Source organism: Chlamydophila parapsittaci (genome assembly GCF_006385615.1).
Lineage (GTDB): Bacteria > Chlamydiota > Chlamydiia > Chlamydiales > Chlamydiaceae > Chlamydia > Chlamydia psittaci.
Genome location: NZ_CP041038.1, coordinates 1095758 through 1152559, shown reverse-complemented (window position 1 = coordinate 1152559; position 56802 = coordinate 1095758). Strand labels below are relative to the sequence as shown.

Sequence of the window (56802 nt, the reverse complement as noted above, 5' to 3'; positions counted from 1 at the left end):
AAAACTATCTCATCTAAATAGTTTTCTTATATCTTTTTTAATATAAAAAAGCTTTTTTTTCAGTTGTTACCTTTGCTTTTTCTTATTAACAGTGATTTCATTTTTAAGATGCTGTCTGTCTAAAATCTTATTAGTAACCCACTGCTGGATCAATCCAAGAAGCATAGAAGAAAACCAATAAATATTTAAACCTGAAGGGAAATTGTAAAACATGAAGGTAAACAAAAGAGCCATCATCGTCCCCATGGCTTCCTGTTGCCTTTGTTGATCTGTAACAGGTCCTTTTTTCTTCAAAGCTGAAAGCTTTTGCTGGACGAACATGACAATCCCTAACAGGATAGGAAGAAGATGAAATTCGTTACCAATAAACCAAACTGGTGTAGTCCAAGAGAATAAAACATCTGGAGCTGTTAAATTATCAATCCATCCTGGAATGAAAGAGGCACCACGAAGAAGGAACGAGGATTTCAATAAATCAAACATAGCTATAAGAAAAGGCAATTGAATCAATAAAGGCAGACAGCCTGTTATAGGATTCACCTTATTTGTCTTATATAAAGCCATGACTTCCATTTGGGCTCGCTTAGGCTCTTTCTTATACTTTTGCTGAATTTCCTGAATATAAGGAGACAGCTTTTGCATACGTCTCATCGAACGTATAGACCAAGCATTTAAAGGGTATAACAATAGTTTTAAAAATACTGTAAGCAGAATAATAGAAATCCCCCAAGAGCCCGTTATCATTTTGAAAAATTTCATAATGATAAAGAGTAAAGCTGCAAAAGGCTCGGTAATAAAAGCGAATAATCCTCGGAAAGTTATACAATCAAGATACTGAGGGTTTTCACCGTTAGGATTTGTATATGCCTGATCTAAAGCTTTTAACGTAGGTTCTGCTAAAGGTCCGGCGTAAACAAGAAAGCGATAAGTTCCTTCTTCTTTGGGTAAAGGAAGCAAGGTTTCATATCCTGGGTATTTAGAAGCAGGATATGCTTGATTTTTAGGATATAGTAAGGATAAGCGTGTAGGAACAGAATTTCCAGAAACATAAGCAGCAGCGTATCCAGCAGGTATATCTGTAAGTGGGGATAAAATAATACCGAAATATCCATTAGAATTGAGTATCCATTGAGGATATATTCCACTACGCAAAGATAAAGGATCTTTAGACTTAGGTAGTTTCACCTTATCCAACTGTCCTTTATTCTTTTTAATCACACGGTATTTAATAGCCGGACTAAATGTATTGGACATGATTTCAACTTCAGGAACGCCCGAAGTTATCCATATATCGTCACTAGAACGATTTAAACCAACAGCAACTTCAAAAGCATATGGTTGTTGCTCAGGAAGTGTATAAGTTTTCTTAATAGAGCCATCGTAGCTCTCTAATTCCAATACATTACCATTGAAGACAGAAACTCGATATCCAGAAGCTACTGGGTTGACAAGGTCTCTACCCGAAACAATATTTAAGGCATGATAACTAGCAGGCGTGCGTTTCTTCGAATCAGAAAGAATCCCTCTACGCAATAAGGGATAATATCCTCCTACAGTATCAGAGACGACTTGGTTATTTGGTCCTACAGAAGGTAGCCCAGGGAAAGAAGCCTCACTAGGAACTTGAGATTTCAAATCTCTATCAAAACCAATTTCATTAACTATACTCTTACTATCCTCTGATGAGAAAGGAAGGTTAATGCCTTCTACAGCACCACTCTCTTGAGAAATGACTAGTTGCATGTATTCATTGGACAAAACAAAATATTGCCCAGAATGCGTGTCTGTATTTGTTTCAAGAGAACTGCTAAAAATAGCAGCTTTAGTAATTGGAAGGTCTAAAGATTCTAATCTTTCTTCCTTAGAATTATAAATACCTAAAGGTAGGTATTCATTACCTGACCTCCAGAACACTAAAGAAGTTCCGTAAACTTGACTGTCTTTATTGTAAACCTTACCTTCATCCTGCTTGTATTGACCTAAGAAAACTATAGGTTCTTGATTATTACGAAATTCAACGACCAAAACAGGAAGGGCTTCGCTGGTTACAGGGAGAAATACCTTTCCTGTAGTTGAAGGTACTGTCGATTCACCTGTTTCACCATACAAAGCAACGTGAATATTATCACAAGCTGTTGTCTCTTCTATCAAATCCCAACGAGATCCAGAAGAATAAACTGAACTTGCTGAGTTCCCTTGATTCAATAGGAGGAGTCTATCTCCAACACACACTGCATAATGATTCTTATTTACTTCTTCATCTGGGTGTGTTGTCCAGGGAGAAACACCTAACCCCATAGACTTCGTTGCTGCAAGCACTTGTTCTGAAATTGTTTTTTGTTTCTCTGTAAGAGCTTTGCAAGAGCGAAAATCATTATAACCAAAAAAGATTTGGCATCCGACAAAAGCCATGCCAACTAAAGAAACAAACAACAATGAACGTTTATTCATCTGTTAAACTCTGAAAAATTAAACTAAAAAGCTAAAATACCATAATATCTATTTATCTCCCATAAGAGATTCCTAAAATACGTATGAAATTCTTTCTATTTTGCTGATGAAATAGAACTCTTATCTTTCTTATTTTTAAGGAAGCATACTACTCCCAAAGATAGACCGAGTACAAATAAAGGCAAGGACAATATTTGGCCCATCGTTAACCAACTATCAGGCCCTATAACTTTACCCTGATGGCTTTTAAAAAACTCAGCAACAAAACGAATTAACGATATACCCACTAATCCTAAGGATGTGGCCCATCCTGAGCCTAAACGAAAATAACGTTTATAACTTAAGAAGAACAGGATTATAGAAAGCAATAAATAACTCACTCCTTCATACAACTGTACTGGATGCGTAGGAACACCTAACACGCCTTGAGTAGGAGATGAAAAAATAATCCCCCAAGGAAGATTGGTTGGTTTTCCTACAATTTCCTGGTTCATAAAATTTCCAATACGAATCATAAAAGCCGCACATCCGAATACAGACGCACAAAGATCACAAAGAAATAAAAAGGTCAATATCGGAAGTTTTTTTCTATATATCCAAGAGAATATGATTGCCCATAGAATTAACCCTACCATACCTCCGTGGCTTGCTAATCCCCCATTCCACACTTTGAAAATCTCTTGAGGATTTTTGAGATAAAAATCGCCTCCATAAAATAAAATATAAGCTATACGTGATCCAGGAATGATAAATAACAGAGAATATAAAGCGAAGTTCTCCAAAGCTAAACGAAGTTGTTCCTTAGAGAATCGTGTTTTATCTTCTTCAGTATAAGAAGATAGCGCAAGACAAATCCCTAAGATAGAGGTAAGCAAAATCCCCACAGAAAAACATAGACCATACCAAGACACTCGGAGAGGCCAGTTTTCTGAATTCCATAGAAATTTTGAATGATTCCAGTATATCGCTGATAAGAAGATTCGCATTATTCAATCCAAAAATAGAAAAAAATATAAAATCCGTATAGAATGGTTAAATTGCAACAAGCAAAAGCTCATGACTAGTAATAAAAATTACCCACTTATTTATCTCCCAGGGATACTCTGGTTATTAGGAGGAATTAAATTGCTTTTAAAAGCCTCCATGATTGTTTATCAACCAGATTTTTCTTTCAAAATCCTTGTCCTCCTAGCTATGGGAGCATGGTTTGTTGCATCTTTAAAATACCGATTTTTATTGTTAAAATCTGTATCCGCTCAAAATGACCTGTCTAACCAATTACTCTTGGGAAAGATTTCAAAAAAAGTTTACATAATAAAGTCGTTTTTTTCTAAACGCTTTTTAATCTTGGCTGCAATGATTGTGATATCTCTGCTACTACGTAGATGTATTGATAATCCGGCCATTCTGTTCTTCATCCGTTCGACTATAGGATACGCTCTTATAAAAACAGCTCTAACCTACTTCGCTAAATCCCAAAAAAACCAATTAGAAAGCCTTTAACTATAGATTTCCATTATGCAAATTGCACATATAGGAACTGATATTATTGAAATTTCCCGAATCCGGAAAGCGATAAAAACACATAATCAAAGGATGCTCGATAAAATCTTCACAAAAAAGGAGCAGGTATATTGTTTAAGACTCATAGATCCTTGTCCTTCTTTGGCAGCTAGGTTTGCAGGAAAAGAAGCTGTAGCTAAAGCCTTAGGAACTGGAATAGGAAAGATTGTTGGTTGGAAAGATATAGAGATCCTTAAAATATCAAAACAACCCGAGGTCTTTTTACCAGAAAGAGTGTATCAAAAATTAGGAATCTCCAAAGTCTTATTATCAATCAGCCATAGTCGTGAGTACGCCACAGCTATGGCAATAGCTTTAATTTAAGAAGCGTTCGGCTTCTAAAGCAGCCATACACCCACTTCCCGCAGCCGTGATTGCTTGTCTATAATGTTTATCCTGAACATCCCCTGCAGCAAATACTCCTGGAATAGAGGTTCTGCAAGTACCCGGTTCAGTAATAATGTATCCATGTTCATCTAAAGCCAGCTGGCCACCTAAGAAGTCCGTATTCGGCTTATGTCCTATGGCAAAAAATACGCCTCCCGCCTCATGAGAAGAAATTTCTTTAGAAACATTGTTTAAAATATCCACAGAACGAACAAAGGTATCTCCAGAAATTTTTACTATTGAACTATTCCAGATGAAAGAGATCTTTTCGTTAGACTCTGCCTTTTTTATCATCGCTTTAGAAGCTCTTAACGTATCCCTTCTATGTACCACAAAAACACGTTTTCCATACCGAGTCAGAAAAATTGCTTCTTCTAAAGCAGAATCTCCCCCACCAATGACATACAAGTCTTTATTTTTAAAAATAGGAGAGGCTCCGTCACACACAGCACACGCTGTAACACCTTTTTGCCAGAATTCGTTGTCAGATGCTCCGGGAATTTCTAAACGCTTTGCAGAAGCTCCCGTTGCTATAATACACGCGTCACAGGTATATTTTTCTTCATTGGACATTACTACAAAAGGACGTATAGTGAAATCCACTGAAGTAACATCTTTTGGAAGAATTTGAGTTCCAAAACGACTAGACTGGGATTTCATATTATCCATTAATTTTGGACCTAGTATGCCTTCAGGGAATCCAGGGAAATTTTCTACTTCAGTAGTGGTCATTAATTGACCACCGGAAACACCGGAAAAAAAACCCTCGAATAAAATAGGACTTAAAAGTGCTCTTGAAGCATAAATCGCTGCAGTATAACCTGCAGGGCCGGAGCCGATAATAATTACTTTAGCGTAAGTCATTTATTTTTACCCTACCGAATAATTTTAGAAATAAATCTAAAACAAATAAAAAATTTTAAAGCAACAAATTAGAATAAAAAAACTGCTGCAAGGGAGATCTTGCCTTTTTTAAGGTTTATATTTACACTATCTTTTTTGACTTTGTAGTTTTTAGGAGAATAACATTAAATGCCAAAACAATCCGAATACACTTGGGGATCCAAAAAAATTCTTGATACTATAGATTGCCTCTCGGAAGACGTTGTTGAATTCAAAGATCTTCTCTGCTCAACACACGGAATTACTTCAAGCGATGAGGAACCTACCAGTGAGATACAACCTGGCGCCATCCTAAAAGGTACTGTAGTTGATATCAATAAGGACTTCGTAGTCGTTGACGTTGGGCTGAAATCCGAAGGGGTCATTCCAATGTCAGAATTCATAGAATCCTCTGAAGGCTTGGTTCTTGGTGCTGAAGTAGAGGTATACTTAGACCAAACTGAAGATGAAGAAGGAAAGGTTGTTTTATCCAGAGAAAAAGCTACTCGCCAAAGACAATGGGAACACATTTTAGCTCACTGTGAAGAAGGTTCCATTGTCAAGGGACAAATTATACGCAAAGTCAAAGGTGGTCTCATTGTTGATATTGGGATGGAAGCTTTCTTACCCGGTTCTCAAATTGACAATAAGAAAATTAAGAACTTAGATGATTATGTAGGTAAAGTCTGCGAATTCAAAATCTTGAAAATCAACATTGATAGAAGAAATGTTGTTGTTTCAAGAAGAGAACTCCTAGAAGCTGAACGAATTTCTAAAAAAGCAGAACTTATTGAACAAATCACTATTGGCGAACGCCGTAAAGGTATCGTTAAAAACATTACAGATTTTGGTGTATTCTTAGATCTAGATGGTATCGATGGTCTCCTCCATATTACAGACATGACATGGAAACGCATTCGGCATCCATCTGAAATGGTAGAACTCAATCAAGAACTCGAAGTTGTAATTCTTAGCGTTGATAAAGAAAAAGGTCGGGTTGCTCTTGGTCTGAAACAAAAAGAACACAATCCATGGGAAGATATTGAGAAGAAATATCCTCCAGGAAAACGTATTACTGGTAAAATTGTTAAACTTCTCCCCTACGGAGCCTTCATCGAAATTGAAGAAGGTATCGAAGGTTTAATTCACGTCTCTGAAATGTCTTGGGTTAAAAATGTTGTCGATCCTAGTGAAGTCGTCAACAAAGGTGATGAAGTTGAAGCTATCGTTTTATCTATCCAAAAAGACGAAGGTAAAATTTCTTTAGGTCTGAAACAAACAGAACACAACCCATGGGATAACATCGAAGAGAAATATCCTATTGGCTTACACGTACGTGCAGAAATTAAAAATCTTACAAATTACGGCGCCTTTGTTGAGCTTGAGCCAGGTATTGAAGGTTTAATTCATATCTCTGACATGAGTTGGATTAAAAAAGTATCTCACCCTTCAGAACTCTTCAAAAAAGGCAGTATCGTTGAAGCTGTTATCCTCTCAGTAGATAAAGAAAGTAAAAAAATCACTCTAGGAGTCAAACAGTTAAGTTCAAATCCTTGGAATGAAATTGAAGAAATGTTCCCCACAGGAAGCGTTATTTCTGGAGTTGTAACTAAAATTACAGCATTCGGAGCATTTGTAGAACTGCAAAACGGTATAGAAGGTCTGATTCACGTTTCAGAGCTCTCTGAAAAGCCTTTCTCAAAAATTGAAGATATTATCTCAATAGGTGATTCAGTATCTGCAAAGGTTATCAAACTGGATCCTGATCATAAAAAGGTATCTCTTTCTGTGAAAGAATACTTAGCTGATAAACAGCATGATCAAACAGATACAGATATAGATGATTTGGACTTAGAAGATTTAGTTGGTTCAGATAAAAAGAAAAAAGGGAAATAATATTACTTAAAAGGTTGAGCTTATGTTGTATAACATAAGCTTGCCTTGGTTTAGCACTCTGTCTGTTTCCTTACTTATAAGAGGAGTATAATGAATAAAGATCTTGTAGCTATTTTTGACTACATGGAGAAGGAAAAAGGAATTCAACGCCCTGTCATCATAGGAGCTATTGAATCGGCCTTAAAAATTGCAGCAAAAAAAACACTAAGAGATGATGCTAACGTTTCTGTAAATATTAATCCTAAAACTGGCGACATAGAAGTTTTCTGTGAGAAAGAAATCGTAGAAGTATGTGAAAACCCCAGTAAAGAGATTCCTTTAGACAAAGCTAGAGAATACGATCCTGAATGCGAAATTGGGCAGTACATGGACGTTCCCTTTGTTTCTGAGCATTTTGGCAGGATTGCTGCTCACGCTGCCCGACAAATTATCGGTCAGAAGTTACGCCATGCAGAAAGAGATGTTATCTACGAAGAGTACCGCCATAGGGTCAATGAAATTCTTTCTGGAGTCGTTAAGCGATTTGCAAAAGGATCAAACTTAATCATAGATTTAGGGAAGGTTGAAGGTCTCCTACCAGCTCGTTGTTATCCTAAAACAGAAAAGCATAAAGTTGGCGATAAGATTTATGCTCTGTTATACGAGGTGCAAGAATCAGAAAATGGAGGTGCTGAAGTTATCCTCAGCCGTAGCCATCCTGAATTCGTTAAGCAACTTTTCTTGCAAGAAGTTCCAGAACTAGAAGAAGGCTCTGTAGAAATTGTTAAAATTGCTCGTGAAGCAGGCTACAGAACTAAAATAGCTGTAAGTTCATCCGATCCAAAAACAGATCCTGTGGGCGCTTTTGTTGGAATGAGAGGTTCTCGAGTAAAAAATATCATTCGAGAATTGAACGACGAAAAAATAGATATTGTAAACTATTCTCCTGTAACCACAGAATTGTTGCAAAATTTGCTTTGCCCCATAGAAATTCAAAAGATTGCAATTCTAGAAGATGACAAAGTTATTGCTATAGTCGTTCAGGATGCTGATTACGCAACCGTAATTGGTAAGCGAGGAATTAATGCTCGTTTGATTAGTCAAATCTTAGACTATGAACTCGAAGTTCAACGTATGAGCGAGTACAATAAACTATTAGAAATTCAACGCCTACAGTTAGCGGAATTTGATAGTCCTCTATTAGATGAGCCGCTAGAGATGGAAGGCATTAGTAAGTTGGTTGTCCAGAATCTTGTACACGCAGGATACGACACGATCAGAAAGGTATTATTAGCCAGTGCTAATGATCTTGCTTCTGTTCCTGGAATCAGTTTAGAACTTGCTTATAAGATCCTTGAGCAAGTCAGCAAATATGGAGAAGGCAAAGTTGACGAAAAACCTAAAATTGAAGATTAAAAACGCTCAATTAACGAAAGCTGCTGGATTAGATAAGTTAAAGCAAAAATTAGCTCAGGCAGGATCTTCAGACACAAAAAGCTCTTCAGAAAAGCCTACGACTAAGGTTACTGAAAAAGTTGCTAAAGAAAAAGTCGTGAAGAAAAAGAGTGTTGTAGACTCTAGTGTACCTACGATGGCTGAGCATGTGTCTACTGAAACTTCTCCACGCAGAATTCGAGCTAAAAATCGTTCATCTTTTGCGTCTGAAGATTCAACCATTCCTTCTCCTGTTTCAGTAGACGCCGACTCTACTGCGTTCTCTCCTCCTGTTATAGAAGAAGTGGCTCCTCCTCTTGAGTCTGAGCCGGAGGTTGTAGAGCCAACTCCCCCTTCTGTAGTAGAAGAACCTGAAACAGTTATTAAGGAACCTCCTCCTCCACCGAAAGAGCCTGAAGTAGTAGTTAAAAAAGAACCTCCTAAAAGCGTTGTTTCTATCAAGTCGAATTTCGGGCCTACCGGGAAACACATTAATCATTTGTTAGCGAAGACTTTTAAAGCTCCTAAAAAAGAAGATAAGCCTGCGCCTAAAGAACGCACAGGAACAGTTCAGGCAAAGCCTCAGCAATCTTCTGAAGCTTCTAATGATAAACAACATTCTCCAAACAATCGCCAATCTCAGCCTTTTTATCGTAGGGATACGTCAAAGAGACCTGGATCTGATTTTAGAGACCGTGCGAAAAAAGAAGAGACTCCTAAGGCATTTACAGGTAGAGATCGTTATGGATTAAACGACAGTAGCGATGACGATAAGTGGAGAAAAAAACGTGTTCAAAAAACTAAAAAACACTATGACGAACACACGGTACAGCGCCCTACCCATATTAAAGTGCCTCTGCCTATCACGATCAAAGATCTTGCCGCAGAAATGAAGCTTAAGGCTTCTGAGCTGATCCAGAAAATGTTTATTCATGGTATGACTTACGTTGTAAATGACGTATTAGACAATGAAACAACAGTACAATTTATTGGATTAGAATTTGGCTGTACTATTGATATCGATTCATCAGAACAAGATAAGCTCTGTATCGAGAGTAATACTGTTAAAGAAGAAATACAAGAAACAGATCCAAGTCAATTAATCATTCGTCCTCCTATCGTCGCTTTTATGGGCCACGTGGATCACGGAAAAACTACTTTAATTGACTCGCTAAGAAAAAGTAATGTGGCAGCAGTAGAAGCTGGGGCTATTACACAACATATGGGAGCCTTCTGTTGTTCTACACCTGTTGGAAATATTACTATCTTGGATACTCCTGGCCACGAAGCCTTTTCTGCTATGAGAGCTCGAGGTGCGGAAGTCTGCGATATCGTTGTGCTTGTAGTTGCCGGAGATGAAGGAATCAAAGAACAAACTTTGGAAGCCGTCAAACACGCTCGTGCGGCAAACATCACTATTGTTGTAGCAATCAATAAGTGTGATAAACCGAATTTCAATGCAGATACCGTTTACAGACAACTTTCTGAAATCAACCTATTGCCAGAGGCATGGGGAGGTACAACTGTAACAATTAATACCTCTGCAAAAACAGGTGAAGGTTTATCTGAGCTTTTAGAAATGCTTGCTCTACAAGCGGAAGTTTTAGAACTCAAAGCAAATCCATCTGCTCGTGCTCGTGGAATTGTTATCGAATCCGAGCTACACAAAGGTTTAGGTGAAGTAGCAACTATTTTAGTGCAAAACGGTACCCTACATCTTGGTGAGGCATTAGTTTTCAATGATTGTTATGGCAAAGTTAAAACCATGCATAACGAACATAACCAGCTAATGAAATCGGCCAGCCCCTCTGTCCCAGCTTTAATCACAGGGCTATCTAGCATGCCCAAGGCAGGCGATCCTTTTGTTGTCGTTAAAAACGAAAAAACAGCTAAGGAAATTGTTAGTGCTAGAATTGCTGGACAACAGAAATTTGCTCTGCAGAAGAAACGTCCTAATTTTGACGCTATGCTGCAAAATAAAAAGATCCTTAAGCTTATTATCAAAGCTGATGTTCAAGGATCTATTGAAGCTTTGGCCAGTTCTGTCTTGAAAATTGTTTCTGATAAAGTAAGTGCCGAAATTCTTTCTAGTAGCGTTGGAGAAATTTCTGAATCAGATATTCGTTTGGCTGCAGCATCTAAAGCTGTTATTATTGGCTTCCATACGGGTATAGAAAGCCACGCCGAATCTCTGATCAAAAACTTAGGCGTTAAGGTGCATTTATTTAACATTATCTACCATGCTGTAGATGCTGTTAAAGAAATGATGACAGCATTACTCGATCCTATTGCTGAAGAGAGAAATCTTGGTGCTGCTGAAATCAAAGAAACCTTTAAGTCATCACAATTAGGTACAATTTACGGTTGCTTGGTTTCTGAAGGTGTAATGACTAGAAATCAAAAAGTACGTGTTGTACGTAATAACGAAGTTCTTTGGAAAGGTAACTTATCTTCTCTAAAACGTATTAAAGAAGACGTTAAAGAAGTTAAAAAAGGGCTTGAATGTGGTATTTTATTAGAAGGATATCAGAATGCTCAGGTAGGTGATATTCTACAATGTTACGAAGTGATATATCATCCACAAAAACTTTAGAATATTATGACTGAAAATAGACGCATACAAAAGGTTAATTCATTACTGCGCGAAGCAATTGCGAATGTAATTTTAAAAGATGTGAAACATCCTAAAATTTCCAATCGTTGGATTACGGTTACTAGGGTATGTTTATCTAAAGATTTACATTCTGCTCGTGTCTATGTTTCAATTATGCCACATGAAAATACATCAACAGAAACTTTAGAAGCGTTAAAAGCATCAGCAAGGTACATTGCTTATAAGGCTTCTAAAGGCGTCGTACTTAAGTATTTTCCCGAGATAAATTTTTATCTCGAAGATATTTTTTCTCCCCAGGATCATATAGAAAACTTGCTCTGGAAAATACGAGAACAAGATAAAAGTTAGTACCATCCGCTAGAAAGATCTAAACATTGACGACATCATTATGGAACTTGCTACAGAACTTAAAGAAGGTATTCTTCTAATAGATAAGCCTCAAGGAAGGACCTCGTTTAGTCTTATTCGTACTCTAACAAAATTGATCGGTGTAAAAAAAATCGGTCATGCAGGGACTTTGGATCCCTTTGCTACAGGTGTGATGGTCATGTTGATCGGCCGTAGATTCACTCGCCTTTCAGATGTTTTATTATTTGAAGATAAAGAATACGCTGCAGTTGCTCACCTAGGGACAACTACAGATTCTTATGATTGCGATGGAAAAATTGTTGGTAGGTCAAAAAAGGTCCCTACCTATGAAGAAATTCTAGAAGCTTCGCAGTATTTCCAAGGGGAAATTCAACAAATCCCCCCCATGTTTTCTGCAAAAAAAGTTAACGGGAAAAAGCTCTATGAATATGCCCGAAAGGGATTATCAATAGAACGTCGCCAATCTACGGTTCAAGTGAGCCTACAAATTACAAAATATGAATATCCCCTGCTACATTTTTCTGTACAATGTAGCAAAGGAACTTACATTCGTAGTATTGCTCACGAACTAGGAAACATGTTAGGCTGTGGAGCTTATTTGGAAGAACTCAGGCGTTTACGTAGTGGTAGTTTTTCTATAGATCAATGTATTGATGGCTGTCTTTTAGACTGTCCTGACTTTGATATATCTCCTTACCTAAGAGATTTTAATGGAAATATTCTATAGTTTGACATCGATTCCCCGCTCTGTGGATTCTATAACTATAGGTTTTTTTGATGGTTGTCATCTAGGTCACAAGAAATTACTGACTGTTTTATCTTCCTATCCAGGATTGTCAGGAGTGATTACTTTTGACTTACATCCTCATGCGGTTTTACAGTCACCCACTCCCAAGTTAATTACAAGTACAAAAGAACGCCTTCTCCTTTTGCAAGATTTTCCTATAGACTACTTGTGTATTCTTTCCTTTACACAAGAGTTTGCTAATCAATCTGCTGAAAGCTTCATACGTTCCCTGCATCAAACATTAAGATGTAGACGTTTAATCTTGGGATATGACTCTAGATTGGGTAAGGGAAGGGAAGGAAACGCTAAAACACTACAACCTCTGGCCAATTCTCTAGGAATAGAAATTATAGAAGTCGCTCCTCACAAGATAGATCAAGAGATTGTCTCTAGCAAAAGGATTCGTCAGTTTTTGATGGAAGGTGATTTAGATAACGCTAATCGCCATTTAGGGCACTCATATAAATATGTTGGGAAAATCGAGGCGGGTTATGGTTTAGGAACCCAGTTAGGGGTTGCTACAATTAATCTTCCTCAGGATCAATGTCTGCTTCCTCTCGGAGTATATGCATGCGAAATAGAATATCACACTACGATATATCAAGGGATTATGAATCTTGGGAAGGCTCCTACAGTGGGAAGAAATTCGTTATGTTTAGAAGCGCATCTTTTTGGTTTCTCTGGGAACTTGTATGGCGAGACTGTTTCTGTAATCCCTAAGAAATTTATCCGCAAAGAAAGAAAATTCTCTTCTCGAGAAATGTTATCTCAAGCCATTCAAAAGGATATAGAGAGTGCAAAAGCATTCTTCTCTACTAATTATGCAAGAAAAGCATAATATCGCCGTCCTGCACAATGTAGTCTCTACCCTCTGCTCGTAATTTGCCAGCTTCGCGGACTCCTGTACGGCTTCCATAGGTGATCATATCTTCAAGAGTCACAACTTCGGCTCGGATAAACCCTTTTTGAATATCGGTGTGAATCTGGCCTGCAGCTTCCGCAGCTGTAGATCCTATAGGAATAGTCCAAGCCCTGGTTTCTTGTGGTCCAGTTGTAAAATAAGAAATCAATCCCAGTGTATGATAAGCAGCACGAACTAAGCGATTTAATCCCGATTCTTTTAGCCCTAAACTATTTAAAAAGTCTTTCCGTTCCTCTACAGGAAGCGAAATGATTTCTTCTTCTAATTGTACACAAATAGGAACAACAGGAGCATTTTCCTTTCTGGCAATTTCTTCAACAACAGCAACATAATCATTGTGCATCGTTGCTATTGAATCCTCACCTATGTTCGCTATATACAACATAGGCTTTGCTGTTAAAAAGGGATAAGGTTTGAGTTGTATCTGCTCTTCTGAAGATAAATTTAACGTGCGAACAGGTTGACCACTTTCTAAATGTTTAATCACTCTATCAAGTAAAGGTAAAACAATCCCTAGGTCGTTCTTCCCCTTAGCTTGCTTCTCTAATTTGCTATAAATACTTGTTGCAGAAGAAAAATCAGAAAAGATCAATTCTAAATTTATCACGGAAATGTCATCACTGGGATCTATCTTTCCCGATACATGAGTAATATCGTCATTGTCAAAACAACGAACAACATGAGCCACAGCATGCGTCTCGCGAATATGAGAAAGAAACCTATTTCCTAATCCTGCTCCATCTGCAGCTCCCTTCACCAAACCAGCAATATCCACAAACTTCATATCGGCATAGATAACCTTTTGACTCTGACTCATCTTAGCTAAAATATCTAAGCGGTCATCAATAACCGGAACAATACCAATATTCGGATCAATTGTGCAAAAGGGATAGTTACAAGAAGCTACTTGCGCTCCAGTAAGAGCATTAAATAACCCAGACTTACCTACATTGGGAAGTCCTACGATGCCACATTCTGTATGCCCCATATGTTATCTTTTGTAGCTATTTTATTACCTTTACTAGGGAAGAATTCCCACAAACATGAGAATCGTTGATTCGATGCTTGTGGGAGCTTGCACTCGGTTCGTTAGCATTTTGAACCTAGCACCTTTAGTGTGATCACTAAAGACAATATAGGAATCAAAGTTTCCTGACTAATATTTTCTTAGCAACTTACTCTGAGATCTTTCTAGATCTTACCTAAAAACCTCTTGTTTCTCGACTGTAGCAAAATAGAGTAATTAAGATTCATCTCCTAGGCTTCTCTCTTGTGAAAAACACGCTTATAGGGTAATTTGCAGATTATTCCTATTTAATGCTATTTATCTAACTGTGGCCAAGCGATGGGTGAAAAAACAGAAAAGGCAACCCCGAAGCGTCTTAGAGATGCACGGAAAAAAGGCCAGGTAGCAAAATCCCAAGATTTTCCTTCCGCGGTTACCTTTATCGTTTCAATGTTCACGACCTTCTATCTATCGTCGTTTTTTGCCAAACATCTCGGTAGTTTTCTTGTTTCTATTTTCAAAGAAGCACCTATAAATCACGATCCCAGAGTTACGTTATACTATTTAAATAACTGTTTAACTTTGATCTTAACCACTTCTTTACCTTTACTTGGAGCCGTAGGGTTTGTTGGCATTCTTGTAGGATTTCTTGTTGTAGGACCGACCTTTTCTACAGAGGTTTTTAAACCAGACTTAAAAAAGTTCAATCCTATTGAAAACCTGAAACAAAAATTCAAAGTAAAGACGTTAATTGAGTTATTAAAGTCTATTTTGAAAATTTTCGGCGCTGCTTTGATTTTGTATGTCACATTGAAAAACCGCGTCCCACTAATCGTTGAGACTGCCGGAGTCTCGCCAATTGTCATTGCCGTTATCTTTAAAGAGATACTTTATAAAGCAGTCACATCCATTGGTATTTTTTTCTTAGTCGTTGCTGTTCTGGACTTAGTGTATCAAAGGAAGAACTTTGCTAAAGAACTAAAAATGGAAAAGTTTGAGGTTAAACAGGAATTTAAGGATACAGAAGGTAATCCAGAAATTAAGGGACGCCGCCGTCAAATCGCGCAAGAAATAGCCTATGAAGATACCTCCTCTCAAATTAAACATGCAAGTGCGGTCGTTTCAAACCCTAAGGATATCGCTGTAGCTATCGGCTATATGCCGGAAAAATATAAAGCTCCATGGATTATTGCTATGGGAATTAATTTGCGTGCAAAAAGAATCATCACAGAAGCTGAAAAATACGGCATTCCTATTATGAGGAATGTGCCTTTAGCGCATCAGCTTTGGGATGAAGGAAAAGAGTTGAAGTTTATTCCAGAATCAACGTATGAAGCTATTGGAGAAATCCTTCTCTATATCACTTCCCTTAATGCACAAAACCCTAATAATAAAAACATTAACCAACCCGATAATCTATAATGAATAAGCTACTCAATTTTGTCAGTAGAACCTTTGGGGGGGATGCAGCCCTAAATATGATCAACAAATCGAGTGACCTCATCCTTGCCTTATGGATGATCGGTGTCGTTTTGATGATCATCTTGCCCCTACCTCCGACTATTGTCGACTTGATGATCACTATCAATTTAGCTGTTTCTGTCTTCCTATTGATGGTGGCTTTGTACATTCCTAGCGCTTTACAATTATCGGTGTTCCCCTCGCTACTCCTAATCACAACAATGTTTCGATTAGGTATTAACATTTCTTCTTCTAGACAGATTCTTCTTAAAGCTTATGCCGGTCACGTCATTCAAGCTTTCGGAGACTTCGTAGTTGGAGGGAACTATGTTGTTGGATTTATTATCTTCTTAATTATTACGATTATTCAATTTATCGTTGTTACCAAGGGTGCTGAGCGTGTTGCTGAAGTAGCTGCAAGATTCCGATTAGATGCTATGCCTGGTAAGCAAATGGCTATTGATGCTGACTTGCGTGCCGGAATGATTGATGCACAACAAGCCCGCGATAAACGAGGCATGATTCAAAAGGAAAGTGAACTCTATGGAGCCATGGACGGTGCCATGAAGTTCATTAAAGGGGACGTTATCGCAGGTATTGTGATCTCGTTAATTAACATTGTCGGTGGTTTGACTATTGGTGTGGCTATGCACGGCATGGACCTAGCTCAAGCTGCTCACGTATACACTCTGTTATCTATCGGTGATGGTTTAGTTTCTCAGATTCCTTCACTACTGATTTCCTTAACTGCTGGTATCGTTACTACTCGAGTTTCTAGTGATAAAAACACGAACTTAGGTAAAGAGATTTCCTCTCAGTTAGTTAAAGAACCTAGAGCTTTACTCTTAGCCTCTGCAGCAACTTTAGGCGTGGGCTTTTTTAAAGGGTTCCCACTTTGGTCATTCTCCATACTCTCTCTTATCTTTGGTATTCTTGGTGTTATCCTTCTTGCGAAGAAAAACAGTGCTTCTAAACAGGGTGCCTCTGGAGCATCAACAACAGTAGGAGCTGCTTCAGACGGAGCTGCAGCAGCTGGAGATAACCCGGATGATTACTCCTTAACGTTGCCAGTAATTTTAGAATTAGGAAAAGACTTATCTAAGTTGATTCAACAAAAAACGAAGTCTGGTCAAAGTTTCGTTGACGATATGATCCCGAAAATGCGTCAAGCTTTGTATCAAGATATTGGTATTCGTTACCCAGGAATTCATGTGCGCACTGACTCTCCTTCTCTAGAGGGTTATGATTACATGATTCTTCTTAATGAAGTTCCCTACGTTCGAGGAAAAATTCCTGCAAACCATGTGTTAACTAACGAAGTTGAAGAAAATCTTAAGAGATACAATCTTCCTTTCCTTACTTATAAAAATGCTGCGGGTCTCCCTTCTGCTTGGGTTAGTGAAGATGCTAAAGCTATTCTAGAAAAAGCAGCTATTAAGTATTGGACACCTTTAGAGGTGATTATTCTTCATCTGTCTTACTTCTTCCATAGAAGCTCCCAAGAATTCTTAGGAATTCAAGAGGTACGCTCTATGATTGAATTTATGGAACGCTCGTTCCCAGATCTTGTTAAAGAAGTTACGCGACTTATCCCTCTGCAAAAGCTTACTGAAATTTTCAAACGTTTAGTCCAAGAGCAGATCTCTATCAAAGACCTACGTACAATTTTAGAATCCTTAAGTGAATGGGCTCAAACTGAAAAAGATACTGTATTGCTAACTGAATACGTACGTTCTTCTCTGAAACTTTACATTAGTTTCAAATTTTCCCAAGGACAATCTGCAATCTCAGTTTATTTACTCGATCCAGAAATTGAAGAGATGATCCGTGGAGCCATTAAACAAACCTCTGCAGGATCTTATCTTGCTTTGGATCCTGATTCTGTAAACCTAATCTTAAAATCTATGAGAAATACAATTACGCCAACTCCTCCAGGAGGTCAGCCTCCTGTGCTGTTGACAGCAATTGACGTAAGACGATATGTAAGGAAATTAATAGAAACAGAATTCCCTGATATCGCTGTGATTTCTTACCAAGAGATTCTCCCAGAGATTCGCATCCAGCCATTAGGAAGAATTCAGATTTTCTAATCTGTCAATTCTTAAAGAGGACATATGGCAGCATCTGGAGGAGCCGGAGGCTTAGGTGGTGCACAAGCTGTTGATGTTGCACAAGTACAAGCTGCAGCAGCAAAAGCTGATGCCCAAGAAGTTGTAGCGAGTCAAGAGCAATCTGACATCAGCATGATTCGGGATTCTCAGGATTTAACGAATCCTCAGGCAGCAACGCGCACTAGGAAGAAAGAAGAGAAATTTCAAACCTTAGAATCCAGAAGAAAAGGTGCTGCGCAAACAGAAAAAAAATCTGAAAGTACTGGCGATAAATCTGATGCAGATCTTGCTGATAAATATACCGAAAACAATGCAGAAATTTCAGGCCAAGATTTACGCAGTATCCGAGATTCTTTACATGATGATTCTTCTGAAGAAGACATCTTAGATCTTGTAAAATCTAAGTTTTCTGATCCTGCCCTTCAAGGTATTGCCTTAGATTACCTAGTTCAAACAACACCAGCGTCTAAAGGGGCTTTAAAAAACTCTTTAATCAAAGCACAACAAACTCACATGCAACAGAATCGCCAAGCTGTTGTTGGTGGTAAAAATATTCTATTTGCCTCGCAAGAGTATGCAAATATTTTACAAACATCTGCTCCAGGATTGCGTTCTCTCTATCTTCAAGTGACCTCAGATTTTCATACATGTGAGCAATTACTTCAGATGTTGCAGACACGCTACAACTATGAGGAAATGGGGACTGTATCTTCCTTTATTCTTAAGGGGATGTCTGCAGATTTAAAATCAGAAGGATCTTCTGTTTCCCCCATAAAGTTACAGGTGATGATGTCAGAAACTCGCAATCTTCAAGCTGTAATTACGGGTTATAGTTTTTTCCAGGATAAATTCCCTAATGTTATGGCATCATTAAAAGCTGATGGAGTGTCTATCCCCGAAGATCTCAAATTTGATAAAGTTGCTGATACCTTCTTTAAGTTAATCAACGATAAATTCGCTACAGCTTCAAAAATGGAACGAGGAGTTCGGGATCTTGTCGGTAATGATACTGAAGCTATTACTGGGATACTTAATCTTTTCTTTACTGCCTTAAGAGGAACTTCAGCGCGATTATTTTCTTCAGCAGAAAAACGTCAAGAATTAGGTACTATGATGGCGAATGCCTTAGATTCTGTGAATACCCATAACGAAGATTACCCAAAATCTACAGACTTCCCCAAACCTTATCCTTGGTCTTAATTTTTACGGATTACCATGCAAAATCAGTTTGAACAACTTTTGGAATCTCTAGGTACAAAATTAAACACATCCTTAGTTCCTGATAAAAACCATGCGTGTTTAATTCGCTTTAGTGCTACTCAAGTTCCTGTACAACTCGAAGAAGATAGTACTTCGGGAAACATTGCTGTAGGCACAATCCTTGGGACTCTACCAGAAAATGTATTCCGCGAGCGTATTTTCAAAGCTGCTCTTTCTGTAAATGCTTCCCCACAATCGAATATTAAAGGCATACTTGGTTATGGAGAGATTTCACAACAGCTTTATTTATCCGACGTTTTAAATATGAATTATCTAAATGGAGAGAAGCTCTTCCACTACTTAAACCTTTTTTCAATGCATGCAAAAATTTGGATAGCAGCTTTAGAAACAGGCAATCTTCCTGATCTACATGTCCTAGGCATGTATCATTTATAACGGTACATGGGTCTACACATGTACGCTCGTATGATTTATGACGCCATTTTCTAAAGCTTTACGCTATATTCAAGACTCTCCAGCTAAGCACAACTGGAAACCTTTAGGCACCATGCCCAAGCATGGAATTTGTGTTCCGTTATTTTCTCTACATACCAAAAATAGCTGTGGCATTGGCGAATTCTTAGATTTCCTTCCTCTGATTTCTTGGTGCCAAAAACATAAGTTACAGATCATACAGATTCTTCCTATTAACGATAGCGGTGAAGATAGTAGCCCTTACAACAGCATATCTTCAGTCGCTCTCAATCCTCTTTATCTTTCCTTAGCAAGCCTTCCCCACGTTCAGTCTATTCCCCATGCTCAGTCTAAGTTAAAGACAATGCAAGCACTATCTCAACTTCCTTATGTGCACTACCCACAAGTCAAAGTTGCAAAATGGGAATTTCTTCAAGACTACTATCAATACGTAGTAAAAATCGGTGCTTTAAAAGATGAAGAATTTCTGATCTTTTGTGAAAAAGAAAAATATTGGCTACGTCCCTATACAGTATTCCGTTCTATAAAATCCTATCTCAAAGGAGCTCCAATAAATAACTGGGCAAAAGCCTATACGGATAGGACAAACTTCTCAAAATTTGAGAAACAATTCCAAAAAGAATGCGAGTTTTTCTCCTATCTCCAATTCCTGTGCTTTCAGCAAATGTCTCAAGTAAAATCCTATGCTGATGATCATCAGATTCTACTTAAAGGCGATCTTCCTATTCTCATTAGTAAGGATAGTTGTGACGTTTGGTACTATAGACAATTCTTTTCCTCATCAGGATCGGCAGGCGCTCCTCCCGATATTTACAATATTGAAGGGCAGAATTGGCACCTTCCCGTTTATCATATGCACAATTTAGCCCAAGATAATTACACCTGGTGGAAAGCACGTCTCCGCTACGCTGAGAATTTCTACTCTCTATACAGGCTTGATCATATCGTAGGATTCTTTCGTCTATGGGTGTGGGACTCTTCAGGAAATGGAAAGTTTCAACCAGAAGATGCGAGTGAATATCTTCGCCAAGGCACAGACATACTGAAGCACATACTACGCGCATCCCGCATGCTCCCTATAGGAGAAGATTTAGGAAGCGTGCCTTCTGATATAAAACACACCTTGTTAAAACTAGGCATATGCGGCACACGCATTCCTCGGTGGGAACGCAATTGGGAAGGTGATGGGAGTTTCATTCCCTTAGATCAATACTCCCCTCTATCAGTGACTTCATTATCCACACATGATTCGGATACACTTGCTCTTTGGTGGCGACATGCCCCGAAAGAAGCTCGAAAATTTGCAAAATTTTTAGGAATACCTTTTACTCCTGTCCTCTCTGAGGAAGATCAAAAACATATCCTAAAAGTTTCTCACAAAACATCATCTATTTTTCATATTAACTTAATTAACGACTACCTCGCACTTTGCCCTGATTTAGTATCTGACAATCTAAAATACGAACGCATAAATATACCGGGAACAGTATCAAAAAATAATTGGGTATATAGAATCAAGCCTTCCATGGAAGAAATAGTCACTCATGATGCGTTCAATGCGCATCTCTCCGAAATATTTGCTGATCTTTAAACAACGAATTTTACTATTCTAAGTGAAATCAAGATTTTCTTATTAAATCGCTATAATTAAAATTTTTTGAAGAAAAAATCTTTCGGATATATCAGAAAATGTCTAACATAGATTCTTTTCAATTATATATGTCTTATTCTTGCGATAACGACGAAGTTAATGTAGGGAAATCATGTCAAGAAAGTGTCCACTTACTGGGAAAAGACCTCGCCGTGGCAATAGCTACACCATCCGAGGTATTGCAAAAAAGAAAAAAGGAATCGGTCTAAAAGTTACGGGGAAAACTCCACGTCGTTTCTTCCCTAATATGGTTACCAAGAGACTTTGGTCTACCGAAGAAAATAAATTTCTTAAACTTAAGATTTCAGCTTCTGCCTTGCGCCTTATCGACAAGCTTGGCTTAGAAAAAGTAATAGCAAGAGCTAAAAGCAAAGGTCTGTGATCTTTACAAATAAAGGGGAATAGCCATGTCTTCGTTAAGACACTTTGTTTCCCTTTTACGTTCACATCATGATCTTATAGACATCTTTGCTCCAGTAGATCCTTATTTAGAGCTCCCTGAAATTCATCGTAGGGTTATTCAAAACCAAGGTCCAGCTCTTTTATTCCATAATGTCCAAGGGTCCTCTTTTCCCGTTCTTACAAATCTATTTGGGACCCAGAAACGTGTCGACCTGATCTTTTCCAGAGTTCCTAACGATATAATATCTCAAGTTATTCATTTGCTCTCTTCCCCGCCTAAGTTATCTCAATTATGGGAAAAACGTCGGCTGTTGTTGCGTGGTTTATCTGTAGGCTTGCGTAAGCCATGTTTCTCTAAGCTACCTCATCATAAGATGTCTTCTGTTGATTTACATCAATTGCCTATGCTTACAAGCTGGCCTGAAGATGGCGGGGCTTTTCTCACTCTTCCTCTAGTCTATACCGAGTCTCCTAGTTCTAAAGTACCGAATTTAGGAATGTATCGAATGCAAAGATTCGATAAAAATACTTTGGGTTTGCATTTCCAAATCCAAAAAGGCGGAGGGATGCATTTTCATGAAGCAGAGATGAAAAAGGAAAATCTTCCAGTTACCGTATTTCTATCAGGCAACCCCTTTTTAATACTTTCTGCCATAGCACCCTTGCCAGAGAATGTCTCCGAATTACTCTTTTGTACATTTTTACAAGAATCAAAATTACTCTATAAAAAAGATCCTGAAACTCGCCACCCCCTACTTTACGACTCTGAGTTCATCTTAACCGGTGAGGGTATTTGTGGTGAACGCAGGCCCGAGGGTCCCTTCGGAGATCATTTCGGCTATTATAGCCTCCAACACGATTTCCCAATTTTTAAATGTAAAAACATCTACCACAGAAAAAATGCTATTTATCCCGCGACAATTGTTGGTAAACCCTATCAAGAAGATTTCTATCTAGGAAATAAGCTTCAGGAATACCTATCCCCACTATTTCCAATAGTCATGCCAGGAGTTCGCCAGTTAAAAAGCTATGGTGAAGCTGGATTTCACGCAATAACAGCTGCTGTCGTTAAGGAGCGGTATTGGAAAGAATCTCTGACCACTGCTTTAAGGATCCTTGGAGAAGGACAGTTGTCCTTAACGAAATTCCTTATGGTTACAGATCACCATGTAGACCTTGAGAACTTCCCGAAATTCCTTGAAGTCCTGTTATCTCGCATGGTTCCTGCACGGGATTTGATTATCTTTTCAGAAACAGCGAACGATACTCTAGACTATACAGGACCTGCACTGAACAAAGGTTCTAAAGCAATTTTCATGGGAATAGGAGAAGAAATTCGTGATCTCCCGCATAGGTATCGTGGAACCTCTATTCCTCATATTACAGATATAGGAACTTTCTGTGCTGGATGTCTCGTTCTAGAAACTTCCCCAGAACCATTCTCTATAGATGAACTGCTGCATAACCAAAACTTACAATCCTGGCCCTTTGTTGTGCTTACAGAGAATCTACAAGAAACACTAGCCAGCCCTAAAAGCTTTTTATGGAAGATATTTACACGCGCAGCTCCTGCTACAGACCTGCATGTACGTTTCAATAAGATCACTAATCACAGACCAAACTACACTTTCCCTATCCTTCTGAACTCAATGATGAAGTCCCACTATCCTAAAGAAGTTGAAGCTGATGAGAAAACGATGAAAAAAGTTTCCTATCGTTGGAGGGAATATTTTCCCGAAATGCCTATCTAATTTACTTTTTCTAATTTTTATTAAGTTTTCTTTAAAAAGAGTGATTTTTTTTGATACAACTTTTATTAAAAAATTAAAAAAACAAACTAAATCTAATTACATCTATGCAAAAGAAAACAAAATCGAAATTAAAAATCGCTTTAACTTTAGGCACTATTTTATTGTTTGGAGTCCTTGCAAAGTCTCAACCTCCTGATACTTTCCAAACATTCCTTGCTTTGCGTGAACCTGTAATTTATTCAAAACAGTGTGGGGATAACTCTCTTCAAGTGCTATGCGATGCTATCGATTCCACAAAAGAAAGTTTATTTCTTCGTATTTATCGTCTTACTTCTCCTGAAATTATGAAAAGTCTTGCGAATCAAGCTAAATCTCAACGCAAGGTTGTGATTCACTATGAAAAAATGAAAAATGTTGAAGAATTCCCCCAAAACGCACATGTCTCCTTAGTTAATCACCCGAGCGTAGAAAGAAAACTGATGCATAAAAAATCTCTGGCTATAGATGACAAATATGCCTGGTTAGGTTCAGCAAACTATACCCGTGTATCATTTCTTGAAGATAGTAACCTTATCATTGGATTAAAGAGTAAAGAACTTTGTCAGCATATCAAAAACGAATCTTCAGGAGAGTGTGTTATTCAAGGACAGAAAATACAATACTTTTCCTTACCTGGAGATCACGGGAAAGCTTTATCAGCGGTATTACAAACGCTAAGAACTGCGAAAAAAACAATACGTGTAGCCATGTTTGCCTTAACCTATCCCCCGATTTTTGAAGAGCTCAATGAAGCACAAAAACGTGGTGTTGATGTGAAAATCTTAGTTGATAAAGATTTTGCGAAACTATCGATAACGCAACTACAGGCATTAATAGACTCTAAATTAAAACTATATACAAAAACAACACGTCATCGCCTACACCATAAGTTTGCTATTATAGATCAAAACATTCTAATCACAGGGTCTGTAAACTGGTCGATGTCTGGGTTTTGCAGCAATACAGAAGATATGCTGATTCTTGATAATCTTACAAAGAAACAATTGAATAAACTTAATAGAATCTGGGAAGACTTAGAAAAACAAAGCGCCTTATCCTATCCACCGATTCGTGATAAAGAAGTAGAGATAATTAAACTACCTAAAGAACAGCGTGCAGCTTAACTACTTTCATCTTTACTCCAGAACAATAGAGAAGCCATATCCAACACACCTCTATTGCGAGCAATAACCCAGGCTTCTGCGGCATTAGCAATCGCTTGAGCTGCTGATGCCCCTATTTTTATCGGTTTTTTACTACCAGATATGTCAAAAGACTTTGCACTAACTTCTTCGTCCTTTTCTTCGGAACCTGCATTTTTCAAGCTCTTAAAGTCTAAATCTACATTGCATAATTGAGATAACAGAACTTTTGCTTGTTTACGATTGAGTATTTTAAAACGATGTTTTCTCTTTTTTTCCTCTTTTTCTTTATCAGCAATAGCTAACAAAGCCAAACGCATAGCTTCATTCTTAGCGATTTCATCAGAAATCTTCTGATTCAATGGTATATTGCTGTGCGGATCTTTCTGTGCTCCCTGAGGAGGAAATGCACCATAAGGATCAAAGGGTATTATGCGCATTTTAATCTCCCGAATCTATATCCGTAGGTTTACGTTTTTCATCTTTATTGGAAAAACGCCGATTATCTTGATTTTGCCCTGAAAAGCCTCCCCCCGATCCTCCTCCATCATCATGAACAGAAGCAGCTTCGGGTTTTCCTTGCACCCCAAGACGGGATGAAGAAGCAAAAGGTTGCGGAGCACGAAAAATTAGCGGCGGATCTATAGCTACGTTACGGTATTGATAAATTAAAGGATCTGGAGGTGCTCCAGGACCTTTGCGCTTTTCTATTTGGTGTTTATATTCAGATAAAGAACGTGGCAAAGGTGCTAATAAAGACATTCCCTGATGCGCAGGGAATAAATACGCGGAACTTATCGTGTCATATCCCGTTAATTCTGCCGACGCTTCATATCTTGGAAAGGAATTTTCCTCTGGAATAGGTAAAAATACTGCCTCAGTATTGGATAAAGCAGAAAAATTCGCAGTTCCATCCTTACTCAAGTTGGGAATATAATCCTCGGGAAAAGGATTCCTAGGGAAACGGTAATGACTTTCACTATGATCTATTGATAATGAAGAAGTTTCTACAATATTTCTAGATCGCTCTATGGAAGAAAAATCCATATGCCCTTGATTTTTAGAGATGCCCATAGGAACATGCTCGGATTTATTGTTATAACTCTGTGCAACTGTTCCAGAAAATTTTGGAGGGGGAAAACTTGTGCTTCCATCAGACCAAGAGGTAACAAAAGGCACATAAACAGAAGAGGGAACACCTGAAGAAAGTAGGCTTTCCATCATTTTTGCTAAAGCAAGCTGATCCTTCAAAAGATCCTCACGACTTTCTTTCTTCTCAGCTTCTTTAGCTGAAGTCTCTAAAATCCCCGATCCCTCTAAATCGAGATCTTCAACTCTTCCTGCATCACGACCTGAATCAATAATTTTGGTATTTTTTGAACCTTCGGCCCTCGTATCTGTACTCAAACTACGATTCTCTAAATCTGATAAATCAATAATCCCTTCATTACCAACCGAAGATGCTCTACGTAACAAAGACGAAGTCTCTATATTTGGATCTAATAAGGTGCTGATCATCTCTCCGCCCAAACGATTTATTGTCCAAGCGTTCACCGTAGATTCCGTTACTGATGTTCTCGCTGTATGAAATGCCCCGAAAGAAACTACAGCAGAGGTTTCTGAAGCACTAATATCATCTCTTGGAGCCGACAGTGAAGATAATGATGTAGAGCGTAACGATTCTAGTGAAAGCATAGAAATGTCTGATGAAGAGTCACTTATTCCCGATGCATCAAGGTAAAACCCTTGCATCTCCGGTGAAATGCGGTTCCCTTTCTTACTGACCATCTCCATATCACTGGGAAGCATAGACCTCCCCTCTCCATCTGCTTCTGCTCTACGCGCAGAAATTCTAGAAGCTCTCGTACCAAAACCAGAAAGAAAACCTTGAACACTCGCACGAACTTTAGAAAAAGCCCCTCTTAATTTTGACTTAGGGGAAGATGAAGCCTGTTCTAGAGCTTTTCGATACTTTCCCTCATTGATCTGCAATTCTGTCTCATAATTTGCACTAGCCCCAGATTGGATCATAGCCTCCTGCTTCTTAACAGAGGCTTCCTTGGTTTCGGAAAAGATAGATTCCTTGGGTCCTGATAACGACTCAGGCTGCTTCCCCATAATGGCAGGATCCCATTTATCAGGGCCTGGAGGAGAAATACTGCTGTTTCCAGAAATTGCCATAATTTGTTCTCAGAATTAAAAAAAACACCCATTAGTTATGCTTTAATTTTAAAATAAAAAATAATTAATTCAAAAAAAAGAACTTAGGGAGAAATTAAAAGAAAAAAAACGCAAGGTGTTACCCACCTTGCGAAAAAACCTAACGAATAAAGAAAAGGGGAAAGAGCGGGTAGATGCAAGAAAGTGCATCGCTATCGTTCCAGGTAGGTAGTACTTACCAAACTGTCTAGCAATATTAAAATTGTGGAGATCTTAATATTGCTACAGCTTCTGGAGCGCATAAATTAGCCCAGGCCACCCTATCCTTTATCACGGGTTTGTCCCGTTCTGCAAGTTTTTATTAGCTTTTGATATTCAGTCTTATAGCTTTATAGAATACCTTCCAAAATTATTCATATCAGTAAAAACGAAACCATCCTGATAGTTAAAAATTAAAACATGATTAGCATCATGAGATTGCCTATCTAATAGGGAACGTACTAAAGTATCATACTCTTCTGCACGATGACGAAGCTGCTCTTGGTCTTTGGAAATAAGGAACTTGGATTTCTTTTCTTTCAATTTTTTAGGTCTATTCAGAAGCTTCTCTGTCTTTTTCTGAATCACTCGAGACAAATCTCGTCGGTTTCTTTTCTTCTTTGTCCCACTCATAGAAATAATAATTTTCTAATCTTACCTATAAATTAATTTTAGTTAGAAAAATTTTATTAAACAAATTAATTAAATTAAAATTAACTAAGGGCATTAATTAGCAAGATGTTCGAAAAACAAATAAGAATAATAAAGAAAATATTAAGAAAGTAAAAGCCAATAATTTCGAATCTTGTTATGAATGTTAGTAACCCACTCTATAGCGACTTATGGACCGGTTAATATCTCTTCAGTGTTTATTCCTCTCTATATTGAGTTTTTTTCTATGTCCTCAATACACCCCACACTTATGCCCCATTTTCTTTGGTCCCTATCTTGTAGCGAATTTCTATAGACTATCGAAAGAAAAGGTCTTAATCCACGCACTGATTATCGGTCTATTTTGCGACATAGGTTCCTCTTATCTATTTGGAATTCATGCATTTCTATATGTGATTACCTCCTCTCTTCTTCACAAAATGCATACCATCTTCCTGAAAGATAGGTGGTTATCGATACCAATTATTCATTCTATGTTCGCTTTGGTATTCTCCTGCTTTTCCTATCCGACACTCGCCTTCTTTAACTATAAAATTCTCTGGAACTTCTCCTCTCTTCTAGTAGATGTGAAACATGCCTTCACGATAGATTTCCTCTATAGCGGAATAATTTACCTACTACCGTGTACAATAACTCAAGGAATCTTTAAGATGAGGGGCTTCTTAAGGAGTCGCTCATGTTATTAAAAGGTACACCCGTTGCCGAGCGGGTCTTAGAAAAAATCAAACAAGAAATCGCCAATAGCTCAACGCCACCAGGCCTCGCTGTAGTACTGATCGGTAATGATCCAGCGTCCGAGGTTTACGTCGGAATGAAAGTGAAAAAGGCTGCGGATTTAGGCATGGTGTCTAAAGCACATAGATTGCCTTCTGATGCCACCTTAACCGATATTCTTAAACTCATTGAAAGATTAAACCACGATCCTACGATTCATGGTATCTTAGTACAAATACCTTTACCTAAACATTTAGATAGTAATGCCATTATCCAAGCAATTTCTCCTGAGAAAGATGTAGATGGCCTTCATCCAATAAATATGGGAAAGCTTCTACTCGGACAGCTTGGAGGATTCGCTCCTTGTACCCCTGCAGGAATTATTGAGCTACTCCACTACTATGAAATTCCTCTTCTTGGGCGTCATGTTGCCGTTGTTGGGAGAAGCAATATTGTAGGTAAGCCGCTTGCTGCTATGTTAATGCAGAAACATCCTTCAACGAATGCTACGGTAACTTTACTTCATAGCCAATCACAAAACCTTACAGAAATTTTAAAAACAGCAGATATCATTATTGCTGCTGTCGGCGTTCCCCTATTTATTAAAGAAAGTATGGTCTCTTCCAATACTGTTATTATCGATGTCGGTACATCACGAGTCACAGCAAATAATGCTAAAGGTTATACACTAGTGGGAGATGTCGATTTCAATAATGTTGTTACCAAATGCAAGGCAATCTCTCCTGTCCCTGGAGGCGTGGGACCAATGACTGTTGCTATGCTAATGAAAAACACATGGGAAAGTTACCAAAAATTCTCCTCATAGTTCTTTTATCGTACATCTTTCAAGGATGTTCGCCACCTCTCACCTCTTTTGAAGGGGAGAGAATGACCATGCCCTACCGTATTATTGTAGGACAACACCTAACACGCCAGGAGACTGCTGAATTAAAAAATGAAATCGATGCAGTCTTTAAGGTAATTGATACTGTGTATAATAACTGGAATAGCGAGTCAGAACTCTCGAAAATCAACCGGTCTCCTGCCGGGGTAGCGATCCCCCTGTCTAACGAGTTGTTTGTATTCTTAAAAGAAATCGATAGATTTTACCACATATCCGGAGGAAGATTTGATCCCACCCTTGGCCCGCTGAAAAATCTCTGGTTACTTCATCTTAAACAACACTCTCTTCCTAACGAACAAACTTGGAAATCCTACTATAAAAATGTCGGTTGGAAACACATTACCTTAGACTTAACCAACAAAACCATCACCAAAAAACATCCTGATGTACAACTAGATCTTTGCGGCGCTGTAAAAGGTTTTGCCGTAGATTGTCTACTAGAAACCTGTCTACGTTTTTGTAAGAATAACTATGTAGAATGGGGAGGGGAAATCAAAACTTCTGGAGGCCACCCTAACGGACGACCGTGGCGTATAGCGTCTTCAGCAACCCCACAAATCCTAGAAATCCATAATGCAGCTGTCGCTACAAGCGGAAACTACTACCAGCAATGGTCTGTAAACGGTAAAATTTACACACACATTCTAGATCCTCATACAGGGAAGCCCCTAGAACTACATGACTACCCCATAATCTCGGCTACTGTTATTCACCCTAGTTGTGCGTATGCTGATGCCATGGCCACAGTACTGATGACATTTGCAACAAAAAAAGAAGCTTTAGCTTGGGCAGAAGAAAATAATATCCAAGCCTTTATTAACGATAACGCTTCATAGCGGATGCTATTTCTCTTTCTTTCTCTCTTGCTATGATTGTTTGTCGTTTATCATGAGATTTTTTACCACGGCAACAACCTAAACGAACTTTTACGTAACCACGAGAAAGAAACATCCCAAGAGGAATAATTGTTACCCCTTTTTGAGCAACTTTAACTTCTAATTTGTGAATCTCGTATCTATGAAGAAGAAGTTTACGCTTTCTTCGTTCTTCATGATTATAGATATTCCCAAAACGGTATGGAGCGATGCTGGCATTCAATAACCACGCCTCACCTTTAGAAATAGTCACATAGGCATCACCCAGATTTCCACCGTGATCACGCAACGACTTGATTTCCGTTCCGGTCAGGACAATCCCAGCTTCTAAAGATTCCAAAACCTCGTAATTATGTAAGGCTTTACGGTTAGAGACAATTTCCTTACTGGCCATAATTTTACCATTACCCAACCTAGACAGTTGGAGGAAAGTATAACAAAAAAAACAATTTTCTTTCCTGAACTTAACAAGTCCCTACCCTAGAAAAATCCGAGCAAATATCTAGAAGACCATAAAATCACTTTATAGTAATATCCTGCTTTATCCCAGGAAGATCTCTCAATGAGATCCTGAAAGGCCCCCTATCCTCTAGGGGCAAGATTAGATTTAATGACTTACAGTTGTAGGAAAATATGAAGTTCGTCGTATCCCGAAATGAGTTAGGAAATCTTATAAAAAAAATCCAAAGTGTTGTTCCTCAAAACACTCCTATCCCTGTGCTCACCCACGTACTTATTGAAACATGCAATGACGAGCTTGTTTTCACCGCTACAGACCTTACAGTAAGTACTCGTTGTGTAGCTCAAGCAAAAGTTTATGAGTCTGGGGCTATCTCTATTCCTTCTAAAAGATTTTTCCAATTAGTAAAGGAGTTAACAGAGGCGAATCTCGAGATCTCGGCAACTACAGGAGAAATGGCCAAAATCACCTCGGGTTCTTCGTGTTTCCGTTTACTTAGTATGGGGAAAGAGGACTTTCCTATGCTTCCCGATATCCAAAATTCCGTAAGATTTACTCTCCCTGCAGAACAGCTAAAAGAAATGTTACAACGCACATCATTCGCTGTTTCTCGAGAAGAAAGCCGTTATGTTCTTACAGGGGTTTTATTAACTATTGCTAACGGTACTGCTACTGTAGTTGGTACTGACGGGAAACGCCTAGCAAAAACTGATATCGAAGTCTCTTTAGATAAAAGCTTTACTGGAGATTATATTATCCCTATTAAAGCTGTTGAAGAAATCATTAAGCTCTGTTCTGAAGATTCCGAAGCTTCTATTTTCTTAGATCAGGCAAAAATTGCTGTAGAGTGCGGCAACACATTGCTAATTACTAAATTACTTTCTGGAGAATTTCCTGACTTCTCTCCTGTTATTTCCACAGAAAGTAGTGTTTTACTAGATCTTCACAGAGAAGAGCTTATCACCTTATTAAAACAAGTCGCTCTATTTACTAACGAATCTTCACACTCTGTAAAATTCACCTTTACCCCTGGAGAACTCACCCTAACAGCAAACTGTACAAAAGTGGGCGAGGGCAAAGTGAGTATGGCAGTAAACTATTCTGGAGAATTATTAGAAATTGCGTTCAATCCTTTCTTCTTCCTGGATATTTTGAAACATAGTAAGGATGAGTTAGTTCGACTAGGTATTTCTGACTCTTACAATCCTGGAATTATTACAGATTCCACACGTAGCCTATTCGTTATTATGCCTATGAGATTGCATGATGATTAATGAATATTCTTTCCTTACGCCTTAAGAACTTTAGAAACTATAAAGAAGCTGAGGTTTCTTTCTCCCCAAATATAAATTATATTTTTGGAGAAAATGCTCAGGGAAAGACGAATCTTATTGAAGCTCTGTATGTATTATCTCTAGGTAGATCGTTCCGTACTTCTCATCTTACAGAAGCCATTTTTTTTGGCTCTTCGTATTTCTTTTTAGAAATGACCTTCGAGAAAGATGGCGTTCCCCACACGCTTTCTACCTATGTAGACAAACAGGGGAAAAAAATCTTTTGCGATCAATCTCCTATAAAAACCCTATCACAATTGATAGGCATGATACCTATAGTCCTGTTCTCTGCAAAAGATCGTTGCTTAATTTCTGGATCTCCTTCAGATCGAAGATTATTTCTTAACTTACTTTTATCGCAGTGTGATCCACAATATAAACACTCTTTGTCCTATTATCACCGAGCTCTATTACAAAGAAATACCCTACTGAAAACTAAGCAAACCTCTACATTATCCGTTTGGGATGAACAACTTGCCACTTTAGGATCCTATCTATGCCTTAGTCGATACACTTGCTGCACACAACTCAATCAACTCATTCAAGAACTATGGAATAATTCTCTATCAGAACGCTTATTTATAAAGTTTAAAAGTCCTTTAATTAAACAATGTAAGATTTCTCAAGAAGCTGTTAAAAATGAACTGCATAAACAACTCTCAGCTTCTTTACATCGTGATTTAGAATTAGGAAATACTTCAGTAGGTCCTCATCGTGAAGACTTTACTTTGATGATTAATGATCTTCCTGTAGCACAATTTTCTAGTGAAGGACAAAAACAGAGCCTACTTGCTGTTCTTAAACTTGCAGAATCTCTCTACATAAAAAGCATACACAACGTATATCCCTTATCCTGTATGGATGATATCCATGCAGGATTAGACAATCAGAGAATCTCACAATTATTAGGACTAGCGCCTTCTCTCGGGCAAACCCTAATAACCTCAACAACCCTCCCTCATCAAACATTATCCGAAACTCATAGGATATTTTCAGTTAATCAAGCACAAATCTCTATTCATTCGCATGCGATTATTAAAGAGTGATTTTTTATTAATTAATAATTAATAACTTGATCATTTTTTAAAATGACTTAATTAAACACGCTGGTTTTTAATAAAAAACTTATTAAAATAATTATATCGGTGTGCAAATGAATAAATTATTATTAATTTTACTATTTCTAATATCTGGAACGTCTATTTTAGCGGATACCTCTATAATTCAAACACTTCCTTCAGGAATTGGTGGAATAAGAGAAACATCTCAACAAAAAGAATCCGTAATCTGCGTTCACGCATTTTTAAGATCTTACAGGTCATTAAAACCTATTGGTAATGTCTTAGAAAAAGAAAATTACGATGTATTTATCTGGAACTATGAAACTCGCAAATTCACATTAGAACAACATGCTGATCATCTTGTTAAACTAATTAAAAAGATTGCAGAACTCAAGCCAGGAGTCCCTATTAACTTTGTGACGCATTCTATAGGAGGCGTTATTGTGCGAGTAGCCCTGGCAAAACCAGATTGCCCTCAAGAAGCAAAGTGCGGGAAAGCTATACTGATGGCCCCTCCAAATGCCGGGTCGACATTAGCAAGACGTTACCGATCCTTAGCCATTGTACAGTTCATTTTTGGAGGTAAATTAGGTAGGCAGTTACTCACCTACTGCCCAAGAAAAATGCTTGATGTGGGTAAACTCCCTTCAACTGTAGAAGTTCTTGTACTTAGTGGAAATAAACGCAGTAAGTTTCTGCCTTTCCGTTTAGAATGCGAAAATGACGGAAAAGTGTGCACTGTAGAGACTCGCTTAGACACCCCACATAAAGGCTATGTAATTAACACCAACCATACCTATATCATCACAAATAAGAAATCTATTTTCCTAATGAGAGAATTTCTAAAATATGGAAGCAAAAGCACAGCTATAGAACAAGTTCCAGAGGAAATAGAACTCCAGGTAAAGGAAGATAAACAAAAAAGTTCTAGGTTGAATACAAGCAAAAACAAGGATATTTATATTATCCATTGTTTTGGCTCTCATCCTTATAACCTTTATGGATTTCCCAAAAGCTGGAAACCTAGCTCACAGCAAAAAAGCGAAACAAATCCTGAAACGTTAGGAAAATAAAGAAGGCTATTAATAATAAAGAAAATGGAATTAACATCCTCTCAATAAGTTTCATACTCAAACGCCGTCTTGTGATCATTTCCCATAGACAAAGTACAATATAACCTCCATCTAATACAGGAATCGGAAGAAGATTCAAAACAGCGAGATTGATACTTACTAGCCCTATCCAAAACAAAGCTTCTGAAATTCCTAACGACCAGCCCTTATGTAACATATGAACAATCCCTACAGGTCCTGATAACCATTGAGGATTTAGTCGGCCTACAACTAAGGCTTTCATAGTACGCAGACTATCCTTAGAAATATTCGCAATTAAAACATCCGGCCTAGGATTATACTTCACAGTCATATCCCTTAAAGGAATCCCTAAAGATAACCTTTGTTTTTCCAGTTCTATTCTCTCGAGATAGTAACGCTGCTGATCTTGATTCTTGAATCTCTTCGCCATTTCACGACGCTTATTCAAAAGATCATCGGAATAAATGCTAACCCAAGGTTTAGGATGAACGGGAGGCAATAACCGATATTGTCCCGCTTCACGTACTTCGTGAGCGCTTCCTATAGAATTAATAATCGCTAATAAGTCTTGAGCATTGTAGGAATGAATAAACCGCTTATCCGCAAGAGAGGAATCCACATCCTCTAATTGCTCAGGAGTCATTTTCTGAACAATAATAGATACCTTATGATTCTGCACTAAACGCAAAATGTCCGTGCTTCCACTAACGGGAGTACCATCGATAGCAATAATACGATCCCCCAACTCCAGTTTTTCTTCCATAAAAGGAAACGGTGACTCTGGATCTATGGGTTGTAATTCCCCTTCTACATAGCCGTAGCTATTAATCACGTAGGGTAAAGTATATAAAGAAGACCATTTCCCCTTAATCCCAGCTTCATACTGATTATCGATAAGTTCATTCCTTACATAAGGAGAAAGGTACAATGTACTAACTAATAGTCTAGGAATACGTACTGAGAATTCCCTATTGTGACGAGAAACCTTAACAAAAGCATAAGCCTCATTCAGTATCTGTGAAACTTGCATTGGAGAAAACAGTATTTGCCCATCCATCCATACTAAGCGATCACCTGGAAGTATATTCGCTGAATATAGAGGAGATTCCTTTGAAATAGGCTCCTGATGACGATATAAAAGATAACTCGCTCCTGCTAGAGGAATACCATTTTTATTAACATCGAATTCTGTATTGAAGGAAAAATCCTTAGAAGTTTCCGAAAGATATCCAGGGTGCACTCCCGTAAATGACAAACGCCCGTCTAATAAAGCTGAAGTAATCGCGTCTTTATCTGAGTAATAAGGCTTGCCATTGCACGTAAGAATCTCATCCCCAAGAGCTAAACCTTTCTCTTTTAAAATAGGATTTACCCAACCAACAATACGAGAATACTCAGAATATGCTTTATCTCTCCCTCCAGAAATATATAAGGCGCCAAAAGCTACAAAAGCTAATAAAACATTCGCTATAGGACCAGCAGCAAGGACGAAGATTCTTTTCCATGGAGATTTACTGAAAAAACCTTGAGGTATGTCATAAACCGAATCAGGGTCTACATCTACACCTTTTTCTCTTTTGTCCATGCCCTTAATTCGGACATACCCCCCAAATGGGAAAATACCTATACGATACTCTATATTGCCAATCTTCTTTTTATATAAGGTTGGGCCAAAACCAATACTAAAACTCTCCACAGCCATACCTACAGACTTGGCTGCCAGTAAATGACCCAATTCATGAACCAATACTAAAACCCCCAAAGCAAGGGCTGCGAGAATGAAATATATTATTGTCATATACGTACCAGGTTATATCTCTTGAGCAAGGGCTCGAGCTTCTTTATCAACAGAAAAGACATCATCTAACGAGGTGCACGAAGAAACTCTATGATTTTTCATAAGTCTTGTTAGCTTATCTAGAATATCGCACCAAGCAATTTCTTTTTTCAAAAATCTTTGAACTAAGATCTCGTTAGCAGCATTAAAAAATGGTCCTAAGGATCCTTTATCTTTTAATACTTGTCTCGCCAAAGCAATGCTTGGGAAACGCTCCTCATCTATAGGAAAGAATTCTAATGTGTGTTTGATAGAAAAATCCATTCCTTTATGAGGTGCTGGACAGCGTTTCGGGGTTGTTAATACATGTTGTATGGGGAAAAGCATACTGGGAGGATTCATTACAGAAAGCACCGTTCCGTCCTCAAACTCTACCATACCATGAATTAAACTTTGAGGATGAATTACAGCATCTATCTCTGCATGTTCTAATCCAAATAACCAATACGCCTCAATTATTTCTAAGCCTTTATTTACCAATGTTGAAGAATCTACGGTAATCTTAGCCCCCATATTCCATATAGGATGCTTCAATACGTCCTGAATAGTTACACGGGTTAATTCTTCTTTAGATTTGTATAATAAAGGACCTCCAGAAGCTGTTAAAAACAACTTTCTGACTTCCGAGGTATCTCTCCCTTCTAAACATTGATATAAAGCATTGTGCTCACTATCTATTGGCAAAATCCTAGTTTGATATTGCTTAGCAAATTTGTTAATGATTTCTCCTGCAGAAACCAAAACTTCTTTATTGGCTAATGCTAGGGTTTTCCCTAACTTCATAGCAGCAACAATTGCAGGTAAAGCGACTATCCCCGAAGATGCAGCAACAATAGTGTCTATTTCGTTAGCTGTAGCAGCAGCTAGCAATCCTTCTTCACCAAGAAATACTTGAACTTTAGGGAACTCCTTGCGAATTTCAAAATATAGCTGTTCATCGTATACAGAAACTATAGAAGGAGAAAATTCTCGAATTTGTTCAAAAAATAGATCTCTCTTATTACCGTATGAAGCAAGAGCAACCACATTGAACAAATGAGGAAGCGAGCGAATGATTGCTAAAGCCTGCTGTCCTACACTTCCCGTGGATCCAAAAATAGCTAAATGTTTCAAATAGTAACCTTAACAAATTAAAAAAATCATAACTCTTAGGTTAGAGAGTTGTCAATTCTGTATTCTTACTATCTTTTGAATAAAACTTTTTATAAACCAGCTTCTTGCCATAATGAAATAAACAAACGACAACATAGAAAGCCATTAGTATAAAAACCGCAATACCAGACGTCGACAATCCTACACCGTAAGATGTTAAAATCGCTCTAGAACAAGCAGGAGCAAGTACTGCAGTCAAAGCTCCAAAAATCAAAGACCAAACGAGCATCCCACGTACGGAAGAAACAAAAACTTTAGCTATGAGCCCTGGAATTAATAAAAATGCTAGAGCCATTAAAACTCCAACAGCTTTAAACGCTCCTACCAAACTCGCGGACAATTGCAAAATAATCACATAGTCTATGATTTTCACAGGAATCCCTAAAGAAAAGGAGAATACAGAATCAAAAGAAACACAAACGAAACTACGAAATCCAACCAAAGAAACAAGCAGATTAATGCAAAGGATTGTATATACAGGGAAAATATCACCTCGAGTTAAAGAATCTGCATTACCTAAAATAAGTTCTGTGCCTATGTGAGCATTACGTGTTAAAAATACTAAAAGAAGCAAACTCATTGAAAACAACAAAGAAAATACCAAGGCGGTACTTGCTTCTTCTGAGACACGAAAAATATTTCTTATAAAATAAATAAGAAAACCTGTAAGCAAAGCAGTTGAAACTGAAGCTAGGGTAAGAGTTCCTAACGATAATGCTGTTAACTGGTGCGTAAATAAACAAATACTCACAAGTCCAAATAATACTGTATGAGAAACAGCATTCGCATACATCGCCATCTTCTTCAACACTAAAAAGGTACCGACAAACGCTCCTGAAAGAGCAATGGCTAAAAATATGATAACCTGAATGTCATCGATAAATAAATGGCCCCGAAATAGCTCTCCAGAGAAAGTTCTTGAAAAAAAGACCTCGAGAAATTGCAAAAAAGATACCCCATGATATGGGGAAAACACTCCTATCATAGCTCCTCCATAGTCTGCGGTTTTTCTGGAATTATCTTATCGTGGGGATCATAATGAGGGTTATCCAATATTTCTGTAATGGCATAATCCAATTCATCTGTTAGGACATGCTCCATTTCTTCCGCAAACCCATGCACCTCTTCTTCTTTAAACTCTAAAGAGCGTACAAGATAGCATTCCCACAATCTGTGAGCTCGTACTAATTTTTTTGCTCTATTCTTTCCCTTACTGCTCAGACTCCAACGATAATCTCGACACTTTACCAAACCCTGACATTCAAGCAACCAAATTCTCAACCTAGGGAAAGGCTTGGGACCGAAATATTCTTGGTATTTGTGAGAACAAACAAAATCCCGTGCTCCCACTTCCGGAATCTGATCTTCTAACAAGTACCAAAATACTTTGAGTAAATGCTCTTGGTTCTTGGAAAATGCAAAGTATTTTCTCCGTATATATCGAGTTACCCACCCAGATTTAGGAGAGAAGATTAAACAAAGCAAAGTTAAACATCCTGATATCACAACAACAAGAGGGCCTGTAGGGAAAGTAATCACACCCCCATGTCCTGAAACATGGCAAGTGAAAGCTACTGAAATGTAACTTCCAAGAGCTCCGCATATCCCTCCAAATAAACAAGAAAGAAGAAAAATAATATTTAATCTATCAGACAATTGACGAGCTGCTAGAGGAGGCGCTACGAACATGGAAGAAATCAATATGATACCCACGGAACGCACACCGCTGACAATAACTAAAGAAATAAATATTAGAATAACGCTTCCAGAAACACGCGTACTCAAACCACAAGTAGAAGCATAATCTTTGTCAAAAATGGTCACGATAATCTGACGATACCACCACCATAACGTCGTTATGGATAGAAGAAAGACAAAAGCTGCGAGTTTAGCCTCTACATAACCTAAAGTAGCTGCCTGACCATATAAATACGCATTAATACGATTATATAACAAAGGACAGCTATCTTTGACATAGCTTGTCAAAATAACGCCTAGGCCAAAAAAAACAACGAGAACAAAACATAAAGAGGCATCTTTATGCACCCTCAGAGTTTTTTCTAAAAAGACTATAATCCCATAACCGGAAATAGCCGCAAGACAGCCGAAAATAATAACTAACAGTATAGAATCCGTAAAAAAAGAGACTTTGCAACTTAATAAAGCCCCTAAAAGCAATCCTGGATAAGAAGCATGAGAGAGACTCTCACTTAAAAGGGGCTGCCTACCTACAAGTAGAAGCGTCCCCCATAAAGCCGTTGTCATGCAAATCAAAGTAACTGCTAAAAAGCTTGATAAAAAAATAGAGTCGATAAAAATGCAATTGAGCATCTAATACGTTCCTTGTTGCTTCCCTCTAGATAATTTAAGAGTGCGATCCAATAGTTCTAACTCACAACCATAAGCTTGAAAAATGTTTTTATTCGTCAAACACTCTTCAACCGGTCCGGAACAAATAAGATGTTTATTCAACAATATGATATGGTCGAATAATTGACGCACATGACTAAGATCATGGTGAACGACAACAACCGTGCGTCCTTGTTCTTGCAGCTCCCGCAGAACGTCTACCACAGTCTGATATGAAGCCATGTCTATAGCAGAAAATAATTCATCCATGAGATAAAGATCTGCTTTTTGCATAAGAGCTCGGGCTAAGAACGCTCTCTGTTGCTGACCTCCCGAAAGCTTCCCTATTTGCCGATTTGCTAAAGCAGATAAACCTACCCTCTCTAAAATATTGTACGCTTCCTTACGGTCATCCGCTGTAATTCTTCCCCACATGCCTTTGTAGCCATAGCACCCCATAAGCACTAGATCTAGAACTGTCATAGGAAAATCCCAGTCCACACTTGCTCTTTGAGGCATATAAGCAACACGTTGATGTACTTTTTTAAACTTATTTCCAAAAAACAAAGTATGACCGGTGGAAGGACGAATCAGCCCAAGAGAAGCTTTTAATAACGTGCTTTTCCCAGCACCATTAGGTCCTAAAACTGCCGTCAATGTTCCCTTCCTTAATAGGAAGGAAACATGACATAAAACATCAGAATGATCATAGTTCACACATAGGTTATGAACTGACCAAGCAATTTCATGTTGTCTATTCAAGAAACAGTTCCTCCTAACTCTTCAGTAATTGTGCAAACATTGTGCTTAAAAGTATCCAAGTAATTATGTTTGACATTATCGCTATATAACGGACGATCCGCTAATCGGATGTTGTATCCCTTCCTCAAACACGAAGCGATTTTTTTAAGTGCGTCTTGATTCAAGGTATCTTCAGGGAACATAACAGTAACATTATGCTCATGAATGTAATCTACAACGAGCATAATATCCCGAATGCTAATTTGAGCTTCAGGAGATATACCCTCAGGAGAAATACATCTCTTACTCCAAACATTACTTGCAACTTCTTCTGGTGTTGCTAAGTAACGCCTTGCGAAGTAGCTGAATGCGTTATGACCAGAAACTAAATATCTTGATTCTTCAGGTACTGTCAATAAACAACGCTTAGCCCAAGCATCTAGCTCCAACATTTCTTCTACCAACTCTTTAGAATTGGAAGTGAACTCTTGTTCATACTCCGGGAATTCACTAATTAAAGCTTTGGTCACCTCTTTAGCTCCTTCCACCCAAATGCTCATATCTGTCCAAATATGGGGATCATAAAAACCATCTTCCTCTAAAGGAACGAATGCTCCGTTAGATAGTAAGCGCGACCCAATACTTACAGCCTTAGGATTCCCTTCCAAATGTTTGCGTAAGCTTGCTGTATGTTCTAATCCCAGGCCATTACAAAAAATCAATCGGCTCATAGCCATTTTATCTTCGTCACCTTTAACCATCTCATATGCATGGGGATCTATTGATCCATCGATTAAAACAATCGGACAAAGCTTATCTCCTACAATTCTAGCCACGCAATCATGTATCATCCGATTCATAGACAATACATAAATCTTATTATCATCATTTCGCACCTTAGAAGAAGAGCACCCGGAAACAATAAAAACTAAAACTAAGCAGATTAACAGTTTTACTCTTTTGATCATACGTGCCAACAACATATCCCTCCTTTTCGGAAGATTATTTTCAGAAATTTAATAAAGTCAGAACAATGAAAGGCATAAGGTATATAAAATGCAGAAAAAAATCTCGTTATTTATTTAGAATAATCCGAAGAATTAATAAGAGGAACAACGAAAAGAAATCAGAAAAACGCTTCTTCTCTTCTTACGAAGGTTTTATAAAAGAAATAAAATATGTTTCATGAGAATGAAAAGGCTTTTAATTATAGGAAGTAAATGTTACAGCTAAAGACTTCTTGTCCTTATGATTGTTTCTTTTAAAGTTATTTATGAAACAAAACGATCTTTTCCAGGAAAATAACATTGCGAAAAAAAGCAAAATCGAAGATAAATTACGTCTCTAAATAAACAGAACTTTAATTTTATTTTTCTAAACGTTAAATCGAAAGTATGCCAAATTCTTTCTTATAAAATTTGTAAAGTAAACATCGATTAATTTTTATGAAGATTTAGCAAGTTATCAAGGTGGGTTTCATGGCCGTAGAACAGTCGAATATAAATGAAGAAATAGAAAAACTGATCTCAAAAGCTATTAGAAAGGTCTGCGGGGATAAAGAAAACGATTTATGTCGCTATCTTCCAGGACCAAGTGGTGGCTATATGCACCATTTTACATTAAAAAAAATGAAAAGCGCCGCCCCCGAGCAATTTCTAAAAATGCTAAAAACATTTATTTTAGAATCTGATTCACCACGAGCCATTAATCCAAAACCTCGAGCTCCTAGAGGCTCTAAAAAGCGCAGAGACTTTATTAACTTTACTAAGACTGACATAGAACGCGTTTTAGAATTAGCGAGACAAGTAGGAGATAAAGATCTTTTAGCACGGTTTAGCCCAAAAAAACCTCTCCCCTCTTTAAAAAGAGAGCTTATTCGTTCTATCCGCAATGGTATCGTTAGCGTTGAGCTATGGAATGCCTATGTGGAGGCAGTAAGAACTAATTCTTCAAGTTTAGATTCTCCTCAGTCTTTTGTTTAAAAGACTTTACAATCGGCTAAGTAAAGTTAATATTTTAGCCGATTTGCTCTAGTCTTTCGAGTACTCTAAAAAGCCTTTAAGCGCCTCGTCTTGTTTTCTCTTGTCAATAGAGAAAGAAAATGATATGCTAAAAGGCTAAAAATATTAAATTTTAATTGTTTTAAAGACTAAATCATTAATAACTTATAAATTAATTAACTAAGCTATTTCAGAGGGTAAATATGACACAAACAGCGGAAAAACCTTTTGGAAAATTGCGTTCTTTTCTTTGGCCGATACACATGCATGAGCTGAAGAAGGTACTGCCAATGTTCCTAATGTTCTTCTGTATTGCGTTCAACTACACCGTATTGCGTGATACAAAAGACACTCTTATCGTAACGGCTCCCGGATCTGGTGCAGAGGCTATACCTTTCATCAAACTGTGGCTTGTCGTTCCTTGCGCTGTAGTCTTCATGCTTATCTATGCCAAATTAAGCAACATCTTAAGTAAGCCAGCCCTCTTTTACACAGTAATTGCTCCATTCCTTCTATTCTTTGCTTTATTCCCTACAGTAATTTACCCATTCCGTCACGTTTTACATCCAACGGATTTTGCTGATAAATTACAGGCCATCCTTCCTCAAGGATTAATGGGCTGCGTTGCAATGCTTAGAAACTGGACTTTTGCTGCATTTTACGTGCTTTCTGAGCTATGGGGAAGCGTTATGCTTTCTTTAATGTTCTGGGGTTTCGCTAACGAAATTACTAAAATTAGCGAAGCTAAACGTTTTTACGCTTTATTTGGAGTTGGTGCTAACATCGCTTTACTCGCTTCTGGCCGCTCTATTATTTGGGCTTCTAAGCTACGTGCTAGTGCTACAGGAAATACAGATCCTTGGGGTCTCTCTCTTTACCTCTTAATGAGCATGGTTGTTATTTCTGGTGGTATTATTATTCTATGCTACTGGTGGATGAACAAGTGTGTTCTTACCGATCCTAGATTCTATGATCCTAAAGAGCTAAACAAAGCTAAGAAATCAAAGCCAAAAATGACAATGAAAGAAAGCTTTGCTTACCTTGCAAGATCTCCTTACATGTTGTTATTAGCCCTTCTTGTTATTTGCTACGGTATTTGTATTAACCTCGTAGAAGTGACTTGGAAGAGCCAGTTGAAAATGCAATACCCAAATGCTAACGAATATAGCGAATTCATGGGGAATTTCTCATTCTGGACAGGTGTTGTCTCCGTAATCGTTATGTTGTTTATCGGTGGTAACGTTATCCGTAAATTCGGCTGGTTAACAGGAGCTCTTGTTACACCGGTGATGGTATTGTTAACAGGTGTCTTTTTCTTTGTTTTAGTTATCTTCAGAGATCAAGCTTCTGGTATCGTAGCAATGTTTGGAACCACACCATTAATGCTTGCTGTTATGGTTGGTGCTGTCCAAAACATTCTATCTAAATCCACAAAGTATGCCCTCTTTGATGCAACTAAAGAAATGGCCTACATTCCATTAGACCAAGAACAAAAAGTTAAAGGAAAGGCTGCTATTGACGTGGTTGCCGCACGTTTCGGAAAATCCGGAGGTTCTTTAATCCAACAAGGTCTCTTAGTAGTTTGTGGAAGTATTGGAGCTATGACACCTTACCTAGCAATAGCACTCTTTGTGATTATTGCAATATGGTTAGTTTCTGCTACCAAGCTAAACAAACTATTCTTAATTCAATCTGCTCTCAAAGAAAAAGAGCTCGCAGGAGAAGAAGCTGCTGTTTCTACAGAAGCTGAAGGATCCTCATCAATTCAGGGAACACCTGCTGTTGAGAACGCTTCTTCATAAGATTCAATGAGAGATCTTAACAAAAATCCTCACTTGGAAACAGGTGAGGATTTTTTTTATCTTTAAAAATTGTAAGAAAGTTTAATTATAACCTGTATCATCCCTATTTAGATGAGCTTCTTCCAATTTTTCATGAAATTTCATACGGTGATTAAAATAGTAACAGATAGTCTTCCAAGCTTGACTTGTTTTTTGATTGATTAAGCTTGTGTATCGGGAAACATTTTTACATTCAGAATACGTTGCTAAAGCAATATTCGACTCATACTTATGACTATTTTCATTAATAAAATCTCCTAAAAAAGACCTTGCAAGTATGCGCATACCTCCATGAGCAGCAGATCGGTCTACCCAACATAAAAACTGCCAAGAAGCAAGCGATGTTGATCGAATAAGCTGTAGTTGCTCCCAAGAAAAACCATGGGAACATATTCGAAAAATGAGTTCTTTTATACTCTCCTCTGTAAATGACACGCGTAGTTCTGACAGTAGTTCTACCTTATCTTTCTCAGCAATATATCTGCTATAATCTCCCTGAGCATGAATTAATAACCTATCTACTACAGCGGTTACTTGTTGATTATCCAAAGTATGATTTTTCACCTGATCCATTAAAAAAACATATTCCTCTTGGCTCAATTCTTGAACCAATCCATAAGATTGAAGGAGGAAAATCGTTCCGTGTTCTGTTCTTGGAGAGACAGGTCGACGTATTGAATCTAATTCACAAAACCAATAGGTCCCAGAATACCCACGATTGTATTTTTCTAAATTTTCTCTTAAGACATTCTTATTACCTAACTCTATAAAACGCTTCATCCAATATAGAGGGCAATTTTCTATTAATAAGTTATTTAAGCTTGGAAGATATTGTCCGTTAATTTCAGTATTGAAATTGTCAACGCCAAAATCTTCCAAAGCCTTCTTTAATTGAGGCGATAGTTTACATAGATTATTTCGAATTGATGTGTCGTTAGATTCTCTAAAATCATGAATATAAATTAATAACTCCCTAAAATTCGCAAATTTTAAGTCTTGCGTAGTTACTAAATCAAAAAATGCCTTAGGAAATTCCGATTTAATTACACAACGAAATCCAAAAGGGATGTGACTGTATTTAGGTTGAGAATATTTAATGATAATCTGGGCCGTAACAAACGATAAAATACACCAACTCACGCCTGCGCATAGTAGTGAGATAATGATATTTACGCATGAAGGTAATATTGATAAAAAAAATAAGACCTGAAATAATAAATAAAAGACTCAAAACAATTAATATTATTATTTGAGATTTTGTTGGTCTCTTTTTTTCCATGTATCGACAAACTACTTCTTGCTTTGGAAGTGTTTGGAAGGCAAAAAGATTGGAAGTTTCCATATGTCATACTAAATAAAAGAAACAAAATTATAATTATAAACGACATATGTTTATAATATACTACGGTTAGAAACGATAAAACGTACAAACTACAAACACAATAGCTATTCTACTTTTGATTTCTTAAATAAATTAAACTCACCTTCTTACATTTCAGTTCTAGTAGTATTGACAACTAACAATACTCAGTCTAACATGGCTCTCTCTGAAATTGACAAGACCCCTCCTGTATTTTGAAAGAGTATAAGCTAGAAAACATTCGAAACTTTTCTATTATTGCGCATATTGACCACGGGAAATCTACAATTGCTGACCGTTTACTTGAAAGTACAAGTACAGTCGAGCAAAGAGAAATGCGCGAGCAGCTCCTTGATTCCATGGATCTAGAAAGAGAGCGTGGTATCACAATCAAAGCGCACCCAGTGACTATGTATTATGAATACAATGGGGAAGTTTATCAGCTTAACCTTATAGACACGCCTGGGCACGTGGATTTTTCTTATGAAGTATCACGATCCTTAGCTGCCTGTGAAGGAGCTCTTTTAATTGTTGACGCAGCTCAAGGTGTGCAAGCTCAAAGTTTAGCTAACGTTTATCTCGCCTTAGAGCGTGATTTGGAAATCATTCCTATTTTAAATAAAATTGATTTACCAGCCGCAAACCCTGAAAAAATCCGAAAGCAAATAGAAGATTACATAGGGTTAGATACTACAAATGCGATCGCCTGCTCAGCAAAAACTGGGGAAGGAATCTCTGACATTCTTGAAGCAATTGTTGAGTTAATCCCTCCACCTAAACCTCCTGAAGAAACTGAATTAAAAGCTTTGATTTTTGATTCTCACTATGATCCTTATGTAGGCATTATGGTGTATGTCCGCGTGATTAGCGGAGAAATTAAAAAAGGTGATCGCATTACCTTTATGGCAACAAAAGGATCATCATTTGAGGTATTAGGCGTAGGAGCTTTTCTTCCTGAAGCAACGTTAATTGAGGGATCTTTACGAGCAGGTCAGGTAGGCTATTTCATAGCCAACTTAAAAAAAGTCAAGGATGTAAAGATTGGCGATACGGTAACTACAGTAAAGCATCCTGCTAAGGTACCTTTAGATGGATTCAAGGAAATCAATCCTGTAGTGTTTGCTGGTATTTACCCTATTGATTCTTCAGATTTTGATGCTTTAAAAGACGCTTTAAGCCGTTTACAACTTAACGATTCTGCTTTAACGATCGAACAAGAAAGTAGCCATTCTTTAGGCTTTGGTTTTCGCTGTGGGTTTTTAGGATTACTGCATTTAGAGATCGTTTTTGAAAGAATCATCCGAGAGTTTGATCTCGACATTATTGCTACAGCGCCCAGTGTAATTTATAAGGTTGTCTTAAAAAATGGCAAAACTTTGTTCATAGACAATCCTACCGCCTATCCAGATCCCTCGATCATAGAACACATGGAAGAGCCTTGGGTACATGTCAATATCATTACACCACAAGAGTACTTAAGCAGTATTATGAATCTATGTTTGGATAAGCGTGGTGTATGCTTAAAAACAGAAATGTTAGATCAACACAGGTTAGTGCTTTCTTATGATCTTCCTTTAAATGAAATTGTCTCTGATTTTAACGATAAATTAAAATCTGTGACTAAGGGTTATGGATCTTTTGATTATCGTTTGGGAGATTACCGTAAAGGATCTATCATCAAACTTGAAATTCTAATCAACGACGAACCCGTTGATGCTTTTTCTTGCCTTGTACATAGAGATAAAGCTGAAGCACGCGGAAGAAGTATCTGCGAAAAGCTCGTCGATGTGATTCCTCAACAACTTTTTAAAATCCCCGTCCAAGCTGCTATCAATAAAAAAGTAATTGCTAGAGAAACTATTCGCGCTCTTTCTAAGAATGTGACTGCAAAGTGTTACGGCGGTGATATCACGAGAAAACGTAAACTCTGGGAAAAACAGAAAAAAGGTAAAAAGCGGATGAAGGAATTTGGAAAAGTCTCTATTCCAAACACTGCTTTTATCGAAGTTCTCAAAATAGATTAGTAAGCCGTAAAGATATGTTACTATGCCCTTCCGATAGGAAACTTGAGGTTGGGATAAGTTACTTTTTTATATTCCTCTACATTCTACTCCAGAAACTTAGAATAGACCAACAAAAAGGGGCGTTGTAAGTTATCCCTAAAGATAACAAGAGAGTTGCTCAAAAAATCAACTTAAGTCAACGCTCTCGTATTTTCTCAAATTATTTTACTAGAGTTGTTGTTTTGGACCCTATCCAATCTGTATGATAGAACTCCCCTCGAGGTCTATCCTTACGTTCATAAGTATGAGCTCCGAAATAGTCTCTTAATCCTTGAGCTAAAGCTATTGAAGAGTCTTTTGTTCGATAACCATCATAAAATGTCAATGCAGCTGCTAAACAAGGGATAGGATATCCTGAACCCACGCCATAGGCAACGGTTCTTCGCCAACCTGGTTCGGAATTTTGTAATACCGTCTTGAAATAGGTTTGTAAAATTAACGAAGGTGCTTCCGGCTCATTTTCGAAACCTTTATGGATAGCATCTAGAAAAACACTTTGGATAATGCATCCGCCTCTCCACAATAGGGCTAACTCTCCGAAATTTAAATTCCATTGATGCTCTTCAGATGCTTGGTTCAATAACATGAATCCTTGAGCATAACTTATGATTTTCGAAGCGTATAGCGCTTGAAAAACATCTTCTATAAAAAGATGAGGGTCTCGAGGTTTTTCAAAAACGATAGGAATACCCGGAAGTTCTTGAGCTGCTCGCTCGCGAATAGTTTTCCAAGAAGAGAGGAAGCGGGCTAACACAGATTCAATAATTAGCGAAAGAGGGACGCCTGAATCGATAGCATCAATAGCAGTCCAACGTCCTGTTCCTTTTTGTCCAGCAACATCTAAAATGGTATCAATAACTGGGAAGCCATTGGAGTCTTTTAAAGAGAGAACTTCCACAGAAATTCTCATCAGGTAACTTTCTAATTCACGTGTATTCCATTCAGCAAAAATCGATGATACCGCTTCAGGAGATATATCCAAACGTGATCTTAATAAGCCATAAGCCTCACAAATTAACTGTATGTCTCCATATTCTATGCCATTATGTACAGTTTTTACATAATGTCCTGCTCCTCCGGGTCCAACCCAGCAGCAGCAAGGGTTCCCGTTAACCTTAGCAGAAATACTTTGGAAGATAGGTGCTATTTCTGGCCAGGCATCACTATTCCCTCCTGGCATAATAGCAGGTCCATGACGAGCGCCTTCTTCTCCTCCAGAGATGCCCATGCCTATGAATAATACGCCTTTTTCCTTAAGATCACGGCATCGTCTTTCTGAATCTTTATAATAGCTATTCCCTCCATCGATGATAATATCACCAGCTTCAAGATAAGGGAGTAGCGAATCAATACTTTGATCCACAGGAGTTCCTGCTTTAATCATCAGCATGATTTTTCTAGGACGTTTTAAAGAACGTACAAAAGATTCTAATTTTTCATGTCCTTGAAGTTCGGGGCTTTGAGAATGTTCTTGAAGAAACTCTCGAGTTTTCTCTGGACTCCGATTATAGACAGACACAGAAAAACCATGGTCGATCATATTCAACACAAGATTTTTCCCCATTACAGCTAAACCAATTAGCCCAATATCCGCACCTGCTTTCTCTGCCACCAATCCTCCTCCACACTTAAATTAGACGCAAAACGAGTTTTTTCTTCTTTCCCTGTGCTAATAACACATATTGATCGAAACATACCTGAGTTTCTTCACAAACACTGTGTTCATTCTCAATAGGTTCACTATTCACATAGAGACCTTTCTGCTCGATCAATCTTCTAGCTTCTCCTTTAGAACTACAGACCCCTAATGTAACAAAAAGATCTATCCACCGTTTGCCGAGAGCCTGAGCTCTTTCTAAAGAGACTCCCTGGCCCATAGCAATAAGATCTTGGAAATCCTTCTCAGAAACTGAAGATACTTTACCAGGATGCATACTTTGGGTGACTATCTGAGCTTCTCTTAGTCCATCTTCACCGTGTATAGAGGTTACTATAGTTTCGGCAACAAACTTTTTCACAGCTACCGGATCTAATAAAAACTTTTGATCTAGATCAAAGATTTCTTCATTACTCAATAAAGTTAACGTACGTGCGACTTTAGGCACTTCTTGATCTGGAAGCCGTAAAAAGTACTGATATAACTCATAGGCAGATGTTAGCTTGGGGTCCAACCAAATTGTTCCTGATTCTGTCTTCCCAATCTTCTTACCTTGGCTATTCGTTAACAATGGATAAGTCAAACCATAAGCCTGTCCCAATCCAAGACGACGAATGTAATCAATTCCTGAAGTAATGTTCCCCCATTGATCACTTCCTCCGCATTGCAAACATACTCCATGCTTCTCAAAGAGATAAGCAAAATCATATGATTGCAAAAGCATGTAGCTAAATTCAGTATAGCTAATGCCCTCTTCAGACTGAACACGCTGTTTGACTGTATCTTTACCGAGCATAGCGCCTAGTCTAAAATGCTTCCCTACGTCTCGCAAGAAATCTATCACAGTAGTTTCTTTCAACCAATCCATGTTATTTACTATTTGCAATCCGGGTAAATAGCGAGAAAGACATTCTGAGAGTTTCTGGCTATTATAAGCGACTTGGCTTTCCTCAAGTAGGGTACGTTCTATGCTTTTCCCTGAAGGATCTCCTATCATTCCGGTAGCAGAACCTACAAGAGCTACAGGAGTGATACCAAAGCTAGCCATTCTACGCAAAAAGCATATCCCTATCCAATGTCCTATATGAAGAGAAGGAGCGGTAGGATCAAATCCAAGATAGGCAGAAACTGGGGTACTTACGCTATCTAATCCTGAGGAAAAATTTTCGAGAATTCCCCGATCTTGCAAGTGTTGTATAAAATCCCGCATCGCAATAACAAAAAATCTTAATAATTGCAGGACTATCTTAACGATCAGTACTCTTATATGCAAGATTCCTTAGGAATTTACTCTAGAAAAAAAATAAACAGATAAAAATTCCACTTTAATTTAAAATAGATCAATTCTTTTACTTAAAGGTTATTTTAATAATGATAAGCCCAACTCTAGAAAATACTTCTTGTATCAGCCGTTTACAAGCCAAAGCAGTGGATTTTATTCACTCCAAAACTGTTTCTCGTATTATTTCTGTAGCTCTTATTACTCTAGCTATTGTAGCAACGGTAGGGAGTTGTGTGGCTATGACACTGACTTTGAACCTTTGGTTCTTATTACTTAGTGCTGTTGGGGGAGTCGCATTGTCTCTTGGAATTATGAGCATCTTCATGTTGAATGTGAAACCACAACCAGAGAGAATTTCTTAAAGAAAAGCAGATAAAGCCGCTCGGAGCTTGATCAGGGCTTTGGAATGAATCTGGGATACTCGTGATTCGCTAACTCCTAGAATCTTTCCAATTTCCTTAAGAACAAGCTCTTCATAGTAGTATAGAGCCATCACCTTTCTTTCTTTCTCTTCAAGGCCCTCTATAGCACTTGCTAAGAATGAAGAGAATTCCTTTTTATCAACAATGTCATATCCTGTTTCTGCTCTTTCATCAGCAATGCGTTCTTCTAGAGCTACACCAGATTCACCATCAGATAACGAGGGTCTTTCCTCGTTTAAAGAAATAATTAATGCGGGCCGAGCTGAAGCAAACCAGCCAGAAAGCTCTTGTTGAGAAATTTGGAAATACTCACAAAGATCACCATCCGTAGGCTCTCTCCCGAGTGACAGACGCAGGGCGTCCATAGCATCAGCAAGCTTATTTGCCTTTTGATGTACGCTTCTTGGCACCCAATCCTGCTTCCTTAAATCATCGATAATTGCTGCTTTAATTAAAAATAAAGCATACCCCTCAAAACGACGACTCTTTTCAGGGTTAAAACGTTCAACAGCTCGAACTAAACCCTCAACTCCGGAAGCATAAAGATCCTCGGTCTTTACATGGGAAGGCATACCTGAAATTAGGCGGTGAGCCACACACTTAACTAAGTGCAGGTAAAAATCAATCAGAGTATCTCGATACTCGATTTCTTGAGTCTGCCAATAAAGTTCCCAAATCTCAGAAATGTTCTGCGTATTTTGTGTTTTCACAAATTTTTTCTTTCAATAATTATTTTAAGATTAAATAAAAAAAATATTTTAAACAATACCTCAATTAAAATATTTTATTTGTTTTAAAAAGATAAATTTCACAATTAAAGTGTCAAAACCTCGTCAGAAACTGATCCTAGCAAAGAAATAGGGATTTCTTCTGGAAGTTCATTATGTGATAAAACAAGTAGATCTGGAAAGTGAGGTTCTATCATTTTCCTTAGTTCGAAACGCGACTCGCATCCCGTAATGATAGCACGAAAATCCCCTCCTGCTGATTGATTTAAAAGAGTCTGTACTTGGCCAATCACCTTATCACACATTAATGGATTAGATTTTGAATATAAATCACCTATCATACGTTCTACATGAGAATCTACTGTGATGATCTCTAGTGTATTTTTCTGATCCCAAAGAGCTCTTCCTATATGTTTCCCTAGGTATTTTCTAATTTTCTCGGCGAGTATCTCTGGATTTTCTTCTGGAGATCCATATAACGCTATTGCTTCCAATACCTTAGGGAACAACCTTAAAGATACACGTTCTTTGACTAGGCCTTTTACGAGAAAGAGTAAGGAATTTTCAGATATTTTTTTGGGAATAATCTCATCGATAGAGATACCCAAAACATTTTGCGCTTGTCGTACAAGCATTTTGACATACTTTCCGTGAATAGCCTCTGGGAGTAGATTTCTTAGTATTGGCAAAAGACGAGATAAAGAAATTTCTTCAAGATGAAAATGTTTTCCATAGCAACTCAAAGTTGCTTGTTTGCCACGATAAAAAATCTTCATCTCTTGATGTAAGAATACTCCTGTTTCATTGAAGATCTCTTCTCGTGCTTGTGCATATAGCTCGTGAGGGTTGACTCCTGTGTAATCTGTAGGAAGAGAGAGATGTATTTGTTGGAATATTTCAGATAAAGTTTCAGGATCCTGTATATCCTTGGGTTGTTTATATGCGATGAGCAATGCAATAGCAAAAGCAAGAACAGGAGCTTTAGGAGTCCCTGGGATAAACAGTAGTGAGGAAAATAAAAGAGCAATCGTTCGAAAATGCACTCGCGCTTGCTCGTAATAATCTAGCATATACTCAAGAAGAGATTCTTTTTGGCCAACCTTGGATATCAAGGTAGCTGCCGCACATGATGTCATGAGTGCAGGCACCTGGCTTACTAAAGCATCTCCTACCACGGTGAGCCATAAATTTGCTGATTCTCCATCGGAAGAACAAGCAAAATAGGCAGCTGCTATCGAATTAACAATGAGTAAAATACAACTAACAACAGCATCTCCTTTTACAAAGCGAAATACTCCCTCCATCGAAGAAAAAAAATCGCTCTCTTCAAAAAGATCTTGTTTTTGTTTTTCCACATCGATCGTAGAGGCTCGTCCAGATACAAGATCGGCATCTAGTGACATTTGCTTGCCAGGAAGAGCTTCTAAAATAAATCTTGCACGTACTTCGGCGACTCTTTCAGATCCCTTAGCAATGACAAGAAAATTTACTAAAAAAAACAGACAGCAGGCAGCAATTCCTGCTCCTAAACTCCCTAGGGAAAAAAAATTCCCCAAAGAAAAAATCATAGGTGATGCCCAACCGGAGGATAAAATTAATCGCGTTGAAGCAAGATTCAATCCTAAACGAAATAAGCAAAGGTACAAAAATAACGCAGGGAAGAGCCTAGCTTCAAGGCTAGATTTTAAAGAAAATACCCAAAATACAACGGTTAGCGATAAAATAAAGTTGATACATAGACCAGTATCTAAAAGTAGCTGAGGTAAAGGAATCAAAAAAGAAAGAAGAATACCTAAGGGAATGAGAGCCATTCTCCATAATTTCTCTTGTTTGCTTGTCACCAAGCGCCTCCCTTATGAGACTCTCTTATTTTCTTCAATAACGACAAAAAACATATATCTTCAAGAAAAACTCTTACGATAAAGATTCGTGAATTTTAGGTTATGTTTATCTTGTAGACTATTTTCTTCTGTGCTAACGTCTTTATTTCTTAGAGACATTTGTACGGAGTATAGCGCAGCCTGGTTAGCGCGGTTGCTTTGGGAGCAATAGGTCGGGGGTTCGAATCCCTCTACTCCGAATTGTTAGTCTCGTTATTAAAAGATTTTCAGGAAATCACAAATGGCAAAATTGATTATTGCATCCGAAGACGAAACACAAGAGTTTGAACTTCAAGACGGTTCTAGCATAGCAGAGCCTTGTGAATCTTCAGGGATTCCTTTTGCATGTACAGAAGGAGTATGTGGCACCTGTGTTATCGAGGTTGTAGAAGGCAAAGAAAATCTTTCTAATTTCACAGAAGAAGAGAAAGACTTTCTCGGAGATTGTGAAGACTCTAATGAACGTCTTGCCTGTCAGTGTAAAATTAACGGCGGATGTGTTAAAATTACCTTTTAAGCTCCATTCCTTAAAAAATTAAAAACGTTAAGACATTTTTATATACGGGCGAGGTATGTAAGGTTTGCTTTACATTCCGGGAAAACTTGCGTTTTGGGCCCGAAGTTCTTGAAAAAAAACTCTCTATACCCTAAGGCTGGAATACTTTAAAATATTAATAACTTTTAGTCATAAAAAAAATTAATATTTTATGTTTCAACCTATTCATAATCGTGAGCCGTCTCAACTCCTTTCCGAGACCTCCGCAATACCAGGTAATAGAAATAATACAGAAGTTAAAAAGGCAGCCCTTGCAACCATCGCGGGCTTAGCCTTTATTGGCGTGGTAACAACCCTTGCTTTAGCTATTACTTTTTCGATGCCAGCTCTTGCTGCTGCCGTAGTTGCTTGCTCTATCATAGCCGTAGCGTGTTGTATTCTTCTTAATAAAGAGCTTGTTGCTTCATCATCTCTTCCTCAAGAGACTTTCCCAGAAAGAGGATCAGAACTATCCATACCCGACCTTTCTCCACCTCTTTCTTTCCAATCAGAAGATCTATCAACACCAGAGTACACTCCTCCTCCTTCTCCAACATTCCAAGATCCTCAAGATATACCACCATCCTCAACATTCCCAGCTCCTCAGGATGTACCACTACCCCAAACATTCCAAGAGCCTCAGGATGTACCATCATCTCCAACTCCTCCACCTCAGGTTTTGCCTGCAGCTGCAGCGGCTCCTTTGCAAACTGTCCCGAATTTTACGGAATTACTTGACGGTCTGACGAAACTCGCATCCCGACAAGATATCCAAACCCCTCAATTTGATCCTATCGACCAAAACACCACTTTCTCGGGATGGCAGGTCCCTCATACTGAAACAGTACTTGTCTCTACATGCGGTGACATTACTACACCTAGATTCCTCACCAAAGACCTCACCCCTATGCTAGTAAATGCTGCCAACGATACTATGTACAGACATGGCGGAGGAACTAATTACGTCTTTACTCGAGCAGTTAGTCGTCGAGGATGGCAAAATTCCACCGAAGGCAAGGCACGTTTAAATATTGGCGAATGTACTGCGGGTAAATGGATAAATGCAAACGGCACAACCAATGACGGGGACTCTTCGGCTCCTGCATTACTCGCACAACTTTTAGGACCAACAGCCAACCAACTGAATAATGACGCACTCAGATGCTATGAGACCGTAACTAAAGCCTATGAAAATTGTTTAGCTAAAGCTGTGGAAAAAGGCGCCAAATATGTTCAGTTACCCCTTATCTCATCCAGCCTTTTCGCTCCTCCAGCAAATCTAGCAGGAGGTACTGTGCGAGCTGAATGGATAGATGCTGTGAAAGCAGCCTTAGTAACTGCTGTTACGAATTTTGCTACGCAAAATCCAAATTCTCAAATGATCATTGTTGTCACAGATATCGCTAATCCCCCCTTAGGCTAACATAAGATCACCTTGTCGTGGATCTACAACAAGTATGTGTTGTAGATCTATGGCATCATAACCCCAAGATCCTCTCTTATTGCTCCTAGAAGCAAAATCCCAAGACATTTTCTTATAGAAAACGTGCTGATGGTGTGTTTATATTTCTACCTATAAGTACTTTGAATAAACGTACAAAAGGGCTTGCAAGGCACATTTGAGATGAATTATAGCAGCTCAACTTCTGAATAAAATCTAAGTTGCCAACTTTGTTGTATTATCTTTACTATATCGATAACATTGAATAGCAAAACATAAACACTAAGAAAAAGATGTATAAAATTGAGAGCATCTTCGTCTCTACTTTAAACTGAGTATTTTTTCACGATATCGCGAAGACGGCTCAAAAATCCAAGCATCCTTCTCTACCATAATATGATATCCGATCTCACTGCCGCATCTTTCAAACACATACAATCCTACCCCGAAATATCCCCCAAAAAAAGTAGCATAGTATCAAGAATCCTCCCGATTATTATTATGCTTGTCTTCGCGTACTTAGCTATACTCGGAGCTATTATTTCTTCTTTAGTTACAGGAATATTCCCTCTGTTCTCTATTTGCGCCTTCGCAATTCCTCTTGTTATTGCGTCTCTATTTCTTCTTAGGAGAACCTCTCAACAGAAATTACAACAAAAAGATGTTACACCTCTTCTAGGTACGCCATTCTTAATTGAAATCAATGAAAACACAAAACATACAAAAATTTTAGAACAATACTGTGAAGTAGTGAATATGTGGAACACCTTACCGCGCATCTTCGGAGAAACTACCCCTTCCCTATTAAATAAGGTTTGAAAAATTAACAATTCAAAAACCGTTCTCTTTGCAACTACAGGAACCGTTTATTCCCCACGTGTGCATTGCTGTTGCAACCTCATGATCGTATTAGAACGGAATACACTCCTTTCAGACTTATGCACTTTAAACATCTCTGACGAAATTCCTATAGAGATGCAGGAAGGTCAATGTATCTCCATACCATGGAAAAACTCTGATGGCTCTAGCAACAAGAAACAACTAGGATTACCTAATTTCCTAGGCATCATTCAGGAGCTTGATCCTGAACTCTATAATCACCATCCCGTGATTGCTTTTGCCCTGGCAAAAGCTACGTATACTAATTGCCTAAACGAGGCTATCAGACAAGGTGTGGACATGATTCAAATTCCCCTAATTTCCACTGCGCCTACTCAGCTCTCCTCAAATCCTCAAGTAGCAGCTGATTGGAAGGCTGCTATACAAACAGGTTTGGTTGCTGCATTAATCAATTTTGCAACCTCACAGCCTGACACCATTATGAACGTTGTTATTGTGAGTTCCCCGGGATTAGGACTTCCATTGTGAAATACTCAATATTGTAAATCACTCATTTTCAATAGACAATAAATAATATAAATAAAACTATTACTTTTATTTAAAAAAATTTTTATAATTTTAATTATGTCACATGAAAAAATTCCCTCGGGTAATCATCCATTACCCCCACACCAACTATTTAATTTAAATCCTAAGGACAGATTCCCCGTAAAAGGCTATCTGAATAGGGTTTTATATAACCCAAACACTCGAGAGACTACTCGAAAAGTGCTTGCGATCATAGGCGGACTTGCTTTAGCTGGAGGAATTGCCTGTGGG

The 56802-nt window shown here is 38.1% G+C and carries 48 protein-coding genes, 1 tRNA gene and 1 pseudogene (1 of these 50 running past the window's edge); 31 read left to right on the top strand and 19 right to left on the bottom strand.

What is annotated here, in order from left to right; all coding sequences use genetic code 11:
- Positions 1 to 66: 66 nt before the first annotated feature.
- Positions 67 to 2451 (bottom strand): membrane protein insertase YidC, encoded by a 2385-nt coding sequence (yidC, locus tag FI836_RS05115; RefSeq protein WP_006343150.1) that lies wholly within the window; start codon positions 2449 to 2451, stop codon positions 67 to 69.
- 95 nt (positions 2452 to 2546) lie between these two features.
- Positions 2547 to 3437, bottom strand: a complete 891-nt coding sequence (locus FI836_RS05110) for a prolipoprotein diacylglyceryl transferase (RefSeq protein WP_013462664.1) — start codon at positions 3435 to 3437, stop codon at positions 2547 to 2549.
- Between the two features lie 70 nt (positions 3438 to 3507).
- Between FI836_RS05110 and FI836_RS05105 the strand changes: the two genes are divergently transcribed.
- The gene (locus tag FI836_RS05105; RefSeq protein ID WP_006343148.1) at positions 3508 to 3954 is read left to right on the top strand and encodes a hypothetical protein; all 447 of its coding nucleotides are present in this window, start codon (positions 3508 to 3510) and stop codon (positions 3952 to 3954) included.
- A gap of 15 nt (positions 3955 to 3969) precedes the next feature.
- Complete coding sequence (acpS, locus tag FI836_RS05100; RefSeq protein ID WP_006343147.1) at positions 3970 to 4338, top strand: holo-ACP synthase; 369 nt, start codon at positions 3970 to 3972, stop codon at positions 4336 to 4338.
- Here acpS and trxB read toward each other — a convergent pair.
- A complete protein-coding gene (gene trxB / locus FI836_RS05095) occupies positions 4330 to 5265 on the bottom strand; it encodes a thioredoxin-disulfide reductase (RefSeq protein ID WP_006343146.1) in 936 nt (311 codons plus the stop codon). The two genes, acpS and trxB, sit on opposite strands and share 9 nt — an antisense overlap.
- A gap of 168 nt (positions 5266 to 5433) precedes the next feature.
- On the opposite strand from trxB, the gene rpsA reads away from it, so the two are divergent.
- The 6 genes from rpsA (at position 5434) to FI836_RS05065 (ending at position 13200) form a co-directional block, all read left to right on the top strand.
- Positions 5434 to 7179 carry a 30S ribosomal protein S1 gene (gene rpsA / locus FI836_RS05090; protein ID WP_013462663.1) on the top strand — a complete coding sequence of 582 codons (1746 nt, stop codon included), beginning with the start codon at positions 5434 to 5436 and terminating at the stop codon, positions 7177 to 7179.
- Between the two features lie 90 nt (positions 7180 to 7269).
- Positions 7270 to 8574, top strand: coding sequence for a transcription termination factor NusA (gene nusA, locus FI836_RS05085; protein ID WP_006343144.1), 1305 nt, complete (start codon positions 7270 to 7272; stop codon positions 8572 to 8574).
- The gene (gene infB / locus FI836_RS05080; protein WP_080588275.1) at positions 8531 to 11185 is read left to right on the top strand and encodes a translation initiation factor IF-2; all 2655 of its coding nucleotides are present in this window, start codon (positions 8531 to 8533) and stop codon (positions 11183 to 11185) included. The genes nusA and infB overlap by 44 nt, the downstream gene beginning before the upstream one ends.
- Before the next feature lie 6 nt (positions 11186 to 11191).
- On the top strand, positions 11192 to 11554 hold the full coding sequence (rbfA, locus tag FI836_RS05075) for a 30S ribosome-binding factor RbfA (RefSeq protein ID WP_006343142.1): 363 nt from the start codon (positions 11192 to 11194) through the stop codon (positions 11552 to 11554).
- A gap of 40 nt (positions 11555 to 11594) precedes the next feature.
- Entirely contained in the window at positions 11595 to 12302 is a 708-nt protein-coding gene (gene truB, locus FI836_RS05070) for a tRNA pseudouridine(55) synthase TruB (RefSeq protein WP_006343141.1), read from the top strand.
- On the top strand, positions 12286 to 13200 hold the full coding sequence (locus FI836_RS05065) for a bifunctional riboflavin kinase/FAD synthetase (protein WP_006343140.1): 915 nt from the start codon (positions 12286 to 12288) through the stop codon (positions 13198 to 13200). The genes truB and FI836_RS05065 overlap by 17 nt, the downstream gene beginning before the upstream one ends.
- Here the strand turns inward: FI836_RS05065 and ychF are convergent.
- Positions 13178 to 14272 carry a redox-regulated ATPase YchF gene (gene ychF, locus FI836_RS05060; RefSeq protein WP_006343139.1) on the bottom strand — a complete coding sequence of 365 codons (1095 nt, stop codon included), beginning with the start codon at positions 14270 to 14272 and terminating at the stop codon, positions 13178 to 13180. The two genes, FI836_RS05065 and ychF, sit on opposite strands and share 23 nt — an antisense overlap.
- A 357-nt stretch (positions 14273 to 14629) precedes the next feature.
- Here ychF and sctU point away from each other — a divergent pair, with 357 nt between their 5' ends.
- From sctU to FI836_RS05020, 8 genes are all read left to right on the top strand, one after another.
- On the top strand, positions 14630 to 15712 hold the full coding sequence (gene sctU, locus FI836_RS05055; protein ID WP_006343138.1) for a type III secretion system export apparatus subunit SctU: 1083 nt from the start codon (positions 14630 to 14632) through the stop codon (positions 15710 to 15712).
- On the top strand, positions 15712 to 17841 hold the full coding sequence (sctV, locus tag FI836_RS05050; RefSeq protein ID WP_013462662.1) for a type III secretion system export apparatus subunit SctV: 2130 nt from the start codon (positions 15712 to 15714) through the stop codon (positions 17839 to 17841). Before sctU ends, sctV begins: the two co-directional genes overlap by 1 nt.
- A 24-nt stretch (positions 17842 to 17865) precedes the next feature.
- Positions 17866 to 19062 (top strand): type III secretion system gatekeeper subunit SctW, encoded by a 1197-nt coding sequence (sctW, locus tag FI836_RS05045; protein ID WP_014943820.1) that lies wholly within the window; start codon positions 17866 to 17868, stop codon positions 19060 to 19062.
- Between the two features lie 15 nt (positions 19063 to 19077).
- Positions 19078 to 19518: a CesT family type III secretion system chaperone gene (locus tag FI836_RS05040; RefSeq protein WP_006343135.1), complete on the top strand. Its 441-nt coding sequence runs from the start codon at positions 19078 to 19080 to the stop codon at positions 19516 to 19518.
- A gap of 37 nt (positions 19519 to 19555) precedes the next feature.
- Positions 19556 to 21148 (top strand): 4-alpha-glucanotransferase, encoded by a 1593-nt coding sequence (locus tag FI836_RS05035; protein WP_139934589.1) that lies wholly within the window; start codon positions 19556 to 19558, stop codon positions 21146 to 21148.
- 172 nt (positions 21149 to 21320) lie between these two features.
- Positions 21321 to 21590, top strand: coding sequence for a 50S ribosomal protein L28 (rpmB, locus tag FI836_RS05030; RefSeq protein ID WP_006343133.1), 270 nt, complete (start codon positions 21321 to 21323; stop codon positions 21588 to 21590).
- 25 nt (positions 21591 to 21615) lie between these two features.
- Positions 21616 to 23361, top strand: a complete 1746-nt coding sequence (locus tag FI836_RS05025; protein ID WP_014943819.1) for a menaquinone biosynthesis decarboxylase — start codon at positions 21616 to 21618, stop codon at positions 23359 to 23361.
- A gap of 104 nt (positions 23362 to 23465) precedes the next feature.
- The gene (locus FI836_RS05020) at positions 23466 to 24524 is read left to right on the top strand and encodes a phospholipase D-like domain-containing protein (RefSeq protein ID WP_006343131.1); all 1059 of its coding nucleotides are present in this window, start codon (positions 23466 to 23468) and stop codon (positions 24522 to 24524) included.
- On the opposite strand, the gene FI836_RS05015 is transcribed toward FI836_RS05020, so the two are convergent.
- The 3 genes from FI836_RS05015 to ltuB form a co-directional block, all read right to left on the bottom strand.
- Entirely contained in the window at positions 24521 to 24982 is a 462-nt protein-coding gene (locus FI836_RS05015) for a hypothetical protein (protein WP_006343130.1), read from the bottom strand. The two genes, FI836_RS05020 and FI836_RS05015, sit on opposite strands and share 4 nt — an antisense overlap.
- Before the next feature lies 1 nt (position 24983).
- Entirely contained in the window at positions 24984 to 26723 is a 1740-nt protein-coding gene (locus tag FI836_RS05010; RefSeq protein WP_006343129.1) for a hypothetical protein, read from the bottom strand.
- A gap of 360 nt (positions 26724 to 27083) precedes the next feature.
- Positions 27084 to 27374, bottom strand: a complete 291-nt coding sequence (gene ltuB / locus FI836_RS05005; protein ID WP_013462660.1) for a late transcription unit protein LtuB — start codon at positions 27372 to 27374, stop codon at positions 27084 to 27086.
- Between the two features lie 209 nt (positions 27375 to 27583).
- Between ltuB and mreD the strand changes: the two genes are divergently transcribed.
- The 3 genes from mreD to FI836_RS04990 are packed head-to-tail and all read left to right on the top strand — an operon-like array spanning position 27584 to position 29867.
- Positions 27584 to 28099 carry a rod shape-determining protein MreD gene (gene mreD / locus FI836_RS05000; RefSeq protein ID WP_006343127.1) on the top strand — a complete coding sequence of 172 codons (516 nt, stop codon included), beginning with the start codon at positions 27584 to 27586 and terminating at the stop codon, positions 28097 to 28099.
- Positions 28090 to 28953, top strand: coding sequence for a bifunctional methylenetetrahydrofolate dehydrogenase/methenyltetrahydrofolate cyclohydrolase FolD (gene folD, locus FI836_RS04995; protein ID WP_006343126.1), 864 nt, complete (start codon positions 28090 to 28092; stop codon positions 28951 to 28953). Before mreD ends, folD begins: the two co-directional genes overlap by 10 nt.
- On the top strand, positions 28923 to 29867 hold the full coding sequence (locus FI836_RS04990; RefSeq protein WP_013462659.1) for an FAD:protein FMN transferase: 945 nt from the start codon (positions 28923 to 28925) through the stop codon (positions 29865 to 29867). The genes folD and FI836_RS04990 overlap by 31 nt, the downstream gene beginning before the upstream one ends.
- On the opposite strand, the gene smpB is transcribed toward FI836_RS04990, so the two are convergent.
- The gene (gene smpB, locus FI836_RS04985; protein ID WP_006343124.1) at positions 29848 to 30300 is read right to left on the bottom strand and encodes an SsrA-binding protein SmpB; all 453 of its coding nucleotides are present in this window, start codon (positions 30298 to 30300) and stop codon (positions 29848 to 29850) included. The genes FI836_RS04990 and smpB overlap by 20 nt on opposite strands.
- 239 nt (positions 30301 to 30539) lie before the next feature.
- Between smpB and dnaN the strand changes: the two genes are divergently transcribed.
- The 3 genes from dnaN (at position 30540) to FI836_RS04970 (ending at position 33834) form a co-directional block, all read left to right on the top strand.
- Positions 30540 to 31640, top strand: a complete 1101-nt coding sequence (gene dnaN / locus FI836_RS04980; protein ID WP_006343123.1) for a DNA polymerase III subunit beta — start codon at positions 30540 to 30542, stop codon at positions 31638 to 31640.
- A complete protein-coding gene (gene recF, locus FI836_RS04975; protein ID WP_014943817.1) occupies positions 31640 to 32746 on the top strand; it encodes a DNA replication/repair protein RecF in 1107 nt (368 codons plus the stop codon). The genes dnaN and recF overlap by 1 nt, the downstream gene beginning before the upstream one ends.
- 107 nt (positions 32747 to 32853) lie before the next feature.
- On the top strand, positions 32854 to 33834 hold the full coding sequence (locus FI836_RS04970) for an esterase/lipase family protein (protein ID WP_006343121.1): 981 nt from the start codon (positions 32854 to 32856) through the stop codon (positions 33832 to 33834).
- Here the strand turns inward: FI836_RS04970 and FI836_RS04965 are convergent.
- The 6 genes from FI836_RS04965 to FI836_RS04940 are packed head-to-tail and all read right to left on the bottom strand — an operon-like array spanning position 33785 to position 40917.
- Positions 33785 to 35653: a site-2 protease family protein gene (locus FI836_RS04965; RefSeq protein WP_013462657.1), complete on the bottom strand. Its 1869-nt coding sequence runs from the start codon at positions 35651 to 35653 to the stop codon at positions 33785 to 33787. The genes FI836_RS04970 and FI836_RS04965 overlap by 50 nt on opposite strands.
- Before the next feature lie 12 nt (positions 35654 to 35665).
- Positions 35666 to 36805 carry a 1-deoxy-D-xylulose-5-phosphate reductoisomerase gene (gene dxr, locus FI836_RS04960; RefSeq protein WP_006343119.1) on the bottom strand — a complete coding sequence of 380 codons (1140 nt, stop codon included), beginning with the start codon at positions 36803 to 36805 and terminating at the stop codon, positions 35666 to 35668.
- A gap of 40 nt (positions 36806 to 36845) precedes the next feature.
- A complete protein-coding gene (locus FI836_RS04955) occupies positions 36846 to 37829 on the bottom strand; it encodes a metal ABC transporter permease (protein WP_006343118.1) in 984 nt (327 codons plus the stop codon).
- Positions 37826 to 39175: a metal ABC transporter permease gene (locus tag FI836_RS04950; protein WP_006343117.1), complete on the bottom strand. Its 1350-nt coding sequence runs from the start codon at positions 39173 to 39175 to the stop codon at positions 37826 to 37828. The genes FI836_RS04955 and FI836_RS04950 overlap by 4 nt, the downstream gene beginning before the upstream one ends.
- Positions 39176 to 39955 (bottom strand): metal ABC transporter ATP-binding protein, encoded by a 780-nt coding sequence (locus tag FI836_RS04945; protein WP_006343116.1) that lies wholly within the window; start codon positions 39953 to 39955, stop codon positions 39176 to 39178. It abuts the gene before it with no gap.
- Positions 39952 to 40917: a metal ABC transporter solute-binding protein, Zn/Mn family gene (locus tag FI836_RS04940; RefSeq protein ID WP_006343115.1), complete on the bottom strand. Its 966-nt coding sequence runs from the start codon at positions 40915 to 40917 to the stop codon at positions 39952 to 39954. The genes FI836_RS04945 and FI836_RS04940 overlap by 4 nt, the downstream gene beginning before the upstream one ends.
- A 495-nt stretch (positions 40918 to 41412) precedes the next feature.
- Here FI836_RS04940 and ddbA point away from each other — a divergent pair, with 495 nt between their 5' ends.
- Positions 41413 to 41916 carry a DNA binding protein DdbA gene (gene ddbA, locus FI836_RS04935; protein WP_006343114.1) on the top strand — a complete coding sequence of 168 codons (504 nt, stop codon included), beginning with the start codon at positions 41413 to 41415 and terminating at the stop codon, positions 41914 to 41916.
- A gap of 221 nt (positions 41917 to 42137) precedes the next feature.
- Entirely contained in the window at positions 42138 to 43736 is a 1599-nt protein-coding gene (gene npt1, locus FI836_RS04930) for an NTP/NDP exchange transporter Npt1 (protein ID WP_013747357.1), read from the top strand.
- An 81-nt stretch (positions 43737 to 43817) separates the two neighbouring features.
- On the opposite strand, the gene FI836_RS04925 is transcribed toward npt1, so the two are convergent.
- Positions 43818 to 44915: a DUF1389 domain-containing protein gene (locus FI836_RS04925; protein ID WP_006343112.1), complete on the bottom strand. Its 1098-nt coding sequence runs from the start codon at positions 44913 to 44915 to the stop codon at positions 43818 to 43820.
- A gap of 435 nt (positions 44916 to 45350) precedes the next feature.
- Here FI836_RS04925 and lepA point away from each other — a divergent pair, with 435 nt between their 5' ends.
- Entirely contained in the window at positions 45351 to 47159 is a 1809-nt protein-coding gene (lepA, locus tag FI836_RS04920) for a translation elongation factor 4 (protein WP_014943815.1), read from the top strand.
- A gap of 199 nt (positions 47160 to 47358) precedes the next feature.
- Here the strand turns inward: lepA and gnd are convergent, their stop codons facing one another.
- Together gnd and tyrS are read right to left on the bottom strand one after the other, a co-directional pair.
- Positions 47359 to 48810 carry a decarboxylating NADP(+)-dependent phosphogluconate dehydrogenase gene (gene gnd / locus FI836_RS04915; protein ID WP_014943814.1) on the bottom strand — a complete coding sequence of 484 codons (1452 nt, stop codon included), beginning with the start codon at positions 48808 to 48810 and terminating at the stop codon, positions 47359 to 47361.
- 16 nt (positions 48811 to 48826) lie between these two features.
- Positions 48827 to 50065: a tyrosine--tRNA ligase gene (tyrS, locus tag FI836_RS04910; RefSeq protein WP_006343109.1), complete on the bottom strand. Its 1239-nt coding sequence runs from the start codon at positions 50063 to 50065 to the stop codon at positions 48827 to 48829.
- A 161-nt stretch (positions 50066 to 50226) separates the two neighbouring features.
- Between tyrS and FI836_RS04905 the strand changes: the two genes are divergently transcribed.
- On the top strand, positions 50227 to 50499 hold the full coding sequence (locus tag FI836_RS04905) for a hypothetical protein (protein ID WP_006343108.1): 273 nt from the start codon (positions 50227 to 50229) through the stop codon (positions 50497 to 50499).
- On the opposite strand, the gene FI836_RS04900 is transcribed toward FI836_RS04905, so the two are convergent.
- On the bottom strand, positions 50496 to 51269 hold the full coding sequence (locus tag FI836_RS04900; protein ID WP_014943813.1) for a FliA/WhiG family RNA polymerase sigma factor: 774 nt from the start codon (positions 51267 to 51269) through the stop codon (positions 50496 to 50498). The two genes, FI836_RS04905 and FI836_RS04900, sit on opposite strands and share 4 nt — an antisense overlap.
- Before the next feature lie 104 nt (positions 51270 to 51373).
- Positions 51374 to 53098, bottom strand: a complete 1725-nt coding sequence (locus tag FI836_RS04895) for an EscV/YscV/HrcV family type III secretion system export apparatus protein (RefSeq protein ID WP_006343106.1) — start codon at positions 53096 to 53098, stop codon at positions 51374 to 51376.
- A 194-nt stretch (positions 53099 to 53292) separates the two neighbouring features.
- Here FI836_RS04895 and FI836_RS04890 point away from each other — a divergent pair.
- The 5 genes and pseudogenes from FI836_RS04890 to FI836_RS04870 form a co-directional block, all read left to right on the top strand.
- A tRNA-Pro gene (locus tag FI836_RS04890) sits at positions 53293 to 53367 on the top strand.
- A 41-nt stretch (positions 53368 to 53408) separates the two neighbouring features.
- Positions 53409 to 53684 carry a 2Fe-2S iron-sulfur cluster-binding protein gene (locus FI836_RS04885; protein ID WP_006343104.1) on the top strand — a complete coding sequence of 92 codons (276 nt, stop codon included), beginning with the start codon at positions 53409 to 53411 and terminating at the stop codon, positions 53682 to 53684.
- Between the two features lie 190 nt (positions 53685 to 53874).
- On the top strand, positions 53875 to 55125 hold the full coding sequence (locus FI836_RS04880) for a macro domain-containing protein (RefSeq protein ID WP_014943811.1): 1251 nt from the start codon (positions 53875 to 53877) through the stop codon (positions 55123 to 55125).
- 414 nt (positions 55126 to 55539) lie between these two features.
- Positions 55540 to 56511: pseudogene (locus FI836_RS04875) on the top strand (hypothetical protein).
- 96 nt (positions 56512 to 56607) lie between these two features.
- A protein-coding gene (locus FI836_RS04870; RefSeq protein WP_006343100.1) for a DoxX family protein crosses the window boundary here: on the top strand, positions 56608 to 56802 show its 5' portion. Its footprint extends 987 nt past the window's final position; the window shows 195 of its 1182 coding nt (coding positions 1-195); it begins with the start codon at positions 56608 to 56610; the stop codon falls past the right edge of the window.

Bases quoted from the DNA above. Each gene is read 5' to 3' on its own strand.
- trxB (WP_006343146.1), bottom strand. From the start codon at position 5,265: ATGACTTACGCTAAAGTAATTATTATCGGCTCCGGCCCTGCAGGTTAT.
- ddbA (WP_006343114.1), top strand. From the start codon at position 41,413: ATGGCCGTAGAACAGTCGAATATAAATGAAGAAATAGAAAAACTGATC.
- sctW (WP_014943820.1), top strand. From the start codon at position 17,866: ATGGCAGCATCTGGAGGAGCCGGAGGCTTAGGTGGTGCACAAGCTGTT.
- acpS (WP_006343147.1), top strand. From the start codon at position 3,970: ATGCAAATTGCACATATAGGAACTGATATTATTGAAATTTCCCGAATC.
- rpmB (WP_006343133.1), top strand. From the start codon at position 21,321: ATGTCAAGAAAGTGTCCACTTACTGGGAAAAGACCTCGCCGTGGCAAT.
- FI836_RS04880 (WP_014943811.1), top strand. From the start codon at position 53,875: ATGTTTCAACCTATTCATAATCGTGAGCCGTCTCAACTCCTTTCCGAG.
- FI836_RS05020 (WP_006343131.1), top strand. From the start codon at position 23,466: ATGCAAAAGAAAACAAAATCGAAATTAAAAATCGCTTTAACTTTAGGC.
- infB (WP_080588275.1), top strand. From the start codon at position 8,531: ATGGAGAAGGCAAAGTTGACGAAAAACCTAAAATTGAAGATTAAAAAC.
- FI836_RS04895 (WP_006343106.1), bottom strand. From the start codon at position 53,098: ATGGCTCTCATTCCCTTAGGTATTCTTCTTTCTTTTTTGATTCCTTTA.
- rpsA (WP_013462663.1), top strand. From the start codon at position 5,434: ATGCCAAAACAATCCGAATACACTTGGGGATCCAAAAAAATTCTTGAT.
- FI836_RS04965 (WP_013462657.1), bottom strand. From the start codon at position 35,653: ATGACAATAATATATTTCATTCTCGCAGCCCTTGCTTTGGGGGTTTTA.
- FI836_RS05035 (WP_139934589.1), top strand. From the start codon at position 19,556: ATGACGCCATTTTCTAAAGCTTTACGCTATATTCAAGACTCTCCAGCT.
- FI836_RS04905 (WP_006343108.1), top strand. From the start codon at position 50,227: ATGATAAGCCCAACTCTAGAAAATACTTCTTGTATCAGCCGTTTACAA.
- truB (WP_006343141.1), top strand. From the start codon at position 11,595: ATGGAACTTGCTACAGAACTTAAAGAAGGTATTCTTCTAATAGATAAG.
- ltuB (WP_013462660.1), bottom strand. From the start codon at position 27,374: ATGAGTGGGACAAAGAAGAAAAGAAACCGACGAGATTTGTCTCGAGTG.
- FI836_RS04885 (WP_006343104.1), top strand. From the start codon at position 53,409: ATGGCAAAATTGATTATTGCATCCGAAGACGAAACACAAGAGTTTGAA.
- npt1 (WP_013747357.1), top strand. From the start codon at position 42,138: ATGACACAAACAGCGGAAAAACCTTTTGGAAAATTGCGTTCTTTTCTT.
- FI836_RS05025 (WP_014943819.1), top strand. From the start codon at position 21,616: ATGTCTTCGTTAAGACACTTTGTTTCCCTTTTACGTTCACATCATGAT.
- rbfA (WP_006343142.1), top strand. From the start codon at position 11,192: ATGACTGAAAATAGACGCATACAAAAGGTTAATTCATTACTGCGCGAA.
- FI836_RS05040 (WP_006343135.1), top strand. From the start codon at position 19,078: ATGCAAAATCAGTTTGAACAACTTTTGGAATCTCTAGGTACAAAATTA.
- FI836_RS04950 (WP_006343117.1), bottom strand. From the start codon at position 39,175: ATGCTCAATTGCATTTTTATCGACTCTATTTTTTTATCAAGCTTTTTA.
- FI836_RS04955 (WP_006343118.1), bottom strand. From the start codon at position 37,829: ATGATAGGAGTGTTTTCCCCATATCATGGGGTATCTTTTTTGCAATTT.
- recF (WP_014943817.1), top strand. From the start codon at position 31,640: ATGAATATTCTTTCCTTACGCCTTAAGAACTTTAGAAACTATAAAGAA.
- nusA (WP_006343144.1), top strand. From the start codon at position 7,270: ATGAATAAAGATCTTGTAGCTATTTTTGACTACATGGAGAAGGAAAAA.
- FI836_RS05110 (WP_013462664.1), bottom strand. From the start codon at position 3,437: ATGCGAATCTTCTTATCAGCGATATACTGGAATCATTCAAAATTTCTA.
- folD (WP_006343126.1), top strand. From the start codon at position 28,090: ATGTTATTAAAAGGTACACCCGTTGCCGAGCGGGTCTTAGAAAAAATC.
- mreD (WP_006343127.1), top strand. From the start codon at position 27,584: ATGGACCGGTTAATATCTCTTCAGTGTTTATTCCTCTCTATATTGAGT.
- FI836_RS05105 (WP_006343148.1), top strand. From the start codon at position 3,508: ATGACTAGTAATAAAAATTACCCACTTATTTATCTCCCAGGGATACTC.
- smpB (WP_006343124.1), bottom strand. From the start codon at position 30,300: ATGGCCAGTAAGGAAATTGTCTCTAACCGTAAAGCCTTACATAATTAC.
- dnaN (WP_006343123.1), top strand. From the start codon at position 30,540: ATGAAGTTCGTCGTATCCCGAAATGAGTTAGGAAATCTTATAAAAAAA.
- FI836_RS05065 (WP_006343140.1), top strand. From the start codon at position 12,286: ATGGAAATATTCTATAGTTTGACATCGATTCCCCGCTCTGTGGATTCT.
- yidC (WP_006343150.1), bottom strand. From the start codon at position 2,451: ATGAATAAACGTTCATTGTTGTTTGTTTCTTTAGTTGGCATGGCTTTT.
- tyrS (WP_006343109.1), bottom strand. From the start codon at position 50,065: ATGCGGGATTTTATACAACACTTGCAAGATCGGGGAATTCTCGAAAAT.
- FI836_RS05010 (WP_006343129.1), bottom strand. From the start codon at position 26,723: ATGGCAATTTCTGGAAACAGCAGTATTTCTCCTCCAGGCCCTGATAAA.
- ychF (WP_006343139.1), bottom strand. From the start codon at position 14,272: ATGGGGCATACAGAATGTGGCATCGTAGGACTTCCCAATGTAGGTAAG.
- FI836_RS05015 (WP_006343130.1), bottom strand. From the start codon at position 24,982: ATGCGCATAATACCCTTTGATCCTTATGGTGCATTTCCTCCTCAGGGA.
- FI836_RS04990 (WP_013462659.1), top strand. From the start codon at position 28,923: ATGGGAAAGTTACCAAAAATTCTCCTCATAGTTCTTTTATCGTACATC.
- sctV (WP_013462662.1), top strand. From the start codon at position 15,712: ATGAATAAGCTACTCAATTTTGTCAGTAGAACCTTTGGGGGGGATGCA.
- FI836_RS04940 (WP_006343115.1), bottom strand. From the start codon at position 40,917: ATGTTGTTGGCACGTATGATCAAAAGAGTAAAACTGTTAATCTGCTTA.
- sctU (WP_006343138.1), top strand. From the start codon at position 14,630: ATGGGTGAAAAAACAGAAAAGGCAACCCCGAAGCGTCTTAGAGATGCA.
- FI836_RS04970 (WP_006343121.1), top strand. From the start codon at position 32,854: ATGAATAAATTATTATTAATTTTACTATTTCTAATATCTGGAACGTCT.